Genomic DNA, 54472 nt, shown 5'->3' with positions numbered 1-54472 from the left:
GGGCGGCCGACTGGCATATGATCGGGCGGGTAAAGGAGAGGCTGGCCATTCCCGTCATCGGTAATGGAGACATCCGCAAGGGCGCCGACGCGGCGAGGCTGAAAAACATGTCCCGCTGCGACGCCTGTATGGTGGGACGCGGTGCCTTGGGCAACCCCTGGATCTTTCGGGAAATCATGGACGTCACGGCGGGGGGCGCGCCCCGCCGTCCCTCCCTGGAAGAACGTCGGACGATCATCGAGACCCACCTGAACCGGGAGGTGGCCTATTCGGGGGAAAAGGCGGGATACCGAAATTTCCGTAAGCATCTGCTGTGGTACACGAAAGGACTGCGCGGCGGCGCGCGTTTCCGCCATGCGGCGTCGGTCATGACGTCCGCCGGGAGGATGTGGGAAGCCTTCGATTTATACCTGTCTGAAAACGATAACTTGCCGAAATAGCACAGGGAAATAATGCCTTGACTTTTACCGGCGCTCTGGGCATAATCAACCCCGCGTCGTAGAGGGCGCCAGATCTTCGGAAGAGGTGGAAAATGACAGTGGAGATACCGGGGTTCAAGGATCTTGAAGAAAAGATTAGAAATATTGTTTCAGCTTATGCGGAATTGAGGACGAAGTACGAAAGACTAGAGGAAGTATTAAAAAACAAGGATTTGGAGTTACAGGAGACCTACAACAAAATAAGGGGATTGAACGAGGAAAAAGACACGATACGGTCGAAGGTGGATTCGCTTTTGGATTTGCTTCAGGATATTAATGCGGCTCAATAAATCTTGGGGTTTTCTTATTGAAGAGAAGCTTTCATATCGAGATACTGGGGCAGAAGTTAACGGTATTAAGTGATTCGGATGAGAAGGCTGTTGCAGGGGTTGTCCAGTATGTGAACGACAAGGTAGATGAAGTCAGCAAGGGGGGACAGAATCCGAATACCTTGGCGATAGCGGTTTTAGCTGCCTTGAATATTGCAGGCGAGTTGTTTAAAGCAAGAGGAGAAAACAAACTGATTAGTGAGCAACTGGAAAAAAAGACCCAGGAACTGATAGATCTGATTGACCGAATTAATCAAAAATAAGCTATTCCCCTGCGATGTGCGTGATTGACATTCGTTTTTTGAGCCAACACCTTAGAACCGGGAGCCTTTTCGTTTTTGCCGTGTGCATGTCCGCTTGAATCCCGTTAGGGATCGCGGAAAGCCTGAAGCGAAGACAAGGGGCACCCACTTGGTCCCAAGGTTCAAAAAAGGTGGTTGACACGGCATCGGCGGGGGTTATTAATTTGCCGGTCCAAGGCCGTCCCACAAAAATATTCCTCACCATTTTACATGCCATCCCTGAATATCGTTTCAATTCTCCTGTTTAGCCGGGGCGAACCCCGAAGGGAGGTGTACAGATATTGTTGAATAACGGGTTGATTATATTGATTATTCTGGGATCCATCGCTATCGGTGTGGTTCTGGGTTATCTCTTTCAGGTAAGGCTGGCCAAAAAGAAACTGGAGTCTTCCGAAAGTCTGGCTGACCGGATTGTGGACGAAGCCAAAAAAGAGGCGGAAACGATACGCAAGGAAGCGGTTCTTCAGGCCAAGGAAGACCTCTTTCGGTCGAAAACGGAATTTGAAAGAGAGGCCAGGGAGAGCAAGACGGAATTCGAAAATCTCGAGAAAAAACTCCGTTCCAGGGAAGAACTCCTCGATAAAAAGACAGAGGCCGTTGCCCAGAGGGAGGCAAGCCTCGATGGGCGGGAAAAGGGTATTGCCGGAAAAGAGGCTCAAGCGGCGGAAAAGAATGACGAACTGACACGTCTGATCGGCCGGCAGAAGGAAAATCTTGAGAAAATTGCCGGACTCTCCTCGGAGGAGGCCAAGAAACAACTGATTCAGGCTGTTGAAAGCGACGCCAAAAAAGATGCGGCCGCCTTTGTACGCAAAATTGAGGATGAAGCGAAGAATACGGCGGAAAAGAAGTCGCGTGAAATTATTGCCTATGCCGTCCAGCGATATGCGAGTGATCATGTTTCGGAAAATACCGTGTCGGTCGTGACCCTGCCGAACGATGAAATGAAGGGACGTATCATCGGCCGGGAAGGGCGGAATATTCGGGCCATCGAAGCGGCTACGGGGATCGACCTCATCGTGGATGACACCCCGGAAGCGGTGGTCCTTTCCAGTTTTGACCCCATCCGTCGTGAAGTGGCTCGCCTCTCTCTTGAACGGCTGATTACGGACGGCCGGATTCACCCGGGACGCATCGAAGAGATCGTCAAAAAAGTGCGAACCGAGGTGGACACGATCATCCGTGAAACCGGTGAACGAACTTCCTTCGATGTGGGGGTTCACGACATCCATCCCGAAATCATATACCTCCTGGGCAGTCTTAGATACCGGACCAGTTTTTCCCAGAACGTTCTCCAGCATTCCGTCGATGTCGCCTATTTGACGGGCATGATGGCGGCGGAGATGAAGATGAACGTGAAGGAAGCCAAACGGGCGGGCTTGCTTCATGACATCGGCAAGGCCGTGGACCATAAAATAGAAGGAACCCATGCGGCCATCGGCGCCGACTTTGCGCGGCGATTTGGTGAAAACCCCCGCATTGTCCAGGCGATCGCCACCCATCATGACGACGGTAGAACCAACACGCTCCTGGGTGTCCTCGTCCAGGCCGCCGATACCCTGTCCGCCGCGCGTCCGGGTGCGAGAAGGGAAATGCTGGAATCGTACGTGAAGCGTCTGGAGGAACTCGAAACCATCGCCAAATCGTTCAACGGTGTGGATAAATGCTTCGCGATCCAGGCGGGAAGGGAAATCCGTATCCTTGTGGAGAACGAGAAGATATCCGACAACGACGCGGTGATGCTGTGTCGGGATATCATCAAAAAGATCGAGGAAGACCTGACGTATCCGGGACAGATCAAGGTGACCGTGATTCGTGAAACACGGGTATCCGATTATGCGAAATAGGCATTGGCGGGAGCGGCCTGTGTGGGGGTCATCATGAAAATACTTTTTATCGGCGACATTATGGGCAAGCCGGGACGCCGGGCTGTGAGAGAGCTTCTTCCGAAGGCGGTGAAGGATCACGATATTGACTTCGTCATTGCCAACTGTGAGAACGCCGCTTCCGGATTTGGCGTGACCCGGGATATTGTCGATGAGTTGCTCCGGTACGATATCGATGTCCTGACCTCGGGAAACCATATATGGGACAAGAAGGAGGTCATGGATTTTATAGATGATTATGAAAACTTATTACGTCCCGCCAATTATCCGGGCATGAATCCGGGTTACGGAAGCACGGTCCTTTCCGCCGTGACGGGAGACCCCGTGGGGGTCATCAATCTTGAAGGGCGGGTGTTCATGCGCTCCCTCGATTGTCCTTTCAAAAAAGCAAAGGAAGAAACAGAAAAATTGAAGGGCCGAGCCGGAATCGTCATTGTGGATATGCACGCCGAAGCGACCTCGGAGAAAAGGGCCCTGGGCTGGTTTCTGGATGGCCAGGTCACGGCGGTTTTGGGGACCCATACGCACGTGCAAACGGCGGATAACGAGGTGCTTCCCGGTGGAACCGCCTACATTACCGATGTCGGCATGACGGGGCCTTTCGACTCGGTTATCGGCATCAAAACCCCCGCTGTCCTGGACCGCTTTCTGAGTCAGATACCCAACCGTTTCGACGTCGCCAAACGGGATATCCGCATGCAGGGCGTGGTCCTCGATGTCGACGAAGAAACGGGAAAAAGCAGAAGTATCATGAGAATAAGTGTGAAGCTGGAAGAAAAAACGGAGCGAGGTCTGATTTGAAAAACGCGTTCGATATCTTGAGGGAAAGGGGTTTCATCGAGCAGATCACAGATGAGGATGCGATCAAAGATCTGTTACGGAACGCAAAGGTGACCTGCTATATCGGGTTCGATCCAACGGCGCCCAGCCTGCACGTCGGCCATCTCCTGCCCATTATGTCTCTGACTCACATGCAGAAGGCGGGGCATAGACCGATTGCCCTGGTTGGCGGGGGGACCGCCCTGATCGGTGACCCGAGCGGCAAAACAGAGATGAGGCGCATTCTTACGCGGGAACAGATTGACCACAATGCCCGGTGTCTTCAGAAACAGCTCTCGAACTACCTTGATTTCTCCGACGGCGGAGCCCTCCTCCTGAACAACGCCGACTGGCTTGCGGAGTTGAATTATATCGCATTTCTCAGGGATATCGGCCGTCATTTCAGTGTCAACAAAATGCTGGCGGCGGAGAGCTATCGTATGCGCCTGGAACGGGGACTTAACTTTATCGAATTCAACTACATGTTGTTGCAGGCGTATGATTTTCTTCATTTATTCGACGAATATGGGTGTATGCTCCAGATGGGCGGGAATGACCAGTGGGGGAACATGCTTGCCGGGAGTGACTTGATCAGAAGAATGAAAGGGAAGGGCGCCTTTGCCATGACGTTTCCCTTGATCACGACGTCATCGGGTCACAAAATGGGGAAGACGGAAAAGGGGACGGTCTGGCTGGACGGGAGGGAGACGTCTCCTTACGCATATTATCAGTACTGGGCCAACACGGAGGATGCCGACGTGGAACGGTTCCTCGGGCTGTTCACCTTCCTGCCGATGGAAGAGATATCCGCCGTCTGCTCCCTCGAGGGATCGGAACGTAATATGGCCAAAACGGTTTTGGCCTTTGAGGCCACCAAGGTCACGCATGGTGAAGAGGCCGCGCTGGATGCTTGGAAGGCCGCGGTGCAGACCTTTCATGTCAGGCCGGTTCGGGATGATCTCTTCCCCTCGAGCACCCTTCCCAGGACCGAGCCGGATCGGGATGGGGCGGGTCCGCCCTCCATCGGGAAAACGGAGGCGGAACTGGAACAGGGGATTGCGGCATTCGAATTGTTCTTTGAGAGCGGACTTTGTGCCACGAAAAGTGAAGCCCGCAGACTGCTTTCCCAGGGAGGCGGCTATGTGAACAACCGGCAGGTCGGCGCGTTCGATGAGAAGATAGGATTGGGAGATCGGGATGAAGGGGGCCGGATCCGGTTAAGAAAGGGGAAAAAAAGGTACGTTGTTGTCGAGGTCGTGCAGGGTTAAAATCCGTTTCTCTTCGTTGGCTGATTTGACCTTGACAAGCAAAAGACAAGGTTTTAAGTTAGAAAAAATTTCAACTTAGGAGGGCACGCTATGAAGGTAACTGTTGGGGCGATACTCGGTGTACGTAGGTTGCTGGGCTGGAGCAATGTGGAGATGGTGCTCCCGGAAGGTGCGACGGTGGGTGACTGGTTAAAGGAAATCAAGGTCCCGGACGTGGGGACGGCCTTCGATCTGTTTATTATGGAGAATGGTACAATCAATCCTAAATACATGATTATGCTGAATAAATTCAGAATAGGCGAGGAAATGATGGACAGGGCCGTCAATGAAGGCGACCGTCTTGTCTTGATGGACTGGCTGCACGTTCCGGGCTGGATTCGCTGAGATCTGAAACCCGGGAAATTTTATTCAACCAGGTCGTAACCAAGGAAAAAATATACGAGGAGGACAGAATTATGGCCAAAATGTCGTCGGTAATAAAGGAGCTCATTGAAACAAACAAGCTGGCTTTTATCGCTACAACGGATGCAAACGGGGCTCCGAATGTGTCTCCCAAAAGCACCTTCAGCATCATTGATGACGAAACGTTCATGTTCGCGGAAATCATGTCCACCCGGACCCGCGAGAATCTTTTGAAAAATCCCAAAATTGCCATTTATTTTTTTGATAAGGAAAAGAATGAGGGCTGCCAGGTAAAGGGAACGGCCGAAATGCTGAGTTCCGGTGAACTCTTTGACGAAATGAATGAAGCCCTGAGTTACTTCAGCCGTAAGGCGAATTATGTTGTGAAGGTGACGGTGGAGGATCTCTTCCCCTGGCCTCCGAAGACGATTGCCGGCAGCTATCAGGAAATGGCGGGCGGCGGAAACAAATAATCTCCCATCTCCCGGATCAGCCAATCGAGATAATGACAAGATCAAAAGAGGTGAGCCGAACATCTGGTTCACCTCTTTTTTTCAAGGCGTTCGGAAATTCGTAATCAGATTCCCGATTAATGTTTGACACACTTTGGGCTTTTCCCTATAATCCACCGTCTTTTTGGGGATCTATTGAATTTTAACGGGAAATGATCACCTTGCCACGTGCGGATTGGGTAGTTGGTCTTTCAATGGGTAAAATCTTGATCGATATGTTCTATACGGCTTTATTGGCCCGGTGGCTCCGGCGATGATGGCGAAGAATATGGATACGAGCAGAATCGGTATCATCGGACCGGGACGCTTGGGAACCTCTTTTGCATACAAGTTCGGCCGGGACAATAAACGTGTCACCCTTTATTATCATGACCTGGATGTCTGTCTCGCGATCAATAAGGAGCATCTGAATCCTCGTCATTTGACGCAGGATCTGGTGAAACGTCTCGGAAGCATCGACAAGGTGCCCCGTCTTTCCCCGAAAGTTTATGCGACAAATGATCTGGAGCGGGTTATCGAAGAGAATGATTTTATATTCCTGTCCCTGACGATGAACCGCCTCACCGAATTCTTGAACTACCTGAAGCCGATCATCGAGCGCAAACCGGGTGGCACCTGCCTGATATCGCCGATAAAAGGGCTTTCCTCCAACGAGGGGACCATGGAGTTGGTCACCCCTTCGCAGCTCATCAAACAGAGCCTTTCCGCGCTGAAATACAAATATGAACTGGTCTGTGTAGGCGGACCCTTTTTTGACATGGATATCGCCATGGGAAATCCCGTCTGCGTCACCGTGGCCGGGAAAAGAGGCGTTTCGAAGCTGATCAAGGAGGAATTGATACGCTTCAACCGTCGGGAGTTGACTTCGTATTACAACTTCGATGTGGTCGGGATCGAGGCGTGCGGCTCCCTGAAAAATATCGTAGCCAATATCAAGGGGGTGACCGATTCCCTCAATCTGGGTGATTCCCTGCCGGGAACGATCTTCTCCCGATCGGGGGTGGAAATCCGTGCGCTCGTCAGACTTCTCGGCGGCAGCTTCCAGGCTTTTTACAGTCAGGCCGGAGTAGGGGATATGTACGTGACCGTTTCTTCTGAGGCCAGCAAAAATTACCGCTATGGCAAGTACTTTTACGAAAACTTCAACGGAAACCCGGCGGATACGCATGCCAAGGCCCTTCAGAAAATCGACGGGACCCCGGAGGGGCCCAACACGATCCGGAATGTTCATCGATATCTGGAAAAGAAAAACATGTATAGCCCCCTTTTCGACTGTGCCTACAAAATCTTCAATGAGGGGGGGACGAAACGCCATATCAAGGATCTCGTTATTCAGGCTTGTCAGTTTGATAAACGAACCAAGGAATATATCAGTCCCCTGTCCAGGCTTTTCTACAAGCTCTTCCCCCATTTGTGGTATCGACGGAAAAAGGGGTTTTTATCCGATCTGGAAATCTGAGAAGATTTCTATTGACAGAAACATGATTGCCGGGATAGGGTACCCGACAGCACGCTGGATGGAGATGGACGCCATGATACAGAAAATGGGAATAGAGGGAATATGGTGGTGGCAGGCGCACGATGCCCGCCCGCCGGTGTGTTGATGTTACTTATGAGCCGTGGGCGGGGGAAGTCTCTCCCATGTCTCACGATCAGATCAAAAAGGCCATGGGAAAACTCATGGCCTTTTTTGTTGGGTCCTGTTCTTTTCCCCATAGGGAAACACGGCCTGGACGGTTTTTATAATCAAGCAAAGGAGAAGCACAATGGAACAGATGAAAGTGATTCTGGAGGATCAGGAGATTCCAAGGCAATGGTACAATATCCAGGCGGATCTGCCGACGCCGCTGCGGCCGCCGTTGCATCCTGCAACGGGTAAACCCGTCGGGCCGGACGATCTGGCTCCCATTTTCCCCATGAACATCATCGAACAGGAAGTCTCCCGTGAACGCTGGCTGGATATCCCCGAGGATGTTCTGGCCAAATATCTCCTGTGGCGCCCCTCGCCCCTGCGCCGCGCCAGGAACTTCGAGAAGTGCCTCGATGCGCCCGTCAGAATTTATTATAAGGACGAGGGGGTGAGTCCCGCCGGTTCCCACAAGCCAAACGCGGCCATCCCCATGGCCTATTACAACAAGGTTTTCGGCACAAAACGGATGGCCACGGAAACCGGGGCGGGCCAGTGGGGCAGCGCCCTCGGTATGGCCTGCCAGATGTTCGGTCTTCAATGCCGGGTCTATATGGTCAAGGTCAGTTACAACCAGAAACCGTACCGGCGTATGCTTATGAATGCCTGGGGGGCCGAGTGTCTCTCCAGCCCCAGTGATCAGACGGCAACGGGGCGAAAAATCCTTTCCGACGATCCCGATTCTCCGGGTAGCCTGGGCATTGCGATCAGCGAGGCGATCGAGGACGCCGTGACCCATCCGAACACGAAATACGGACTGGGCAGTGTCCTGAACCACGTGCTGGTCTATCAGAGCATCATCGGTCTGGAGGCGGAAAAGCAGATGGCGAAAATAGGCGAGTATCCCGATGTCGTCCTGGGCTGTGCCGGCGGTGGAAGTAATTTCGCCGGGATTTCCCTTCCCTTCGTACGGGATAAAATCCATGGGAAAAAGGTGTCCGTCGTTGCGGCGGAACCGACCTCCTGTCCAAGTTTGACCCGGGGACCCTTTGCTTACGACTTCGGGGATATCGCCCAGACGACACCGTTACTGGCCATGCACACTCTGGGACATGATTTTGTGCCGGCGCCGATTCATGCGGGGGGGTTGCGTTATCACGGGATGGCGCCCATCGTGAGCCATCTGCTTGTGGAAGGTCTTATCGAAGCGCGATCCTACGACCAGGTGGAAACGTTCGATGCCGGAGTGAAATGGGCAAGGAGTGAAGGTTTTCTCCCCGCTCCGGAAACGAACCATGTCATTGCCGCTGTTGTTCAGGAAGCGGCGCGGGCCAGGGAGGAGGGGAAAGAAAAGGTCATTCTCTTCAATTGGAGTGGTCACGGCCTGATTGACCTGTCCTCTTACGATTCATACCTCTCGGGACAGCTGACGCCTTATGAACTCCCTGAGGCGGAAATCGAACGGGCTTTGCGGACGATTCAGAGATTCCCGAAGCCCTGACAAAACGAGCGGTGAAGGCTCGTTCAGGGAAAGTTTCCCTTGACGGTTTCGCTTTTTTTCGCAAAGGTATCGCCATGGAAAACGATTATGACGGTTTGCGATGCCACTGTCCCCGCCTGGGGCACGAGGTGTCATTTTCCTATTGCCGTCGGGAGGGGGGGAGAATGCCCTGTGCCGAGATTGTGGCCTGCTGGCGACGTATTTTCCCTGTCGACGCCTGGCTGGAGAGGACCCTGACATCCGAAGAATGGGCAATATTCTGCCGTCGGAGCCAAAAAGACAAGATGACCACCCTCATGGACCTCATTGCCAAAGCGAAGGGAGGAGCCGAATAAAGGCAGGCATGGACCTGTTCGAAGGGGTTGGGGAAACACGAAAAGACGGGAAGGAACGGCCGCTGGCGGAGCGGATGCGGCCGCGAAGCCTGCAGGAATATATCGGTCAGGGCCATCTGGTGGGAGACGGCTCCTTACTGAGACGTGCGGTTGAGGAAGACAGCCTGTTTTCCATGATCTTCTGGGGACCTCCCGGTTCGGGGAAAACAACGCTGTCGATTCTGATAGCCGGTGAGAGCAAGGCGCACTTCATACGATTTTCGGCTGTTCTGTCGGGTGTTAAGGAGATCCGCGCCGTCGTCGAGGAGGCGCAAAATCAGCTTGCCTATCATGGTCGGCGAACGATCCTCTTTGTCGATGAGATTCATCGCTTCAACAAAGCCCAGCAGGATGCGTTTCTGCCCCATGTTGAAAACGGCCTGATCACATTGATTGGGGCGACAACGGAAAACCCCTCCTTTGAAATCATCGCGCCTCTCCTTTCACGGTGCCGGGTCATGGTCCTGAAACCCTTCTCTCATGAAGAGCTCCGGCTGATTTTGGACAGGGCCCTGCGTGATCGGGAGCGGGGTCTGGGGAACCGATCCCTTCACATCGAGGAAGGGGTGCTGGATTTCATTCTCTCCCGGTGTGACGGCGATGCCCGATCGGCGCTGAACAACCTCGAGGCCGTGACGCTGGCGGCGGATTCCGCTTCCGATGGCATGGCCAGCCTGACCCTCGAGACGGCGGCCAGGCATCTGGATAGAAAAACCTTTCTTTACGACAAGGCGGGCGAGGAACACTACAACCTCATTTCCGCCTTTCATAAAAGCCTTCGGGGAAGCGATCCCGATGCGTCCCTGTACTGGTTGGGGCGGATGCTGGCGGCTGGAGAAGATCCTTTGTTTATCGCCCGTCGCATGGTCAGAATGGCGGCGGAAGACATCGGAAATGCCGATCCCAACGCGCTGGCCCTTGCGGTTTCAGCCATGCAGGGTTTTCAATTGATCGGTTCGCCTGAAGGAGAACTCATTCTGGCCCAGGCTGCGGTTTACCTGGCTGCGGCGCCGAAGAGCAATGCCCTTTATACCGCTTACGGAGAGATTCAGGAAACCATTTCCCGAACCGGAAGCTTACCCGTTCCCCTGCACATTCGGAACGCTCCGACCGGACTGATGCGGGATCTTGAATATGGACGGGGTTACAAATACGCGCATGACTATAAGGGGGGCGTGGTCCCTCAGGATTATCTGCCGGAGTTGCTCCTGGGGACGAAATTTTACAAACCGACGGACAGGGGTTACGAGAAGATCATCAGGGACCGTTTACGGGACTGGTGGAACAGCGGCCTTTGAGAAATGCCCGACGTCAATCAAAAAACCATCACGGGGTAAACCATGCAGGAGGGGAAAAAGGAGAATGATTTTTGTCAGGCCGACGCGCTCAACCATGGCACGCTTCTACGATTTATTCGGGATTATCGGAGGATTGTCAGTATTGTTCTGTCCCTTCTGGGCGTTGCCGTTATCATCCGCTATTATTTCTGCGGAACCTCCTGTCTGTACCTGGCAGGAACCCTGCTCGGGCTTGACCTGAAACTATGGGGGGTAATCTTTCTTGGGTTGTTTTCCATGCTGCTTTTGCTGCGCCAGGAGGCCCTGTCTTGTCTGTTGTTGTCGGCGGCGCTGGGCTGCGAGGTCTTTCTCGTGGGCTACCAGGTCATCCACAGGAACTATTGCCCCTATTGTTTGATCTTTGCAGGGATTATTCTTGTTTTGTTTGTCGTCAACCTGAACAAAAAAAGACTGATACTCGGATCACTGTCCATTGTGCTGGGGTTCGTTGTGATGCTCGCCTTTTTTCAGAGCGTCCCCCTGAATGTGGCGTCCGGAGGACAAGCCCTTCCCTCATTCGGACAGGGGGAGGTCAAGGTCCGGCTCTACACGGATTATTTCTGTGGTCCGTGCCGGGGGGTGGAGCCGGCGGCGGAGAGCGTTCTCTATGACTTGGCGAGAAAAAACCGGATCAACCTGACTTTCGTCGATATGCCCATTCACCGGTCCACCTCTCTTTACACCGCCTACTACCTGTCTTTGGTTCAGCGGGGAAAAGCCCTCGATAGGGCGTTGCAAATCCGCAAGGCTCTCTTCCAGGCGGCGGAAAAAAGGATTCAGGAAGAAGGGGCGCTCCGGGCATACCTTGAAAAACGGGGTTTTGAAGTAAAAGGGGTCGATGAAAAGCTCCCTCCCCCGGAAATCGGCCGTTTTGTCCACGAAGACGAAGTGAACGGCACGCCGACCCTGGTTGTGATCGAAGGGCGCGAGAAAAAGAAATACTTTGGCCGAACAGAGGTTCTTCAGGGACTGCATGAGATTAAGTAATCACTTATGACGTTTTCAAAGGGTTGAATGGATCGACAACCTGACCGGGGCTACGGATGCCGGGGACTATATCATGGACAAACCGGGCAAGCTTTATGTGGTGGCGACACCGATCGGCAATCTGGAGGATATTACCCTGCGGGCAATCCGGATCCTTCGGGAGGTCTCTCTTGTCGCGGCGGAGGATACGCGGCGGACCCGTATTCTTCTGAAACACTATGATATCCGGACACCGGTGACCAGCCTGCACGAACAAAACGAGTTGAGCAAAACCCCTTTTCTGCTGGATAAAATAAAAAAGGGACAAGACATTGCCTGTGTCACCGACGCGGGAACCCCGGCGATTTCAGATCCCGGTTACCCGCTGATTCATAACGCCGTCAAAGCCGGCATTGAAGTCGTTCCCATACCCGGTGTGTCTGCTGCCATTACGGCCTTGTCTGTTTCCGGGTTGCCGATGGATCATTTTGTTTTTCAGGGATTTCTTCCGCCGACCAAAGGGAAAAAAAAGGCCGTGCTGCTTTCCATAGCCGATGATCGGCGCACGCAAATTTTCTACGAATCACCGAAACGGTTGTTGGATACCTTAAAAGATATCGAGACATGGTTGGGGAACCGCTTTGTCGTTGTGGCCAGGGAGCTGACCAAACTTCACGAGGAGGTGGTCAGAGGCGATGTGGCTGAAGTCATTTGCGCCTTTGAGGGCCGGGTGATCAAGGGGGAAATCACCCTCGTTATCGCTGGGAAAAAATCGGTTTCGGAAACGGAGAATCCGGAAGCGCGTATCCAGGCCATGATGGTTTCCCTGTCCCGAGAGCAGGGGCTCTCCCGGCGAGACATGGTTGACCGGATTACAGCGGATCTCGGTTTTCCCAGAAAGATGGTTTACCATGCCCTGCTTCGTTTCTACGGCGGGAGTTGATCGTGGTTCTTTCCTGCATCCCCATTGTCGCCGTACGGGAAAAGCTGGCGATGTGGCAATTTTATCTTGAACTGGGAACGCGGTTATGGTAACACAAAAGGCGAATAGATAATTAAGTTGATTGAGAAAAAGACGGGGAAGGTCTGCGGACAGGGTGGAATAAAGAAACAGAGGGACAGGGCGCCATGGGTGAATTCGGGGCTACGCCGGAAACGGACAGGAAAGTATTCGATCTAGTGGATGTGGTGGAAACAGAAACGGTTATGGATCGCGGGGAACCCCTTCTGAGACGGACGGTTTATGAGCTCGTTGATGTCGTAACCGAAGAAGGACCGGCTCTTTCCACGGAATCCCTGACCAGGGAAGAGATCATAGAGCACTTGAGAGACGTTACGGAGAATATTGCGCGGGAACTTTTCCCGGCCATCGCGGAACGGATCATTCGCGAAGAAATTGCACAGTTAAGGAATGAAGAGGAAGCGGAAAAGAAACATCAAACAGTGCATGGGGCTTAACAGGGTTTCTTGGAAAATAGAGGGATCGTTTTTTATAACGGTATTGATTCTGGCAACCACGATATTGTTATTTTCCCCGGCCTCCGTCCAGGCGGACGCGGACATGGAAACAGTGGACTTTGAAACGGAAGGAGTCGGTATCGTTGGTCAGCAGAGTCTTTCTCAGGCACGGGACAGGGCCGTCGAAAACGCCTTGGCCAACGCATTGAAAGAGGCCATTCGTTTGGTTCTCCCCCCTGGATCATCACCGGGGCGATACGGAGACGCCTGGCGCCATATTGCAAAACAAAAAAATGATTATATTCAGAAATACGGAGTTTTAGCGGAATCCCACACACAGTCGGACTATCAGGTCAGGATCAGCGCAACCCTCTTCGTCGGGATCATGGCGGACAGATTACGTGCCCTGGGTTTTGAAACCGCCCGACATGCGGAATCAGAAAAGCGTATCACCCTGACCGTGCATGATGTTCGCAGTTATGAGGAATATGTACACTTGCAGGACTACTTGAAGCGCGGTTTGCCCTGTGTTCAGAAGGTCATCCCCGCACGCTTTGCCTGGCGGGAAGTCAGCTTTCGCCTGACTATTATGGGCCCTTCCGATTGTGTGACATCGCTGGATTTACCATTTGATGTCCAGGCAGTCATGGGGGATGAGATAACGGGGAGCATTCGCCGCTGACGGTGGCGAACGGGCCGCCTTTGCTGTCGCGTACAACGTGGTTTGGAGAGGGAATCATGTCGAAAAAATATCTTTATTTGTCCGTCCTTTTAGTTTGTTTTCTGTTGGTGGCCTGCGGCCATAATAAGAAGGCTTCGCCCCTTTCGCTGAAGCCGGAAAAAACCAAGCCCATGCCCTCATCGATCGCCGTATTGCCGGTGATAAACCATGTGGCGGACCCCGTGATCGGACAGATTGTGCGCCAGCGTTTGATTGACGAACTGTTTTTTAAGGGATATCCGAAAATTTCGACCAGAATAATCGACGAGAGACTGGCAAGGATTTATGAGGGCAAACCCGTATCCAGTGAGGCTGTGCCGCCCATGACCGTGGGTGAACTGATGGGTGTTGACGGTGTGCTTTACTGCAGGATCACGGAAATGAAGACGAAATATCGTCCCATGTATGCCCCCACGCGGGTTGAATTGTCATTTGAAATGAGGAGCACCAAAACCGGCGAAACGCTATGGCAGGCTAAACAAGACGCCTCAACACGAAACTTCGGGTTTACCCGTCGGGGACTTGAAATGAAATCTTTTCAGGATTACGAAGCGGCCATCGGTGAGATCGTCAAAAAAGTTATGAAAACCTTTCCCGAGGGACCGGATGCAGTCGGCTGATGGACGTTCTTCAGCGTTGCCTGGCCGGAACGCTTTCATTTGACCGTCCAAGGCCGTTCAGTCACTTCTTGTGGGCTACGCGGCTGTAACCATGAACCGGATTCTGCATGACGAGTGACCGGGAAAAAACTGAGTAAACCAACGCATGAACATCCCTAATCTTCTGACCCTGCTGAGGATCCTTTTGGTTCCGCTCATCGTCATTTTCCTTATCGACGGGGAATACATTAAAGCGCTGATCATTTTTTCCATTTCCGGCGTCACCGATGCCCTGGACGGGTTTTTGGCCCGCTTGTTACGCCAGAGGACCATACTGGGCGCTTATTTGGATCCAATTGCCGACAAGGCGCTTCTCATAACCTGTTTTTTGACCCTTGCCATTGAAAAAATCATCCCCGGTTGGCTGACGGTGGTCGTGATCAGCCGGGATGTCATTATTCTGGTCGGCATATCTGTTCTTTTCATGATGTCGGTTCCCTTCGACATCAAACCGATTCTGGTCAGCAAAATAACAACGACTCTCCAAATTATCACCGTGCTGTTGGTCCTTGTTCTGAAAAGCCTGCCTGAAGCGATCGATTTCAGCTGGATCCTCTTTCTTTACTGGCTCACCGCCCTTTTTACCATTGTCTCCGGACTCCGGTATATCGTGGTGGGTATGCGCTATTTCAATACCCTTTCAGCCCAGGACTGAAGGGGGGTAAACTCCGCTGGAATCAACAATTTGTTCTTGACATAATGTTTTTTTATTGTTAGAAATGCCCTCCTTTCAAAGGCTGGGATACTTGTAGGCACGTAGCTCAGGGGGAGAGCGCCATCCTGACGCGGTGGATGTCCAGGGTTCAAATCCCTGCGTGCCTACCACTTAATAATCACTGACAGGCATGTGCGGGTTAATGTAGTTTACAGAATGAGGGCATCAGCTGTTGTCAAGGATGATGCCCTCTCTTTTTAAGGTCCTCTCGCATCATACAATAGAGGAAGAGAAAAAACATGAAGGAATATTGATTCCTTGGGTATGTGAGATGGTATATGGGAATGATTAAAGTCACTTTACCGGACCAATCCGTTATTGAATATGAAGAAGGGGTGACATTAAGCCGTATTCTTGGCGATTGGAAGCCCGCCTTGGTGAAAACGACGGTGGCCGCGGAGGTTGATCGGAATTTGGTGGATATGAACCATCCCCTTGACCGTCCGGCGGCGGTATCCTTCGTTGATGCTTCGTCGAAGAAAGGCTTGGCTATTCTGCGCCACAGCATTTCTCATGTCATGGCTCAGGCCGTTCAGGAAAGCTTTGTGGGCGCCAAGGTCAGCATCGGTCCTTCCATTGAGGATGGATTTTATTATGACTTCGAATACAAAGAGACCTTTACGCCGGATGATTTGGAAACAATCGAGAAACGGATGCATCAGATTATCGCAGCCGATCATGCCTTTATCAGGCAGGAAATGTCCCGGGATGAAGCTGTTGCCGTATTCAGGGAGAGAAGTGAACCATATAAAATCGAACTGATCCAGGATCTTCCGCCCGATGTTGAACAGGTCAGTCTCTATCGTCAGGGCAATTATATCGATCTGTGCAGGGGCCCCCATATTCCAACAACGGGTATGATCAAGGCCTTCAAATTGTTGAATGTCGCGGGGGCCTATTGGCGCGGAGATGAACGCAACAAGATGCTCCAGCGGATTTATGGGACGGGATTTACGACGCAGGAGGATCTCAAGGAATATCTGCAGCTCCTGGATGAGGCAAAAAAAAGGGATCACCGCCGCTTGGGCAGAGAACTCGACCTCTTTCAGGTCAGCGAGGAAGCCGGTGCGGGCTTGATCATCTTCCACCCTAAAGGGATGCTTTTACGCTATATCATTGAAGAATGGGAAAGAAAGGAACATTTGAAACGTGGGTACGATATGGTCATGGGGCCGCAGATTCTGAAAGTGGATCTCTGGAAAAAATCGGGCCATTTTGATCATTATCGGGAGAATATGTACTTTACGGAAGTGGAAGAACAGTTGTATGGGATCAAACCCATGAACTGCCTTTCACATATGCTCATCTATAAATCGAAGATCCGGAGTTATCGCGATCTGCCTCTGCGTTATTTTGAACTGGGCACCGTTCACCGGCATGAAAAGACAGGGGTGCTGCACGGGCTGCTCCGGGCTCGTCAGTTTACACAGGATGATGCCCATATTCTCTGCACCCCGGAACAGTTGGATGAAGAAATCAAAGCCGTGACAGATTTTGTTCATTATGCTATGGGGATTTTCGGCTTTGAGTACGAGGTCGAACTCAGTACCCGACCGGCTGATTCGATCGGCAGTGACACCGATTGGGAGTTGGCTGCATCCGCGCTGATCGGCGCTCTGAAAGACAAGGGGATACGGTACGAGGTCAACGAGGGGGATGGGGCTTTTTATGGTCCCAAAATCGATTTTAAACTGAAAGATGCTTTGAAACGAAGATGGCAATGCGCTACAATCCAGTGCGATTTTACTCTTCCCGACCGATTTGATCTTGCCTATGTGGGAAAGGACGGAGAAAAACATCGGCCGATTATGTTGCATCGGGTGATTCTTGGTGCCATCGAACGTTTCATGGGCGTATTGATCGAACATTATGCTGGTGCGTTCCCATTGTGGCTTTCACCGGTCCAGGCTGTGCTCGCCACGGTAACGGATGCCCAGATCCCCTATGCGGAAGCCGTGTACCGGAAAATGCTTGAGGCGGGGGTACGTGTCGAGCGCGATGTCCGAAACGAAAAGTTAGGATACAAGATCCGGGAAGGGCGGTTGCAGAGGATACCTTACATGCTGGTTATCGGAGATCGGGAAGTCCAGACGGAAACGGTTACGCCGCGCATGCGGGATGGCGGGAATCTGGACGCCATGCCGGTGGAGGCCTTCATCGATCTGGTTCGAGAGCAGTGCCGACAATATAAATGATGAAGATGCCTTGGAATTGAGGGTCATCGGCCCCGATTCCACTGCAGGATCAACACTTTTTTGACAGGAGGTGTCATATAGCTAAGGATCTAAGGGTGAATCGTGAGATCAAGGCCCCCCAGGTAAGGGTGATTGACGCGGAGGGAAAACAACTGGGAATCATTTCTCTTGCGGAGGCTTTGGAAGAAGCTGCCCGGATGAGACTTGACGTCGTCGAGGTTTCTCCGAATGCTGATCCGCCTGTGTGCCGGATCATGGACTATGGAAAATTCAGATACCAGCAGAGTAAAAAGCAGCAGATTGCCAAAAAACATCAAACCACCGTCCAGGTCAAGGAAGTGAGATTCCGTCCCAAGACGGAAGAACATGACCTGGAAGTGAAAATCAAGCGAATCAGAAAGTTTTTGGAACAGCAGGACAAGGTGAAAATTTCGATGATGTTCCGAGGCCGGGAAATTGTTTATACGGATATAGGCCGGAAAATCATGGAGAGTGTGAAACAACGACTGGAGGATCTGGCAGTTTTTGATCAGGAGCCAAGGTTGGAAGGAAGGAGCATGATCATGATTGTCTCTCCAAAGAAATAAAACAGGAGAAGGATCACAAAAAAAGAGGAGTAGAGGAATGCCGAAATTAAAGACGCATCGGGGAGCGGCCAAGCGCTTTTCGATTACAGGAAGCGGGAAAGTGAAAATGCGCAAGGCGGGATCAAGCCACATATTGACCTCGAAGACAGCGAAAAGAAAACGAAAGTTACGAAAATCGGTGATCCTTGATGCCAGCGACGTCAGAGGAATCAAAAAACTCATTCCCTACCTGTAAAATCGTTTCTATGTACCGACTGTGAAAAATTAGGAGGCGCAAAACAATGCCAAGGGTAAAAAGAAGCATTGCCGCAAGAAAAAAGAGAAGAAAGATCCTCAAATGGGCCAAAGGTTTTTTTGGGGCGAGAAGCCGGCTGTTGCGGACGGCGACGGAAGCCGTGGATCGATCTATGAGATATGCCTATCGAGACAGAAGGGTTAGAAAAAGAGATTTTCGGCAACTCTGGATTGCCCGTATCAATGCCGCTGCCAGGATGAATGGGGTCAGTTACAGCCGTTTTATAGCGGGGATCAGGAAGGCCGGTCTGGTACTTGACCGAAAAATATTGGCCGATCTTGCGGTGAACGATCCGGATACGTTTTCCAAGATAGCTGCCACGGCAAAGAATGAATAGATTGCCATGATTGCAGGACTGGAAGACCTCCAGAAAAAGGCAGAGGCCGAAATTTCGGCGGCCCGGACTGAAAAAGACCTTTTTGAAGTTAAAACCCGCTATTTGGGAAGAAAGGGGCTGTTGACGGGCCTTCTCCGAAATATCGGTCATGTACCCGCGGAAGAACGCCCCCTTTTCGGCAAACGGGGAAACGAGATCAAGGAGGTTTTGACTGAAAGGATCGAGATTGCTCTGGCCGGGATCAAGGTCGCCGAAAAGGACGATACCCTTTCCAAAGGGAAAATTGATGTCACCTTGGAGGGTCGTCGGATCAGACCGGGGAAGCTGCATCCCATAACCCAGGTAAAAAATGAAATCTGCTCGATTTTTTTCTCTTTCGGCTTTTCCATTGTGGAGGGGCCGGAAGTCGAGTTGGATTACTATAATTTCGAAGCCCTCAACATACCCAAAGATCATCCTGCGCGTGATATGCAGGATACCTTTTATATTGAGGATAATATCGTTCTGCGGACCCACACCTCACCCGTTCAGATCCGTACCATGTTGAAGCAGGCGCCGCCGGTCAGGATTTTGTCGCCCGGCCGGGTTTATCGGCCCGATTCGGATATTTCGCATACCCCCATGTTTCATCAAATTGAAGGTCTTTTGGTTGATAAGGGGATCAGTTTTGCCGATCTGAAGGGGATCCTGACGGTTTTTCTGCAGGAGTTGTTCGGCGCCGATACGGCTCTCCGTTTTCGTCCGAGTTTTTTCCCCTTTACCGAACCGAGTGCTGAAGTCGATATTCAGTGTGTCATTTGCCGTGGAGAGGGGTGTCGCGTCTGCGCTCAGACCGGCTGGCTGGAAATTCTGGGCTCGGGAATGGTCGATCCCGAGGTTTTCAAAAACGTCGGCTATGATCCCGAGGAATACACAGGATTTGCTTTCGGGCTCGGAATTGAGCGGATTGCCATGCTGAAGTACGGCATTTCAGACATCCGTCTCTTTTTTGAAAATGACTGGAGATTCCTGGAACAATTTTGAGTACCTTTTTATGGAATCCTTCGAGGATTTTGTTCCCTGAGGGATTGGCGGATGACTTATGCAGGTTAGCATCAAGTGGCTTAAAGATTATATTGAATTCGATCTGACACCCGAAGACCTCGCCGAGAAATTGACCATGGCCGGTCTTGAAGTCGAGAGGTTGGAGAGAAGGGAACCCGCATTTACCGGGGTGGTTGTGGCGAAGATACTTTCCCTTGCTCCGCATCCCGATGCCGATAAGCTATCCCTTTGCCGTATTTCAACGGGGCTGGAAGAGTTTCCGGTGGTCTGCGGTGCGTCCAACATCGGGAAAGGCGATATCGTACCTCTGGCCCGGGTAGGGGCAACGATCCCAGGCGGTTATTCGATCAAACGCTCTCGGATTCGGGGAGAATTGTCCGAAGGGATGCTTTGTTCGGAAGAGGAGCTGGGTATCGGGAGCGATAATACGGGTATTATGATCCTGCCTTCCCGATTATCCCTGGGGGAAGACCTGGCCCAGGCCCTTGATCTGGGTGATACGGTTCTCGACATCGGTGTCACGCCGAATCGTTCGGATTGCCTCAGCATGATCGGCATCGCCCGGGAAATTGCGGCTCTGACGGGCTCTTCCATCAAATATCCGGAGATAACCATCAAGGAAACCGAGGAGGAGACGGGAGGGATGACGTCTGTCAGGATCGAGGATCCTGACCTCTGCCCCCGTTATACGGCGAGGCTTCTGAAAAACGTCAAGATAGGACCTTCGCCGTATTGGCTGAAACAGCGGTTGGAGGCGGTGGGGCTCCGGGCGATCAACAATGTGGTTGATGTGACAAACTTTGGTATGATGGAATTTGGCCAGCCGCTTCATGCCTTCGATTACCATTTTCTGGAGGAGGGAAGGATTGTTGTGCGCCGTTCACGCGCCGGCGAATCCTTCGTATCGCTGGATGGGAAGGAACGAACGCTGCGAGGGGACACGCTGATGATCTGTGACGGGAAGAAGCCTGTCGCCATCGGCGGAATCATGGGCGGTCTCAATTCTGAGGTAAAGAATGAAACGGAAATGATTTTTCTGGAGAGCGCCTATTTTCAGCCGTCATCGATCCGTAAATCGGCCCGTTGGCTGGGTATGAGTACGGATGCGGCATTTCGTTTTGAGCGGGGAATCGATCCCGGTGGGGTGGTAAGGGCGCTTGACCGGGCGGCGCAGTTGATCGCGGAAACATCGGGAGGGGAGATCTGCCGGGGTATGGTGGATGAATATCCGATCAAGATTGAAGCGCCACAGGCCATTCCCCTTCGGATCGGTCGCGTGAACCGCGTTCTGGGTTCCAGCCTGAAAGAGGAAGAAATCGTCCATACGATGATCAATCTGGGTATGACGGTCAGTACGGCCGATATCCCGGGAAGCTATTCCGTGGATCCCCCGAGCTACCGGGTTGATATTTCCCGGGAAATCGATCTGATTGAGGAAGTGGCCCGTATGATAGGCTATGACCGAATCGGTTCAGCCCTACCCCGGGTGGCGGTTAAACCTCTTTTAAAAGAGACCAAGCAGGTCTTGGACGAAAGAATACGCCGGATACTTAACGGTTGCGGCTTTTCAGAAACGATCCACTACAGTTTTATCACTGCAAAATCCCGTGATATTCTGAATATCCCGGAAGATGACGAACGTTCCCGAATGCTGCGGATCGCCAATCCTCTGACGGACGACCAGGCCGTCATGCGCACGACACTGGTTTACAATCTGTTGGATACCATGAAAAATAACGCCAACAACGGTTGCCATAACATGAAAATTTTTGAACTCGGTAAAATATTCATTGATTCGAACAGAGGTCGGCAACCTTTGGAAAAGGAACGTCTGGGTGGATTGATGACCGGTTTGGCCTATGACGATTTCTGGCATCTGAAAGAAAAGCCCGCGGATTTTTACAATCTTAAAGGCGTGGTGCAGGACCTTTTTGATGGGCTGCGTTTGTCCGAAGTCACCTATGACGCGTCCCATGTTGAACCGTTTCTCCATCCCGGCCGGAGTTGCGGGATTGCCATCAGGCAGGAACCTCTTGGATTCTTGGGTGAACTCCATCCTGATGTGCAGAGAACCATGGATTTAAGGAACCCGGCTCTGGTTTTCGAGCTGGACATCGATGTTCTCTGTCGTCATTTTACGGATACTGTCAATTATCGGGAGGTTTCCAAATTTCCCGCCATTGTCCGGGATGTTGCCCTTTTGATTCGCCATGAAATCGAGGCGGCGGACATCATCCGCCTGGGCAGGCGAAGCGAAGAGGAATTGCTTGAAAAAATCAATATATTCGATATATATGTCGGCGAGGGCATACCGGAGGGAATGAAAAGTCTGGGCGTCAGGTTCTCTTACCGTTCCCTGAACAAAACATTGAAAGACGACGAAGTGAACGAAGTTCACCAGGCTATCATCAGTCAAATACTTGAAGCCACCGACGCAAAAATCAGAGGGGAAAATTATTAGTATCCTGTAAGGAGGGAATAATGACCAAGATTGATATTATTCAGGATGTATATGAGAAGCTGGGGATTCCCAAGAAGGATTCTGCCAGGATTGTCGAGTCTGTTTTTGAGTTGATGAAAGACAGCCTCGCCAAAGGGGAAAAAATCAAAATTTCCGGTTTCGGCAACTTTGCCGTCAAGGAAAAGAAAGCGCGTCGCGGTCGCAATCCCCAGACCGGTGAGGAGATTTCTATTTCGGCAAGGAAGGTTCTGACGTTCAAATCCAGCCAGGTTTTACGGCGCGCCCTGAACGATTGATTCAGATTCAAGAGAGAAAAATCCTAATTCCTTGCCTGAAATCCTGGAGATATTCAGGGCAACGAATCAATATATGATGAACGCGTGAAAAGTCAGGGAACGGTCATTATTGAAAATATGTATTAGGTAATTTCAATACGTTACATCGGCATACATTGCAAATTCTGATTTTTTACGGTTTCAGCGATATATGGATATATGGGGATTTAGGATTTCATGGATGACAATCTTCCCGATAAGGCCTTTTTTCGCATTGGCGAGGTTGGCAAGATTCTCCAAGTCAAACCTTATGTGATACGTTTTTGGGAAACGGAATTCAAGATCCTGAAGCCCGTCCGAACACCCTCCGGACATCGGCTTTACCGCAAAAAGGACGTCGATGCCCTTCTTTTAATCCGGAAACTCCTGTATGAGCGGCGGTACACTATCCAGGGCGCCAAACAGCATCTGGCTGAGGTGGCCCGGCAAAAGACAGATAGAGGGGCCGACACAAATCACGAAAGACTTGTCGAAATAAAGAAGGTTCTGATAGGGATTCTTGATTTGATTGATGGCCGGAATCAAACAAGGCAAAACGGCTAAAAGGCGGTTTGGACAAGCAAAATCCCAACCGCCTTTTTTCTGATGAGAGAGGTTACTTTTTCCCCCCGCCTTTGCTGGCACGCTTTGAAGCCTTCATGGGGTTGATCTTCTGTGCTGATTCCTTGATGTCCCGGGCGGTGTGGGATGCAATGGCGCACCTACCCGTAATCCATCGGCTCCCTGGGTCTGCGTACACCTTGCAATACTGACCGGTTGGATATTCAACGATCTTGTTGCAGGCGACGCAGTCCTCAACGACTGTAATACAGGTGCCACCCATAAACGAGCAGCCCCTCTTGGTCATGAATGTACACTCAATACCTTCCTTGATGGTTTGACACAGCATATAATATTCACCTCTAATATTTTCGGAAAAGATATTCCGAGGGTCTGCTTCATTAACAAATGGTTATTTCTCTGTCAAGGGGAAATTCTTTAACGTCTTGACAGCTTTTGCACAACCGTGGTAGAAGGCGTTATTTTGTGTGCCCTCGTATCTCAGAAGGATAGAGAAACGGATTCCTAATCCGTGTGCCGTGCGTTCGACTCGCACCGGGGGTACCAGTAAAATCAAGGGCTTAAGCGGTTTCGTTTAACCCCTTTTTTCTTGCCTTGCTCGTTTTGTCCCCATTCTCTCCCCACTTTTGAAATTCATGCACAAAAAACCCGTCATGAAAGCGGGTTCCATTTTTGCTCTTCCGACTTTTTTCTTATAGCATCGGCGTTTGTTTGTCCTTGTCGCATATTCGAGGGTGGCTTGTTTATCGCCGGTGATTTGCCGAACGTACCAGGTCTGTTCTTTCTCCCTGTCTCATATTCGCCCCGCTGAACGCGCTCAAGATTACTATTTGCGGTATTCTGTCGATGACTCCGGCTAGTCGGGATAACATTCAGCAAGAAGAAAATTAAAAGCCCGATACTTGATTGGATCATCTGTGAAAGCGTTATCAGTCTGTGATAGGCCTTTAAGTTTTTTCAGGTTGTATTGACTGAAAATCCCGGGCGCACTCCCCTCAATATTCTATAAAAAGACCTTATAGCTTATGTTTAATGCCTTCCCCAGGCGCTTTGCCGTTTCCTTACCGATAGGTCGCTTGCCGCTTTCCATTTCGCTGATATGCCGCTGGGGAATGCCGGTCAATTCGGCAAGTTTAACCTGTGTCAATCCTTCCCGGTATCGCCCCCCACGCAGACAGGTGCCCGGTAATTCCTCATCTTTGTGTTCCAGAACCTCCCGCCAAGGAACAGCATCAGACGTATCGACAAACCCCAAAAGCTTTAAGGCCTCAATGGCCCGCGCTGTGTTCACAATCGGTCCGATGAATCGAAGTTCAACGGTTTTAGTAGGGTGCTTTTTCGTGTGTGCCTGCATATATCACCTCAATTAATCTTATTTCCTTGTTTTTGACTTCCCATATTGCCACGTATGTGGGACGGCCTTTTTTCAAGTGGCAATGGTAACGGTTATTTGATAGTGCGCTGAAATTCGGCCAATCGCCCCGGATAGGCCCGTTTGCTTCCATGTCCCTGATAAGTCCAGTTAATGCCTCTTTTGCTCTTATTGGCAGTTTTACCACCTGTTTTACCGACTGCCTTGCAATCTCAACCGTCCATGTCATGACTTTATTCTATACTAATAAATAGTATAATGCAAGCGGGTTCTATTTCTGAAAGTTCACCCCTTGTCCGTCCTGACCCTGCCCGGCCATAATTGCCTTCCTTTGTGGTTTCTCCCCACTCATAAAAACATCCGTGTGCCGTGCGTTCGACTCGCACCGGGGGTACCAGTTACAGTAAGCTAGTTTCCAATGAGTGAATAAAGTTTTTTGCGGTCTCCCGCCAGTGCCTTGGCTCGTTGATGGTTTTTGGGCGGTAATCCCGATGCGGCAATGTAACAATTTTGAAAAGCATCGGAATTCCCATTGTCGTAAGCGAGACTGAAAAGCGCATAGGAAATGATCAGGTCCTTGTCCACACCCTTGCCATTATAATACAGGAATCCAAGATTGTTCTGCGCATCCGCATATTCCTGTTTTGCGGCCATTTTATACCAGCGGGCCGCCTCCTTATAATTTTGGGGGAAACCAAATCCTTTTTCATTGAGAACCCCGAGATTGAACTGCCCCGAAGGATCACCCTGTTTTGCCGCCAGATCAAACCAAAGCGCAGCTTGCCTGTAGTCCTTCGGCATGCTGAGGCCTTCTGCATAAAAAAGGCCGATCGCCGTCTGTGCTTTGGCATAGCCTTGTTTGGCCGCGAGCTCATAATAATACAGGGCTTGTTTGTAATCGCACGGTACTGTCTGTCCTTTTTGGTAAAACATTCCAAGCTCGAATTGGGCGGCAGGCGTCCCGTTTTTGGATGCCATCTCGAACCAGTACTTTGCCTGAGCGAGGTCTTGCTTTACACCACGTCCGCACTGATACATCATTCCGAGACTCTGCTGGGCTTCGGGATGTCCTTGTTTGGCGGCCATTTCATACCAGTAAAGCGCCTTGGAAAGATTCTTTTTTACCCCTTGGCCATCCTCGTGGATCAAGCCCAGTTTATACTGAGATTTCGGATTACCCTTCCTGGCATCTGACTCGAATAACGTGATGGCTTTCCTGAATGCCTTCTTCTCCATGGCGGCCTGGCCATCTTCGTAGAGCCCGGCAAACGCGGTGGACGTTAATACCATAAGACATGCCAGAATATAAAAGCATCCTGATTTCATAGAGTGACACCTCCTTCGCCCATCGTTTCTCAAAACTTCTCGTCGGATTCATCGCAACGAAATAAGGGGAATTTTAATTAATCCCTTGTTAAAAGTCAAAGAGGAGTTTCACCGACGGATCGGGCAGAGATCTCGGAGAGGGGCGAGGGAGGGTCACGATGTTATCCCTTGATCGTCTCACGGGGTTTTCCCAATTGATGGAAAGGGATTTTGTCTTGACAAAAGTTGTATGAAAAATGAGAAAGGATGTGGGGAGGGGATTGTCGGGAAAGGAATTGACGGATGGAGGTATGGGCATGAAAAGCAAAATGGATATGCATGATCTGAAGAGGGTCAATCATCTCTGGGGAAAAATTTATCCTTACCTTGCGGATCAGGTGTTGAACTATTACAAGAGGAGGGGGGGAGAGGTCCTGGAATGGGGGCCTTTTTCCGGAGGCATATCCTTCGCCCTCCTGAACGGGAATCCCGACATGAAAATCACCATCGCAGTTGCCGAAGAAGACGTTTACGGACTCATGCGGCAGGAAATCGAGGACAATCGGCTGGACACCTCCATAACCTTGGGGAAAAGTGACCTTATTCCACTGGTTTATGGTAGCGATACCTTTGACCTCATTGTCATCCGCGGGGCTTATTTTTTTTTAGATCCAGGGGGGGCCGCGCTCAGGGAAATTTATCGGGTCATGAAACCCGGTGCTGTTGCTTTTGTCGGAGGAGGATACGGCGAAAAGACCCCCCAGATGTTGATCGATGAAATTGCCGATGAATCCAGAATACTAAACGACAGATTGGGACGGGTTCGTGTAACGTTAAAGGATCTGGAAAAGATGATTGCCGGATCGGCTTTACATGATCAACAAATGAGGATCATCGAGGACGGGGGTTTATGGCTCCTGATGGAAAAATAAGACGGTTGTTTTACTTCCCGATGCAGAACGTGGAAAAAATTCTATCCAGAATATCCTCGGACAGCGTCCGGCCCTCGACCTCACCCAATTGATGCAGCGCGTCCCCCAAGTCGACGGCCACGATTTCCGGAGGTGAACCTTCAAGGATGTGGTCACGCGCCTTGGCTATGAGAGAGGCCGCCTGGGACAGCGCGTGGTAGTGTCGGATGTTGGTGATATGGACCGCCCCGGGGTCATGGACCTCCGATGCCGGCGCAAGGCGGGATATTTCATCCTTCAGGGCGGAGAGGCCCGTTTCGAATTTTGCCGATATGGGGAGAGGCCGCGATAAGGGGCGCCGCTTCAGGAGTTCATTCGTGTCGAAGCGGGTGGGAAGGTCTTCCTTGTTGATCACGGCGATCACCTGTTCCTTGTCCGCAGTGTTTTCCATTACGAGGAGATCATCGTCGTCCAACTGCCGGCTGCCATCGAACACCGCAATCACCACATCCGCGTCGGCCAGTTTCTGATAAACCATGGCGATTCCCTGAAGTTCGATTTCGTCGGTGGTCTTGCGAATGCCCGCTGTATCCGTGAGGGAAACAGGCAGGCCGCCGATTTGGATTGATTCTTCAATGAAATCACGAGTGGTTCCCGGAATGGGGGTGACAATGGCCCGATTTGTTTCCAGAAGGGCGTTCAAAAGGCTGGATTTCCCGACGTTGGGTTTGCCGATGATTAAAACACGCAAACCATCCTGGTAAATTCTTCCATTCCGATAGGTGCCGAGCAGGGCTGAAAGTTTGGTAAGACAAGCGTCGAGAGGGGCTGAAGCCTGGAGTGCCTCCATCTCCGGTATATCCTCTTCGGTAAAATCAATCGAGGCTTCCAGTACAGCCAGAACATCCATCAGTCTATCCTGAATGGCGGACACCGCATTTGCCAGCGATCCTTTGAGGCGGTTCACCGCTTCCGAGAGTCCCCTTTCCGTACGGGCCCGAACCAGATCGAGGATCGCTTCCGCCCGGGATAAATCAAGGCGGTTGTTCAAAAAAGCCCGTTTGGTGAATTCTCCCGGTTCGGCGAGGCGTGCTCCCAGATCGAGGACTGTCTGCAAAATTGTTTTGATGAGAAGGGGCCCGCCATGGCAATTGATTTCTACTGTGTCTTCGCCGGTGTAACTGTGCGGCTTGTTCATAAAACACAACAGGACTTCATCGATCAAGGCCCCGTTTTGAGGGGAAACGATATCTCCGTGGTAAAGCCTGTGCGATTCGGGATGGGGGGTGTGACGGGTTGGACGAAAAATCCGCCGGGCAATTTTGAAGGCACCGGTTCCGCTGATCCGAATGATCCCAACGCTTCCGTAACCAAACGGCGTTGCCAGGGCGGCTATGGTATCACCAGAAGAGGCCAATATCCTTCTCCGCGTTGAAGAGGCTACTTTCTGTCAGGCAAGATAATGATTTTTCTGAACTCACCTTCTCCGCGGCTCTTCGTGGTGAGGCCCTCCTCGTTTTGCAGGGCCATGTGGATGATCCGCCTGTTATGGGCGTTCATGTGACTGACCGTAATCGGTTTTTGTGTACGCCGCGCCTTTTCTCCAAGTTCCTTGGCCAAAGCGACGAGGGAGTCTTCCCGTCGTTTTCGGTAGCCTTCCGTATCGATGACGATCATCTTTCGGGAATCGGTCAGACGGTTCGAAGCCTTGTTGACGATATATTGAAGGGCGTCCAGGTTCTTCCCGCGCTTGCCGATCAGCAGGCCGCCCCCATCTCCGTGAATGTTTAAAATGACCCGGTCTTCCCCTTCCTCCAACGTGACAGAGGCTTCCATGGACATGTGCGTCAAAATGCCCTCGAGGATTTCCTTTGCCCTGTCTCCGATGCTTTCTGTGCCGGATTCTCCAGGGGTTTCTGATTGTCCAGCGACTTCTTCTGACGTGTCCTCTGTGGAAACAATGTCAAGTTCTCCATTTTCCTTTGTTCCGGACACAGGCGCGGTGGGGGGCATTTCAAATACGAGCAAGGAGGCTCCGATGCGCGCTTTTTTTGATCCAAATCCCAAAAAACCCGTTGATCCCTCAGAAATGATTTCTATATTCAGTCTCTCTCTGGGAACGTTCAATGACTGACAGGCCTTTTCGATGGCTTCATCAATCGTTCTTCCTTCATATTCCTTTAAGTGTGTCATGCTGCATCCTATACATTGGCGTATTTATTGATATAAACCTGTTGGCCGATACTGATGATGTTGTTGAAAAGCCAGTATAAAACCAGGCCCGAGGGGAAATTGAGGAAGAGGAAGGTAAAGACAACCGGCATAAACAACATGATTTTGGCCTGCATGGGATCACCCATGGTGGGGGTCATTTTCTGCTGAAAGAACATCGTTGCGCCCATTATAATGGGTGTGATGTAGTAGGGGTCCTTGGCGGAAAGATCCTGTATCCAGAAAAAAAAGGGTGAATGGCGGAGTTCAATGGCATAGAGAAGCACCTTGTAAAGACCGAAGAAGACGGGAATCTGGATCAGAATCGGCAGACAGCCCCCCAGGGGATTGACTTTGTGGGTCTTTTAAAGCGCCATCGTTTCCTGGCTGAGTTTTTGTTTGTCGTCCTTATACTTTGCGCGCAGTTCCTGCATTTTGGGCTGGAGTTTTTGCATCTCCTTCATGGATTTGTAGCTTTTGTTCCCCAGAGGCCAGAAAATAATCTTGATGAAAATGGTTAGGATTATGATGGCAATTCCGTAGTTATGGACGTACTGGAAAATGAACTTCAGGACGATTAAAAGGGGCATGCTGAGCCATTTGATCAAGGACCCGAAATCGATCGCGTTTTCCAGGCCCACATTCAGGGACTTCATGATCGAATAATCCTTGGGTCCCAAATAGAGTGTGTAGGCAAAGAGAGCGTTCTGTCCGGCGGGGATGATGTTTTTTGGACCCTTCAATTGCACGGAGACGACGTTGCGCGCATTCCGGTTCAGGATGAGCGAGGTCAGCGCCGGTTTTTGGGAAATCATGGCGGCGATGAAGTATTTGCTTTCATATCCGGACCAGGAAATATCCGGACCATGATGTTCATCGATTTTCAGCTCCCTGCTGTCAGCAGTTTTTACGCTTTTCCCCATGAGATAGACCGGTCCGTTATGGGTATAACGGTCCCTCTCGATGACGGGATCGTCATAGTGGTACCAGGTGAGCATGGCGTTTTGCTGAAGTGTTGCCGGGGACAAATTATGAAGTTTCACATCCATCTGAATGACATAGTCGTCAGGATGGAAGGTGAATATTTTTTCGATTTTCACAGATCCGGGATAGGTTTGCGTGAAAGTCAGGGTGGTTTCCTGATCGTTTTGGCCGAGCGTCACCGATTCGCGGTCCACTTCGTAAAAATCACCGCTGTCGACAAGAAGGCTGGAATCGACAAAGGACAGTGACAGGGGTAAGGGCATATCCGGTGTGGAATTCACCAGCTCAATCAGTTCGGATTCGCTATCCAGCTTTTTTTTGAAATGTTTCAGTTGAAAAGTCTCGAGTGTTGCCCCCCTGGTTGTGAAAACGGCCCGATAAAGCGGCGTGTCCACGACGATCTCTTTCGCGATGCCTGGTTTGACGACGGTGGCGGCAACGGTGTTTTTATCGGATGTTACGGGACGTGTCGTTTGGAGAGGAACCGTGTCCGGCGAAGCCGCTGGTTCCTGGGGTTCTTCGACTGCGGCGGGTTCGACTCTGTCCCCGACCGGGTCCGGTTTCGGTGCAAAAAAGAATTGATACATGAACACCACCAACACGGACAACACGATAGCCAGTATGGTCTTTTTTTCCATTATGGATCTCCAGTTAAAATCGGGCTATTCGACAGGATCATATCCGCCGGGATGAAAGGGGTGACAGCGGAGGAGTCTGCGTCCGCCTTTGAGCGTTCCGATAAAAGGGCCGTACATCCGGATTGCTGTGATCATGTATTCGGAACAGGAAGGATAAAAACGGCAGCTCCGCGGGAAAAGCGGCGAAAAGAAAAGTTGATAGAACCGGAGCAAACCGATAAGGGGTTTGCCGAGGATCAAATTAAAGGTCTGATTAATCATCTGTTTTTGTAATGAAATGGCCTTCCAATTCCCGGCAGACATCCCCGTAAGTCAGGTTATGTGGAATTCCCTTTTTGGCAACGATGATCATGTCCTGGGAATCGTTGATCCTGCTTTTGTGAAGCCGAAAGAACTCTCTCACCAAACGTTTGATCCGGTTCCGCTGCACCGCGCCGCCTGTTTTCTTGGAAACTGAAATCCCCAGCCGATTTACTCCCGTTTCCGTCCTCTTCTTGATGATGACGAAGTTTTTCGTGTACTCACGAAGACCACACTGTTGTATGGATAAATAATCTTTTCTTTTGAGAATTTTCTCCGATTTCGGAAAGGCTTCAGAAACCATAAAGACAATGCGGAATAAGCCGGCTCCAGGGTTAACCGCCGGTGGATGCCGGCAGAGGGGTTATACGGCCAGCCTTTTCCTGCCCTTGGCCCGTCGTCGATTCAATACCTGACGACCTGATTTGGTCGCCATCCTCACGAGAAAGCCGTGAGTCCGTTTTCTTTTGGTGTTACTCTTTGCTGTTAGATTTAACTTCATTTTTAAGACCCCATCGAATTGTTGAATTGCCTCTTCAACCACAAAGGACCTGATTTGTCAAGGCGAAAATCCGCTCCGACCGGTCCGAGAACCGTTCAGGCGAACACATACATTGATCATCTTCACACTGTGTCTCCCGGCGATTCACGATTCCAGGCGGGCAGACGGCAGGAGGGGTTAATCGTTGAACGGCCCCGGCTTATCCATGGACAGAGGGCATGCCCCATGCACCCCGATGCATCAGCCATGGGAAGACGTGGTATATCCATGCCTTATTCCATTGTACAACGCCTCTCCCCTTGTCAAAGGCAAAATATGTATTATATTTCCTCTGAACATGACAAGCGCCGTTACACAAGGAGCGTGGTGTTTACGGCCTGATTTGCCCCTGCACGGGGCGATTTTTTTCTTCTGACAACGGATCGTTTTATTTCTTAACGGAGATTCATACCCCCTCTGACGGGGGTCAATCGAGAAAGGGTGTTTATGATGGCGATTTTTAGAGGCAACACGGCATATCGCGAAAGCGCGAAGAAGATTGCGGATCTTTCCTTTTCCGTTGGGGTTTACCGTCCCCCCAGTGAGGGTGGCAGCGCTTCTCTGCTCCTCAGGATTACGGAAAATTGCCCATGGAATAAGTGCACATTTTGTGAAATGTACAAAGGGCGGAACTTTGTGTATCGAAGCGTCGAGGAAATCAAGGCGGACATCGACAACGTGAAGCACATCAGTGATGAACTGACCGCCGTTTCCATGAAGCTTGGCCATGACGGCTCAATCACGAGGGAAGTGGGCAGCGTCCTGTTGCAGGCCGAACCTTCCCTTTATGAAAACTATGCATTCATCACGGCCTTCAATTGGCTTTCTTCGGGAGGAAAGACGGCCTTTCTGCAGGACGCCAACACCATCATCATGAGGCCGGATGAGCTTGTCGAAGTGCTCAGGCATCTTCGAGAAACCCTAAAAACCCTGACCAGGGTGACCTCCTATGCCCGGTCCAAGACGCTCGCTCAGAGAAAGCCGGAAGATCTCAGGGCCATTCGGGAAGCCGGACTGGATCGTCTCCATGTCGGCCTGGAATCGGGAAATGACGACGTGCTGGCCGCTATTCGCAAGGGTGTGACGAGTGCCGAACTGATTGAAGGGGGCAAAAAGGCCATGGAAGCGGGTTTCCAGCTTTCCGAATACTGGATGCCCGGGCTGGGCGGCATGGACCGGTGGCGCCGGCATGCGGAAGACACGGCACGCGTTCTCACCGCCATCAATCCCCACTACATCCGTTCCCGTCCTTTCATTCCCAGCCCCCGTACACCGATATACGAAGATTTTGAACAGGGACGATTAAAGCTTAGTTCACGTCATGAGCGCCTTGAAGAACTGCGCGTGACGATTGAAGGATTGGATGTGACGTCGCGTGTCTGTTTTGACCACATGATGAACTCCTGGAAAAACCGGTACGGGGGACTTCTCTTCCACCAGGATTATGAGGGCTACAAGTTCCCGGAAGAAAAACCGCTTGTTCTCGAACTGATTCAGGATGGGCTTTCCGCAGGGTGTTGAGGGCGAATTGAAGACGGTTGTGTAAGAAGACGCCTTCGTGTTCAGGGCGCCCCCTCTGGGGGGGGGATAACCTTCTTCAGTTCTTCCAGCGAGTTGAGGTTGGCGAACATCTTCCCCTCCGGATCGAATGTCGCCAGCACTTCCACGGGAATCTTGTGAATTGTATGTCCGGGGTAAAAACCGATGATCTTCAGCTTGTTCTGTGCGAAGAGTTTTTCGATCAGGGGCAGACATTTGCGCGGGTAGATGGCATGCAGCGGCTGAAGACCGTCAGCGGGGTTGGGCACAACGATGTCATATTGGTTTGCCAGATCGATCATTGAGGCAATGAAAGGCTGGTTAAGAAAGGGCATGTCGCAGGCGGCGAAAAATGCTTTTTCACAGCCCGCGTGTAACAATCCGGCATGGATGCCACCTAGAGCCCCCCTGTCCTTGTAAATGTCCGCCACCATCATGATGTTCTGATCGAGGTACTCCAGAGGTGAATTTGTCACGAGAATCACTTCTTCGAACAGGGCCTTGAAGATTCGAACGGTCCGGTCAACCAGGCGCTCCCCCTCGAACTCGATGAAAGCCTTGTTGCGTCCGTTCATGCGTGTATTTTTCCCGCCCGCCAGAATGATTCCTGTAACCTTGTCCGTATAGGGAGAAATGGTTTCCATTGAAAAACTCCTCTCAACATGCCGTATATGCCATAAAAAAAACCTCTTTGACAAGCAGAGAATAATCTCTTCAAAACCCAGGAAAGAAGATGGCCTTTTAGGGAGAATTCGCTTGCCAAAAAGGATGCCAGGTTGTAGTAGATGCCTACCTATCTATTTCAGGAGGCGGAACGGAAATGTTTTGGGAAAAAGATATCGAAACGATGGACGGGGACCAGCTTTACAGGATGCAACTGGAACGGTTGCGAAACACTGTCGAAAGCGCTTCCCGGTCCTCGTATTACGGGAAACTCTTCAAGGAGAAGGATATCCATGTAGAGAACATCAAAACGCTGGCGGATTTGAGAAATATACCCATGACAACCAAGGAGGACCTGCGCAAGGAGTGGCCTTACGGATTTCTCGCGGCATCGAAGGATGATATTGTCCGCATGCATTCCTCTTCGGGTACCACCGGTCGCGCCACGGTCATCTTTCATACCATGAAGGACATCGACTGCTGGACCAATCAGCTGGCACGCTGCATGTACATGGCCGGCTTGCGTAAAAGCGATGTTTTCCAGAACATGATGACCTACGCCCTTTTTACGGGCGGTTTGGGTTTTCATTACGGGGCGGAGAAACTGGGCGCCATGGTCATCCCGGCTGGGCCGGGAAACAGCAAGCGTCAGATTCAGTTGATGCGGGACTTTGACACAACGGCCATCCACATTATTCCGAGCTACGCCCTGCATCTGACCACCGTTTTTGAGGAGGTCGGAGTCGATCCCATAAAAGACACCCGCCTGCGTATCGCTTTCATCGGCGCGGAACCCCATTCGGAAAAAATGCGCAGGCGCATTGAGGATTTTTATGGTGTAAAGTCCTTCAATTCCTACGGCTTGTCGGAGATGAGCGGCCCCGGTGTGGCCTTTGAATGTCCGGAGCAGAATGGGTTGCATATCTGGGAGGATGCCTACCTTGTGGAGATCATCGACCCGGTCACCTTGGAACCGTTACCCGACGGACAGGAGGGCGAATTGGTGATGACCACCCTCAACCGGGAGGGTATGCCGATCCTACGCTACCGGACCCAGGACCTGCCCAGGATTATCCCCGGCACCTGTCCCTGCGGGCGGACCCATCGTCGGATCGAAAGAATCAAGGGCCGGACGGACGATATGATGATTCTCAAAGGGGTCAATACTTTCCCCATCCAGATCGAAAAGAAGCTTATGGATATTGCCGGCGTCGGCAATAACTTTCAGATCATCCTGGAGCGTAAAGGTTTCAATGACGACATGATCGTTAAGGTGGAGGTGCAGCGCGAGTATTTCACCGGTGATCTCAAAGAGTTGGAGTCCTTGCGGAGAACGATCGTCAATGAACTGAAGAGTGATATTCTCATCACCCCGCAGGTCGAGCTGGTGGAGCCGGAGAGCTTACCCCGAACGGAAGGGAAGGCCAAGCGGGTGCTGGACAACCGGGAAGACTGATAATGCAAAGGGGAGGAATACAGGGATGATCGCACAACAGATTTCCATATTCGCTGAAAACAAGCCGGGGCGTCTGGCTGCGGTGACCCATGCGCTGGCGAAGGAAAAAATCAACATCCGGGCGACCACCATTTCGACGTCCGATACCTTCGGGGTCATCAACCTTCTGGTCGACAACCCGAAAAAAGCGCAAAAGGTTCTGACCGAAGCGGGCATGATGGTGCAGATGCGAGACGTACTGGCGGTCGAACTGGACGATAAGCCGGGCGGTCTCGATCGCTTGACGCAACTCCTGTACAAGGAAGACATCAATGTAAACAACGCCTATGGTTTTGTTGTGGAGAGTTACAAGCGGGCCATCTTTGTGGTCGACGTCAACCAGATCGAGAAAGCGGAGAAGCTCATCGAAAAAAACAAATTCAAAACACTGGATACGGAAGGGCTTACGTCCATCGAACCGTTTCATTATACGAAGTATTAAACAGAAGGGAACGACGGGTGATTACTTGGACGTTTCTTCGGTATTTGTTGAACAGGTGATGTGCAAAATGGGGCGGAGGGGTCCGAAGAAAGAAAGCAAATTGGTTACGAACGATGCCTTTGCCGGATGAACAGTTTAAAGAGGTTGAAGCGATAAAGGCGACGGGGATGGTGCCCCGGTTCCCATCGTTGTAAAAAACACAGGCACAAAAGAGAAGAGTTGTCGAACGTCTTTTCATTTTTTGTCATGAGGCGATCGCATGTTAGGGAGGCATTCAGGTGGTTTATCGGGATAAGGGACATTACGCCGCGAAACATCCCGGCGAAACGCGAATCGATGAACAGATTGCCGCGTTAATCCGGGACAGCTCGGAAAATCAGGTGATCACCTGTTGCGATGCCGTTGCCATTGCCTCGGCAACGGGAAAAACGATCCTGGAGGTCGGTGTGAATCTGGACCTCCTGGAAATCCGGATCACCCTCTGCCAGTTGGGATTGTTTGGTTTCAGTCGGGACAAGCGTGCCATTCAGCCCGCAGAGAGTGTCGATCGCGATTTGAAAAAAGTGATTGAGGCAAACCTTCAAGAGGGAAGACTCTCCTGCGAGGGCATATGGAAAATCGCCGGTCAGTTGAATCTGCCGCGCATGGTTGTTTCCGAGGCTTGCGAGGCACTGAAAATCAAGATAAAACCCTGCCAGTTGGGGGCTTTCTGAGCCGGAAGTTCTCGATATAACGACTGACGATTTTACCGATGATTTCCGCGTTGCGTGCCGCCTGTACGCGAATATCCAACTCATCCAATGTTCCGCCGGCTATTCCGTGTGCGTAATTATCGACGGAACAGAGCGCACCGAAGGCCATGCCGAATTCTCTGGCCAATACGGCCTCGCTGGCCAGGGGCATCCCCACGATATCGGCCGTCCCGGCCATCAGGCCAATTTCGGCTTTGGTTTCCAGCCTGGGGCCCGATGTCTGCCAATAGACCCCTCCATCACGGACCGGCGCGGACAGTTCATGGGCCGCCCGGATCAGCTCCCGGCGGACGCCGTCGTCCATGACCGGCGTGATATGCTTCGGCGTGTCGGTCACGGAAGTCGGTGTCGGGTACAGGCAGATGAAATCGTCGGGGACAACCAGGGTGCCCGGCTGTAAATCCGCTTTCAGGGATCCCGTCGAGTAAATACCGATTACTTCATTCACGTTCAGCTCCGACAGGGTCTGGAAGTGGGCAAGATGATTCACGAGATGAGGGGGCGTAAAATCGCCGCCAGGGCGGCCATCACGGCTGATGAAAAGAAAATCGTCCCCGGTGAACACCTCGGGTGCAACTGACCCGTCCCCAGGGTATGATTTTTCCAAACGGGCGAAAATGGGCCCGTTCAGAATGGGTATGGTTCCCGATAGAACGGCCAGTTTGCTCATCATGTGTTCCTCTTTTTTGCCTGTTGCATAGCATATCCCCAATGGAGAAGTCAAAACCCACCTGCCGATGAAAGGCCAAATAGCGTTTGACTTCATTGTAAAATTTGTGTCATAAGCGAATTAAAATGAAAATGAAGGATGGAGGAAGCGGAGACATGACGGATAATCAAGCAATTCTGCATGTGACGGATGATACCTTTGAAACGGATATTTTGAAGGCCGATAAACCGGCTTTGGTTGATTTCTGGGCAAACTGGTGCGGGCCGTGCCGCGCCTTAGGCCCGATCATCGAGGAAGTGGCCGACCAGTTTAAAGGCCAGGTCAGGGTGAGCAAGATCAATATCGACGACAACCCCAAGGTGACCGCCCAGTACGGCGTCATGAGCATTCCCACGTTGATTCTGTTCAAGGACGGCGAGCCCGTGGAAAGACTCGTCGGTCTCGTGGCGAAGGAGCGTTTGGAAGAGTTCATAAAAAAAGCCCTGTAATCGTGGGGTAGGAGCCAACATGAAACGCAGTTTCGTCTTTGTGGTTTGTCTGACCTTATCGGTGCTGATTTCCGGTTGTTCGTGGCTCGGTTGGATGCAGGACAAGAGCATGACCCGATCCACGCCGGTGGGCCTTTATCAAAAGGGAAGCGAACTCTACCAGAAGAAAAAATATGAAAAGGCCATCACCATATTCCAGCGCCTGAAGGATGAATACCCTCTGGAAGAAATTTCCGTTCTGGCGGAAATCGGGATTGCCGATGCGCACTACAGCAAGAAGTCCTACACCGATGCCTACCTGGCCTACGATGAATTTATCAACCGTCATCCGACGGACGAGAACGTTCCGTACGCCATGTACCAGATGGGCATGAGCCGCTATCAAATGATCGACACCATTGACAGGGATCAGACGGAAACCTGGAAGGCCAAAGCCGATTTTGAAAGATTGCTGTCACGTTACCCCAAAAGCCAGTTTGTCGTCATGGCCCAGAAGATGCTTCGGGAGGTTAAAACAAAACTCGCCGAAAACGAATTTTACATCGGCAAGTTTTATTTCAAGAGCAAGAAATACAAGGCTGCCTTAAAAAGGTTCGAAGTCATCGCCCGGGATTTTCCGAATATCGGTCTTGATTACAAGGTAAAGTATTACATTACGGAAACCCGACGTATGCTGTCTGAAGAAAGGGCGGAAAACGAAAAAACAAAAACGGGAGTGAAGGGGGAGGCGGACGGGAAAATGAAGCAGGAACCGGACGGGTTGCCGCAACAGACGAACGAGGAGCCTCCGTCGCCAACAGCCGATCCCTTGCCGGATGAAGAAGATGGGTACATATCGGGACCCGAAGGAAGCGCTGAATTCTTTTCGGATTTGGTGACGAAATCCTGAAAGTGCCTGGAATGGCCTATGGGGTCTGTGTCAGAAAAGCGATTGCACGATCCACGCAATCACCCAGACTGTCCTCTGTGTTGATTTGCAGATGGGTGCCCGGTTCACATTCGGATATGGACTCAAAATCCGCCTTTTGGGCGTCGTAAATTTCCGGGCGTCCATCCGACGCCTCGTTCTTGTCCAGAAGTCTCATGGCCAACCTTTCCCGGGCGCAGGTGTCCGAGCAGACGCATTCCAGGACAAAAAAATCCGCCTCGACACGGTCTGCCGCCTCGCGCGCTGCCGCACGGTACATGCCCCTTTTGAAAGACGCATCGACGATGACGGATTCTCCCGCCGCGAGCATATCCTTTGCGGAGGCCAGGGCCTTTTCATAGATATGGCGTGAGAAATCCTCACTGTAAATCCCCTCGGCGAAGTCGTCCAGACGCCGTTCCGTCGGTTCGATGCCGCACGACTCCTTGCGGATTACGTCCATTCGGATCACTTTGGCGCCCGTAAGCCGGGACAATTCCCCCGCGATCACACTTTTCCCGCTGCCCATCAATCCAGCCATGATGAGCAGGGTCGGCCTGGGAAAGGAAAAAGCATAGGAGAAGGCGAAATCAAAGTATCGCATAGCCGTTTGGGTTGTTGCTTCGCCGTCGTCCCCACTGCCCTGGGTGTCCTGAAGGCGGAAACCCGTCACTTTGCCACGGACAAAGGCATAGTAGCACTGGTAAAAACGGGTCAAGGTGGAGATTTCCCGGTCGTCGGACGCGTCGATGTAAGCCTGGATAAAGAACCGGGATAAGTCACTGTATCCGTTGAAATCGAGATCCATGGCCAGGAAAGCCGTTTCCGCGGCCACATCGGTGAAGCGGAACCGTTCGTTGAACTCGATGCAGTCGAAAATAATGATTTCCTCGCCATCGACGACGATATGCTCAAGGTGCAGATCGCCGTGGCAATCGCGAATTCTGTGTTCCTTCACCCGCCTGCGGAAGAGCGGTTCATGATCCGAAAGAAATGCCCGGGCGTAGGAGCGGATGAAGGCGTGGCGGAAGGCGGACAGGGTGATGCCGATAAACGGTTCGGTTTGCGAGAAATTCTCCTCGTGGTTGCGGCGAACGGTTTCAAGTCCCCCTGTTTCATCGATCAGGCCGCCGGTATCCGCCTTACGGTGAAAATCAGCAAGCTTTCCCGCGACGGCGGTGATGACAGCGGGTTCGAAATCCGGTCGTGACAGGAGTTTTTTCAGCATTCTGTCGGCGGGAACTTTATTCATGTGGACGGCGTATTCGACGGCCGTTCCCTCCCCGGCCAAAACAGGCTTCCCCGTTTCGTCGATGGAGATTTCCACGACACCCAGGTAAACCTGCGGCGCCAGCCGGCGATTCAGCCGAACCTCTTCCTCACAGTAAAATTTTCTTTTTTCGCGTGTCGTAAAATCCAGAAAACCGAAATTAACGGCTTTTTTTACTTTAAAAACTTCATCGCCGGCGATAAACACCCAGGAAATATGTGTCTGAATGACTTCCACCGATTCGGTATGAAATGGATAAAAGGCGGGATCGGACATGGCTTCGGCCACAATATTCTGCATCATTGAATCGTATCCTCAGGATCAGTCTTCTACACCGGGTAATCTAATGGAATGAGTCCATTCAATCAAGATGAAATTAGCATTTGAAGATAAAATGCGAATCTGTTAGGTTTACCGTCATGCTGGTGGCTCGTCCCGGATGTCGAAATGGGACCGTGTCTTTTGGCGGGTATGTCCGTGCGGATCGTGTGATAGGGAGGGCCGAATATTGGAAAACGGGAGGTGCAATGATTAGAAGATTCAGGGAACCCGGACAATGGAAGCAAAAAATCAGGACCGCTCTGTTTGTCATCCTCCTGATTGTTGTTGTCGGCTTTTTTGAGACGGCGTGGGTCATCACCGATTGGTTCTGGTTTCAGGAAGTCGGGTATGAAAAAACGTTCTGGATTACCCTCTTCGCCAAATTGACCGTTGGGGGCCTGGTCGGCGTATTATTTCTGGTACTGTTTGGCGGCAACTTATATCTTGCGGAGAAGATCGGCGTGAAAAACAACTCCGCCGACCTCATGGGCACACAAATTCCCTCCCTGCGGTTGATCGGCGAGCGTTCCCTCGTTCCTCTCATTCTTATCGTTTCCGTTGTATTCTCCATTTTCATAGGCATGAACGCATCCGTTCACTGGCGGGAATACCTTCTTTTCTTCCAGGGACTCCCCTTCGGTTCTCATGATCCCCTTTATCAGAAGGATATCGGTTTTTATGTATTCCATCTGCCCTTTGTGGTCAGCGTGTATCGGTGGATCTCATTCATTCTCATACTCGCCATCATCGGCACCGGTATCGTTTACTTTATTCGGGGAACCTTCATGTTCATTCCGCCGCGAACCTGGAAGGTCACACAGCCCGTGCGCAACCACCTGCTGATTCTTTTGGCCTGCATGTTTTTTATCGGCATCATCGGGGCGTGGATAGATCTGTACCACCTGCTCTATGCCAAACGGGGCGTTGTGTTCGGCCCTGGATATACGGACACGACCACCCAGGCTGGCGTTCTCAGGCTCATGATCCTTATGAATTTTCTCGCGGGCTTGTCCATACTTGCCTATATTTTCACGAATAACTGGAAGATTCCCGCGGCCGCAGTTGCCCTGCTGTTGGCCGTTTCTTTCATCGGGAAGGGCCTTTATCCAAATTTTGTACAGAAATTCAAAGTGTTGCCGAATGAAATCGTCCTGGAAAAGCCCTATCTGGAACATAACATCCGATACACCCGCATGGCCTTCAACTTAAGTGATATCGAGAACAGGGAATTTCCCGTCGAAACGAACCTCACCCTGGATGATTTACGCAGGAACGACCTCACCATTAAAAACATCCGCTTGTGGGAACATGCGGCATTGCTGCAGACCTACAGCCAGTTGCAGGAAATCCGTACCTATTACAAGTTTATTGATGTGGATAACGACCGATACCTGATCAACAACGAATACCGCCAGGTCATGCTTTCCCCCCGGGAATTGTCCTACAACGCTTTGCCGTCACGAACCTGGGTCAACGAACATCTGACATACACCCACGGGTACGGGGTGGTCCTCGGTCCTGTCAACCGGGTAACCACGGAAGGGCTTCCGGAATTCTTCATCAAGGATATTCCCCCCGTTGCCACGACGAATATCAGGGTTACAAGACCGGAAATTTATTACGGTGAACAGTCGAACGAATATGTGTTCGTTGGAGGGAAAAGACCGGAATTCGATTACCCGGTAGGGGATAAAAACGTCTATTCCAAATATCAGGGAAAAGGGGGGGTTCCCCTGACGTTCTGGCGGAAGATGCTTTACGCCGTCCGCTTCGGATCGGTTACCATTCTGCTTTCCGACGACATCACCAATGAAACCCGGGTCATGTACCATCGGCGCATTAAGGAACGGATCACGAAAATTGTTCCCTTTCTGAAAATTGATGCGGACCCCTACATGGTCATTTCCCGGGAGGGGCGCTTGCTTTGGATTATTGACGGCTATACCGTGACGGACCGTTTCCCCTATTCGGAACCGGTGGAAGGGGTGGGCAATTATGTCCGGAACTCGTTGAAGGCCGTCATTGATGCCTATGACGGAACGGTCAGCCTGTATATCAGCGATGAGACCGACCCGATCATCCAGACCTATTCCCGAATCTTTCCCACCATGTTCCGGACATTCAGCGAGATGCCGGATGAATTGAAATCCCATGTCCGATATCCGCAGGGTATGCTGAGTATTCAGACGATGATGTATCGCGCCTATCACATGGAGGATCCCCAGGTGTTTTACAACAAGGAGGACCTGTGGGCCGTCCCCGGAAAAGCGACGGGAGCGGGGGAACAGGAAATGGAGCCTTATTACACCATCATGAAGCTTCCGGAAGGAGATATGGAAGAGTTCATTTTGATGCTCCCGTTCACGCCGAGCAACAAGGACAACATGTCAGCCTGGATGGCGGCGCGATGTGACGCGCCGAACTATGGCAAGCTCATCGTTTACAGCTTTCCAAAACAAAGACTTGTCTATGGTCCGCGCCAGATCGAGGCCAGAATCGATCAGGATACGGAAATATCGAAACAGTTATCCCTTTGGAATCAGAGTGGGTCCCAGGTGATCAGGGGCAGCCTGTTGGCCATTCCCATCGAGAAATCGATTCTTTACGTCGAGCCGTTGTACCTGGCCGCGGAAAAGGGGCAACTGCCGGAGCTGAAACGCGTCATTGTCGCATACGGCAATACAATCGCCATGGAGGATAATTTAGACCTGTCTCTGCAAAGAATATTCGGCGGACAACTGCCGAAGGAGGAAACGATCGACGCCGTTCCGGCATCGACCCCCGCCAGCAGGGTTCAGACAGACAGGGAAATCGCCCTGGAAGCGCTCAGGCATTACCGCAAGGCCCAGGAAATGCTTCGCCAGAACAACTGGACCGGTTACGGTGAGGAGCTGCAAAAGATGGACGGCCTGCTGAGAGGGCTGGAGAAAAAATGAGCCTGTTCTAATGAGATTTCGCCTTCGTTTATGGCTTTTTCGTGAACAACCTCTCGTATTACGGCTGCCTCTTCCATGTCAGGGTCGTGCCCCTTCCGACGGCCGGGCATGGTTCACGGCACCAGTTCGTCCATTTTCTCCCGGAGGGCGGATTCAAAAAGATCCCGTATCGCCTGAAGCCCGCTCTCCGTCTCCGATTCAAACCTCAAAACGACAACGGGCTGCGTATTGGAAGGCCGAAGCAAGCCCCATCCGTCGGGAAATGTGATGCGCAGACCGTCGATCGTGTTGACGGCGTATTTTTCCCCAAAATCCGCCTTGACGGCCTCGACGACACGAAACTTGACGGCGTCCGGGCAGTTCACACGGATTTCCGGCGTCGAAAAGGTCCTCGGCAGGTCATCCAGCATCTCGCTCAATTTAGCGCCTGTCCGGGAAAGAATCTCCAGAAGCCGGAGCGTCGCGTATGTGGCGTCGTCGTAGCCGAAATAACGGTCCGCGAAAAAAACATGCCCGCTCATCTCTCCCGCCAGGAGGGCCCCTTCCGTTTTCATTTTTTCCTTGATCAATGAATGTCCCACTTTCCACATGATCGGACGGCCGCCCCGCGCGGCGATATCGTCGTAGAGCTTCTGTGAACACTTGACGTCGCCGATAACCGTCGCTCCGGGAGTGGCTTCCAGAACGAACCGGGAAAAGAGGATAAGCAGCTCATCGCCCCAAAGGATGTCACCCCGGTCCGTCACGACACCGATCCGGTCGGCATCACCGTCGTAGCCGATTCCAAGGTCTGCCTTTTTCTCCTTTACAAGGCGAATCAGGTCCTTCAGGTTTTCGGGGACGGTGGGATCGGGGAAGTGATTGGGGAAACGGCCGTCCGGATCACAATGGATGTCCATGACACGACAGCCGAAGCGGCGCAGCAGGGGAAGCGCGAAGAGTCCACCCGTACCGTTGCCTCCGTCCAGGGCGATGGACGGGGGGTTTTTGATTTCGACGTTACGAAAAAGATAATCCCCATAGGCCTCTGCCATATCCGTCCGGGTGGAACGGCCCGTTCCGGCGGCAAAAGCACCCTTCACCATGACTTCATAAAGGCGCTGGATCGCGTCACCATAAATCGTATCCGGTCCGATGCATATCTTGAAACCGTTAAAATCCGGAGGGTTATGACTGCCGGTGATCATGACGCCGCCCCCCGTGCGCAGATGACGAATTGCAAAATAGAGCATGGGTGTTGTGCACAGTCCGATATCGAGGACATCGACCCCGGCAAGATTCAGCCCCCGCTTCAGGGTTTCGTGCAGGTTTTCCGAGCTGAGGCGGCAATCCCGTCCGAGGGCGAGTGTTTGCACCGCCCCGTCGCGGGCGCAGGTGCCGATCGCGCGGCCGAGCCGCAGAACGAATTCCGGAGTCAGGTCCGTATCGACCACCCCCCGGATGTCATATTCACGAAAAACGTCCCTGTTGATCATCACGACTCCTCAAAATCAAGACAGGCCCCTGTTTCGGAGTGATGAGAAGCACGGGCCCCGAATTGGAGCTTCTCTTAATCCTTTCCCGGTCAGGAAGTCAACCAAAAACGGGGGGTATCATGGCGGCGGGGCTATGGGTTTTGATGAGCGAAGGGAATGATGTCCAGGATTTCCAGGACGTGCCCCATGAGAAAATCCGGTTGTGCCCGTTGGAGTTCTTCAGGTTTGCCCGTTCCCGTTAGAACGGCGGCGGTGTATGTACCCAGTTTCTTGCCGACCTGGATGTCGATGGGGTGATCGCCCACCATCCGGACCCGGTCGGCGTCGATCTGCAAATGGGCGAGCAGCTCGGCCAGGTGGCCCGGGTCGGGCTTGACACGCCTGGTCATCTCGCGGCTGAGCAGCGCATCGACATAGCGGGTATAATCGGGGAAGACCGTTTCAACGGCCCGATGGCAGTTTCTGGTAATGATGCCCGTCAAGATCGATTCGTTCCGGATAAAGGACAGCATGCCCTTGACGCCGTCGTACAGGCGGGATTGCCTGGCCGCCTGAACTTCCATCCTTTCGATGCACAGCATGGCCTCTGTCCGGAAGGCTTTGCCTCTTTCGATGGCGCTTTCCGCAACCCGTCTTTCTCCGGCCTCGATCATTTCCAGGAGGTACAAATGCTCGAATTCACGGGATTGCAACCCGTAGGAACCGAGGAGATCGAGAATCGCGGCGCGCATGTGTCCGAAATCGAGGTGCAATTCGGCCAGGGTGCCGTCGAAGTCAAAGACAACGGCTTCGATTGAGGGAAGAGGGGATTTCCTTTCGTTCATGCGGGGATTATCGACCTTTGCTGGATAAAGGACAAGGCTTTTGTTTACGAAAGGTTTTCATCCGCCTGTTCGGCACGGGCCATGTCCGCATCGATGAAACGGCAGCAGGCAAGACAAAAGAGCAGGGCGAAGAAGATGAAAAGGGGGGCCGTCAGGAGGGACGAACGGAGTCCGGACAGATCGGAAAGCCAACCGATTACGGAAGGGGAGATCGCGTCACCGAGGGCGTGGATGATGAAGATGTTCAGGGCGAAGGCGGTGGCACGATGAAACGGATGGGAGACGTTCACGATGATGGTGTTCAGGGGGCCCGTATTGAGAAAGAGGAGGCATTCGGCCAGAAAGATCGCAATCATGCAGGTATGGAAATCGGGGGTTGCAATGGCAAAAACACAACAGGGGATGCTCAGGAAAAAGCCCGCGGCGGAGACGAGAAGGTATCCCTTCTTTGTTTTTTTCTGAAAGAAGTCCCCCATCCATCCGCCCGCCAGGGTGCCGCAGATGCCGGCGGCGACGGTGATGCCTCCGAAGGCCGTGTTGGCTTCCATGATGTTGAGGTGATGATATCGATAGAGGAAGGTCGGTATCCACTGGGCCAGCCCGCCCAGGGCGAAAGTCATCGCCGCCATGGCCATGGCGTTGAGCATGTAGGAGCGGTTGCGGAAAAGCGATAAATAGGGATTCACGGCGGACTTCCCTTTGCCGGCTGCGCCGCCCCGATTCCGAACGGGGAGATGGGACTGGGGGATGAACCACAGGGGAGCGGCCAGGAAAAGGCCGGGCAGGGCGACCAGGAGAAACGCCGCCTGCCATCCGAAGTGAAACCCCAGTATGCCCCCAAGGAGGTAACCCAGGGCGCTGCCCACGGGGATGGCCAGATAGAAGAAGGACAACACCCGGCCGCGGGCCTCCCGAGGGAAAACCGCCGAGAGCATGGCCGGCGAAACCACGCCGAAACTCGCTTCCCCGACCCCGACGAGGGAACGTGAAAAAAGCAGCAGCGGGTAGGAGCCGGCAAGACCGGACAGGGCCGTGGCCGCACTCCAGAGGGTCAGACCGCCCGATGCCAGGCGGGCATGGCGTACATGGTCGCCGATCCATCCCAAAAGCGGGGCGAAGACCATGTAGGAGAGCATGAACGCGGAGCCGAGAAGACCGAGTTGCGTGTCCGAAAGATGGAAATCCGCCTTGATGAGGGGGAAAATCGCATACAGAATCTGTCGATCGATGTAATTGAGAAGGTTTGCGGCGAGAAGCAGCAGGAGAATGAAGTATTTTGTCCTCGGATTCAATGTTTGAGATACGCAATGAAGAGGTGTGGTGAATCAATGGTTGTCATGAAACGCCGTCATGCCGTTTTTTGATTTTGTAGCACAATTAACTTACGAAATACACGATTATGTATTAAGAGTAGGCGGATAAAAGAGTGTTACATTTTGTGTAACCGGAGAAAAGCGGTGAAGGAGTCGGAATTTGGAAATCGGTATCCTTGGGTTGCCCCAGAGCGGCAAGAGCACTTTGTTTGAAATCATGACGGGCTTGAACAGTCGGGACCGGCACGGGGAACAGTGCGTCCACGGCGTCTCGCCCGTTCCCGATGAACGGTTCGACAGGCTGGTCGAAATCTACAGGCCGGCGAAGATATCCCCGGCACAGGTCCCCTTTATCGATGTGAACGCCTCGGGAGAAAAGGCATGGGACGCCGTCAGGCGGAATATGGGCCACGTCGATGGGTTCATTCACGTCATCGACGGTTTTACGACGGGAGAGGTGCAGGACATTGCCGCTCAGTACCGTAAGCTGACGGATGACCTGATCCTCGCCGACATGCTCATGGTGGAGAACCGCCTGGAAAGAATGGGGAAGGCGCCGAAAAAAGCGATGGGCCCCCTCGAAACACTCCAGGCCGCGCTGTTGCCCCGGATTCACGATCAGCTTGGAAAGGGCGGGGTGATCCGGGAACTGGCCTTTACGGAGGATGAAATGAAGGCCCTGAAAAATTTCGCATTCTGGACCATACGGCCCGAGCTGGTCGTCCTCAATGTCGGTGAAGAAAACCCCCCCGACATGGGGGAGGTCAGGAAAGCACTGCCTCCCCGTACCACCGTAGTCGATATTTCCTGCCGGATGGAAATGGAAATCATGGGGCTCCGTGAAGAGGACCGGCGGGACTTTCTCGTGTCCCTGGGGGTTTCCGAGCCCGCTTACGAAAAGGTCATTCGGCAGGCCTTCCTCCTTCTCGGCCGCATCTCCTACTTCACCGTCGGCGAGGACGAGGTCAAGGCCTGGGTGGTCCCCGGCGGGGTCAGGGCGCCCCAGGCGGCGGGGGTCATTCACGGGGACTTCGAACGGGGTTTTATCAAGGCCGAAGTGGTCGGTTACGAGGCATTCATGGCCTGCAACGGCTCCATGAGCCGGGTCAGGGCGTCGGGGAAAATGCGCCTGGAGGGCAGGGATTACATCGTCAGAGATGGTGACATCATGACCTTTCGTTTCAATGTTTGAAAGGAATGAAAATGGACGGAAAAACCAATTACACGAAAGGAGACGCGGAATGGCTGTGACGGATCTGGGGCCCGAGGACATAAGGCAAATTGAAAAGGAAGGATTGAACACGGACCGGGTGGAAGGGCAAATCGAAAAATTCCTTCGGGGAACGACGCCGGTCAGCCTTGTGAGGCCCTGCATCCCCGGTGACGGGGTTCTGACCCTGACTGACGCCGTGATCGAGGAACAAATCGACCGCTACGATGCGTCCAGGGAACGGCTGAAGGTCATGAAGTTCGTGCCGGCTTCCGGTGCCGCGACCCGGATGTTCAGGGAATGGTTTTCCCTTCTCGATGCAGATCCAGCCGATATGGGCAGGGGAGGGGCCTCGCGGGTTTTTATGGAAAACATCCAACGTTACGCCTTCTCCACGGATCTGGATGCCTCGATGAAACGGCGGGGTTCGAGCCTTGAGGCCTGTCTCGGGGAGGGGCGCACAGGGGACATCATCAGGGCCGTCCTCATGCCCGCGGGACTGAATTACGGGTATCTGCCGAAGGCCCTCCTCGCCTTTCACCGCTACGACAAAAGGAACAGAACGGCCCTGGAGGAACACTTCGTCGAGGCCGCGGGCTATGGCAAATCCGGCGACGGCGTCTGCCGCATCCATTTCACCGTTTCCGAAGAATTTCTGCCGCCGGTCCGTCGTCATATCGAACAGGCCGCCAATGCATTCGGGACGCCATACGGCGCAACCTTCGAGGTGGGTCTTTCCGTTCAGAAACCCTCGACAAACACCCTTGCCGTTGACATGGACAACCGTCCCTTTCGGGACGACCGGGGGCGGCTGGTCTTCCGGCCGGGTGGTCACGGCGCCCTGTTGGACAATCTGAACGATCTCGACGCGGATCTGGTGTTCATCAAGAATATCGATAATGTATGCCACGCCCGCCTGCTGGGGGAGACGATCCGGTACAAAAAAGTGCTTGCCGGTTACCTCCTTCAGGTAAGGGAAACCGTTTTCAGGTACCTGGAGATCCTCTCCTCCAACGATGTTCCCGAAAGGGCCATTCCTGAAATCGAGGACTGGTGCCGCCGGAGCCTTCAGGTTCACCTGCCGCCGGACTACCCCGCTTTATCGGGTCCTCGGAAGGTATCGGTGCTCATCGACACCCTGAACCGTCCTATTCGTGTTTGCGGCATGGTGAAAAACACCGGCGAACCCGGCGGCGGGCCCTTCTGGGTGGAAGACGACACGGGAGGCGTATCGCGACAGATCATCGAGGCGTTCCAGGTCGACGGCGGAAACGAGGAGCAGGTCCGCTTCTGGCGTTCCTCCACCCACTTCAACCCGGTGGATCTCGTTTGCAGTCTCAGGGACTTTCGCGGCGGGAAGTTTGACCTCCACCGTTACGCGGACCAGGACGCCGTATGTATTTCCGTCAAATCCGAAAAGGGGCGTTCCCTCAAGGCTCTGGAACTGCCGGGCCTGTGGAACGGTTCCATGTCCCGGTGGATCACGCTCTTTCTCGAAGTGCCCATCGTGACCTTCAACCCGGTGAAAACGGTGGAGGATCTCCTGAGGGTGGAGCACCTCCCCGGGTGAGGGCCTTCAGATGATCCAGCGGAGGGCGCTTTCCCTGTCCGCCGGCAACGATTCCATGGTCCGGGATGTACCGAAACGGGTCATGGTCAGCCTGGCCGGTTCCCCGTCCGGTGCGTCGCCGTAAAGGACACACAGGGAAGCGGCGATTTGGGCCTCCTCCTCGTCGCATCCTCCGGGCACCAGGGTTGTCGGCCCCGGGTAATCGCTCATCCTGATCAGGATGTCAGGGTCCTTCGCGAATTTTTCGATCCGCAGATTATCCCCCTGGTTGCGTCCCACAATCACTTTGACCCCGTCGGCGATTCTGAAGTGTCTTCCCGTCTTGAGGAGGTGGATCGCCGTTACGTCGAAGTCTCCATGGTCGAACAGGTCCTTCAGGCGTTTGGAAAACATGGGGTCCGTCAGGAGGCATCCCCCGGCCGGCGGGACGTAATCACCAATGCCGAGGGAGGCGGCCGCTTCCATTTGCCTGCGCCGGCCTCGGCCATGAATATCCAGGAGCCCTTCACGGTTGATGAGGCCCTCCTGTTCGGCCCGTGTGACGGGCAGCCGTTTCGCGCTCAGGGGTCTGACAATCAGATCCTGGTAACCGGAGTACTTCGCGACGACATGGAGGGATTGTCGTGTCTGCGACATGGGCCGCTGTCCCAGCACTTCACCGGTGATGATGAAATCGGCCTGCCATCGGGGCAGGAGATCCCCCGCTTTTCTCAGCATCATGGCGTGACAGTCGATGCAGGGATTGAGATATTTCCCGTAGCCGTACCTGGGGGCCCGGAGCATGGCCAGATGTTCTTCCGTTATGTCGATCACCTGAAGGGGCAATTCTATTTTTGAAGCGGCGGCAACGGCTCTGCGGGCATGAAAAAAAGGGGTTTCAAAAGTAACCCCCTGAACCTCGATGCCCTGGCTCTCGACCAGCTTGACGGCGAGAATACTGTCCAGACCGCCGGAAAAAAGTGCGACGGCTTTCAATAGCGGATAATGCTTACCTCCTTCAACTGTTTGAAATAGGAATAGAACTCGGGATCAAAGGGAAAATCCACGAGGTAATACAGAAATTTATTCTCCCTGTAAACTTGCAGGGCCGGGAAGATAGCCGTGATGAAAGGGGCTTCCGGATCATCGGGATGATTCACCGTGAGACGAAAATAATTGAAGGTATGGGATACGTTCAAGTAGCCGAGTACCCGGGTGATGATCTTCAGACTGGAATCCGCCTTGTTCAGCGGTAGAATTTCCGTGCCGTCCTTTTTCAGCATATCGGAAAATTCCCGGGGAATCTTCCCGAATGATACAACGACCCGCTTGCCGTCCTTTTTCATCATGATGTCGGCCCGCATGGTCAGATTGAAACCTCGCCTCTTCCTGTCGAAAAGGTTGATTTCCACGTCCTTGGCCGCCTCTTCCCCCAGAAGAACCAGCAGGTTGTGAACCAGATCCGTTTGTGATGATCCCGCCAGGTCCGGCGCGGCGGAAGCCTCCGCCATGTCCGTTCCGTCACGGATAATACCGGAGTCCAGGGCCACTTCGGTCAACGTGATCCCCTGAGCCGAGAGCAATGCCGGGAGGTATCCGGGCAGGGCACGGGATGCGTCCCGATAAAAGACGAGTCCCTGGCGGAGGGGCTTTCCGTCGTCGTCCGGGGTGCCCGTTTGCTCAACGGTCCATCCCGGTGTGATGTGAACCGTCATTTTTTCGCCCAGGGTGTATTTGCCGCCCTGTTTCATGCGGTAAGGGGTCGACTGGTTGAAGACTTTCCTCAAGATGCTGACGAGGGTGTCCTTTTCATGGGCCGTGGTGAAACGGTAATCCGGCCAGCGTTCCCGGATCAGCGTCTTGACGCGCTCGGGCAGACGGGTTTTCAGTTCGATGAAAACGATGCTTCCGTCGTCGAACTCCACCATGGGGATGGACGAGCAATCGATAACGATCTGGCCATACTGTTCCAGGGGGATGTAGTATTGTCCGCTTGTGATAAGGGTCGCCCTGAAACGGTTCAAAACCTCTCCCGACAGCAGGAGGTTCCGTTTCAGGCTCTCCGAGAGGACGACGGGCTTGTCCGGATCAAAATCCGCGCCCTGGACATCCTCGGTGAGGTAGCTGTCTCCCGTGTCTCCTTCCGGAGTCGCGCCGGGCAGGCGGAGGACCTGGTTGACCACGATGTGATCCACGTTCGTCAGACGCGGATTCATCTCCTTGACGTCCAGGAGGATTTTGCTCATCTCGCTCCTCCTGACGTTCAACTGCGTCATGAGGATCCTTTCCAGGGAATCCCCTTTTTTAACCTTGTAAAAAACGGTCTTGACACCGAAAGCATCCTTCTCGCCCGGGGTTTCCTGATCCGGCAGAACGATTGATTGCCCCGGACGGATCTTACGGGGATCCGTGATTTGGGGGTTGAGTTTTTTGATCAGATCGAGGGCCGCCTCCGCCTCTTTGGCCGACCGGATTCCCAGACGCCTGCGGATGATCCCGTAAAGGGTGTCTCCCGACCGGATGACATAGGGTTTGCCCAATTCCTCCGCCGGAAGGAGTTTCTGAAAGGACAGCAACGCCGTGTCCTCCCTGGCGTCCACCCACGACAGGCCGAGGATCGGCGGCAGGAGGAAAAAAACCAGGACGAGCCACCCTTTCCACATGTTGAGGGGTCCTGACCTATAAAGGTGTTCTCTTCTGAGCGGTAATGTGTCCATATGGAAACAGGTGTTTGAGGTTTCTGAGATGAATGCACCCCGTTCATAACACAATTTTTCGGGCGGGGAAAGCAATTCGATATCCCCCCGTGTCTTTTCGTGGACTGGAAGGGACGGCGTCAACTTCATAAAAGAATTGAAAGAAACGTCAATATGGGTTATGGGGAATGCGATCAGGACGAGTTGCTTCCTGAGAATTCGGTCACAAAAAAGGAAAGGTTCTGCGACAGATGACAGCGATACCCGACGAAAAGATGTTGAAGGAAATCCAGTCACGGTTTGAGAAGAAACTGAAGGAAAACGAGATCGAGAGCGTCGAGTTCTGGAAAGGGCATGTGGATCGTATGCTCGCCATGAAGCCCGAGGGGGTCGCCGCCCTGCAGACTCATATCAGGAAACTGTCGGACATGATGGCCAACCGGGTGGCCGCCCTGAAAAAAGGGATCGTATGAAACCCATTGCCAACCTTTTTTTCGAGATGGGGATGCTGAAGAAAACGCCCCGTTCGGGATTCCAGTTTCTGGGGACCGGTGGCGAATCGGTTGCGGAACATGTTTTCCAGACCATTTTTATCGGTTATACCCTGTGTAAACTGGAAAAGGCCGCGGACGAACTGAGGGTCATGAAGATGTGCCTGGTCCATGACCTGCCGGAAGCGCGAACGGGGGATATGAACTATGTCAACAAGAAGTATGTGACCGTAGATGAGGGGAAGGCGGTCACGGATCTCGCGGAGACCCTTTTTTTCGGTGACGATATTGAGGGGGCTATTTCGGAGTTCAACGCCGGCAAAACGCTGGAATCGAAACTGGCCCATGACGCCGACCAGTTGGCCCTGATTTTACAGTTGAAGGAAAACGGCGATCTGGGCAACAAGTACAGCGGGGAATGGATCGACTTCGCCCTGAAAAGGCTGTGCACGGACACGGCGAAGAAGGTGGCGCAGGCGATTCTGGATACGGATTCGGCGGAATGGTGGTTCGGGGAAAAGGGTGACTGGTGGGTAACGGCAAACAACGATCGAGGTCGGCATGACAAGTAGAAAAATTCGTGTCCTGTTCTTCAGTTTCATTTTTCTGTTCGCCCTGGGTTGCGTCACGACGGAACCCCATCAGAGGAAGGCCCAGGATCACCTCGCCATGGGCGTCGCCTTCCTGCAGTCGGGGCAGTCCACCGACGCCCTGCGGGAACTGTTCGTGGCGGAAAAAATGAGGCCCGACGACCCCGAGGTCCATTACTATCTGGGTATTGCCTATCTGGCGAAGGAACTTCCCGACCGGGCCATGTCCGAGTTTCAGAAGGCGGTACGCCTGAACCCGAGCTACTCCGAAGCGCATAACTATGTCGGCACCCTCTTTCTCGAAGGAGGTCAGTATGCGCCGGCTATCGCCGCTTTCGACCGGGCCCTTGCGAACATCCTGTACGATACGCCCGCCGTCGCCTTGTACAACCGGGGCTGGGCGTTTTATAGAATGGGGGACTACGAGGCATCCCTGGCCAGTTACCGGCAGGCCGCGAAGGACACCGGCGCCCGCGCCCTGGCGGCCCCTCTGGAAAAAAACATGGGGTTGTCGTGCCTTGCCCTGAAACGGTACGGTGACGCCGCCGCGCATTTCACCGCCTCCCTGGGCCACGCGCCGGAAGACGCGGAGGCCAAGTACCTGCTGGCCGTGACCAGGGTGCGGCAGAAAAACTACGGCGAGGCGATGCGGCTTTTCACGGAAACGATGAAGGAATCGCCCGATTCCGAATTCGGTGTGAAGGCGGGGGTCATGCGGGAGAAAATGACGAAGGGGCGCTACGGGGAGATCAGGTAAGGCGCTTCTTTCTCAACCCACAGTTCACCCAGGGGCGGTGGCAAACCCCGGGCCTGGAATGGTTTCCCCTGTTCTTCCGTTATTCCCCTTTGTCCTCGTAGATTCCCCCTATCATTCCGGCTCCCCCTTGTCCTTTGTAGTTTCTCCTTTGTCCTTTCGAGTCCCTTCCCCTGTCATTTCGAGGAGCGAAGCGACGAGAAATCTTACGCCCCCCTTGACCTTGGAAAATCGGGACAAAGACCCGCCCTCGGGGTGCTGCGGCCGGTTCAAGATTCCTCACACGCCTCCGGCGGTTCGGAATGACGTTCGAGGGAGGGCGGGTTCGGAATGACGTTCGAGGGAGGGCGGGTTCGGAATGACAAAAAAATGTCATTTCGACTCGGAGCAAGCGCCCACCCATGTCATTTCGAACCCGGCTGTCAAGCCGGGGAGAAATCTTAACCCCTGGGGTTCTGGAGGCGGTGTTACGTTCAAGATTCCTCACACGCCTCCGGCGGTTCGGAATGACGTTCGCATGAGGGAGGGCGGGGCGGGTTCGGAATGACGTTCGAGGAGGGACGGGTTCGGAATGCCCTTCATTAGGGCGGGGCCGAGTGTCCTTAGTGGAAGGGGTGGCTCCGGAATGTCCCTCATGAAGGCCGGGTTTGGAAGG

Annotated in this window: 57 protein-coding genes, 2 tRNA genes and 1 other RNA gene; 42 read left to right on the top strand and 18 right to left on the bottom strand. The window is 52.7% G+C overall.

Features of this window, described 5'->3' with window-relative positions:
* The 28 genes from GX147_06630 to GX147_06495 form a co-directional block, all read left to right on the top strand.
* On the top strand, positions 1-440 hold a 440-nt coding region (locus GX147_06630), incomplete at its 5' end, for a tRNA dihydrouridine synthase DusB (protein ID NLN60366.1).
* Positions 441-532: 92 nt separating this feature from the next.
* Positions 533-769, top strand: a complete 237-nt coding sequence (zapB, locus tag GX147_06625; protein ID NLN60365.1) for a cell division protein ZapB — start codon at positions 533-535, stop codon at positions 767-769.
* A gap of 17 nt (positions 770-786) precedes the next feature.
* Positions 787-1071, top strand: a complete 285-nt coding sequence (locus GX147_06620; GenBank protein ID NLN60364.1) for a cell division protein ZapA — start codon at positions 787-789, stop codon at positions 1069-1071.
* Positions 1072-1074: 3 nt separating this feature from the next.
* Positions 1075-1270: non-coding RNA, 6S RNA (ssrS, locus tag GX147_06615), on the top strand.
* 124 nt (positions 1271-1394) lie between these two features.
* Complete coding sequence (gene rny / locus GX147_06610; protein ID NLN60363.1) at positions 1395-2957, top strand: ribonuclease Y; 1563 nt, start codon at positions 1395-1397, stop codon at positions 2955-2957.
* A gap of 33 nt (positions 2958-2990) precedes the next feature.
* The gene (locus GX147_06605; protein NLN60362.1) at positions 2991-3797 is read left to right on the top strand and encodes a TIGR00282 family metallophosphoesterase; all 807 of its coding nucleotides are present in this window, start codon (positions 2991-2993) and stop codon (positions 3795-3797) included.
* Positions 3794-5083, top strand: a complete 1290-nt coding sequence (locus GX147_06600) for a tyrosine--tRNA ligase (protein NLN60361.1) — start codon at positions 3794-3796, stop codon at positions 5081-5083. The genes GX147_06605 and GX147_06600 overlap by 4 nt, the downstream gene beginning before the upstream one ends.
* A gap of 90 nt (positions 5084-5173) precedes the next feature.
* Positions 5174-5467, top strand: a complete 294-nt coding sequence (locus GX147_06595) for a MoaD/ThiS family protein (protein ID NLN60360.1) — start codon at positions 5174-5176, stop codon at positions 5465-5467.
* A gap of 71 nt (positions 5468-5538) precedes the next feature.
* Complete coding sequence (locus GX147_06590) at positions 5539-5958, top strand: pyridoxamine 5'-phosphate oxidase family protein (GenBank protein NLN60359.1); 420 nt, start codon at positions 5539-5541, stop codon at positions 5956-5958.
* A gap of 307 nt (positions 5959-6265) precedes the next feature.
* On the top strand, positions 6266-7456 hold the full coding sequence (locus tag GX147_06585) for a hypothetical protein (protein NLN60358.1): 1191 nt from the start codon (positions 6266-6268) through the stop codon (positions 7454-7456).
* Between the two features lie 307 nt (positions 7457-7763).
* Positions 7764-9125 (top strand): TrpB-like pyridoxal phosphate-dependent enzyme, encoded by a 1362-nt coding sequence (locus GX147_06580; GenBank protein NLN60357.1) that lies wholly within the window; start codon positions 7764-7766, stop codon positions 9123-9125.
* A gap of 74 nt (positions 9126-9199) precedes the next feature.
* On the top strand, positions 9200-9460 hold the full coding sequence (locus tag GX147_06575) for a hypothetical protein (GenBank protein ID NLN60356.1): 261 nt from the start codon (positions 9200-9202) through the stop codon (positions 9458-9460).
* Positions 9461-9468: 8 nt separating this feature from the next.
* The gene (locus tag GX147_06570) at positions 9469-10797 is read left to right on the top strand and encodes a replication-associated recombination protein A (protein ID NLN60355.1); all 1329 of its coding nucleotides are present in this window, start codon (positions 9469-9471) and stop codon (positions 10795-10797) included.
* A 42-nt stretch (positions 10798-10839) separates the two neighbouring features.
* Positions 10840-11823 (top strand): thioredoxin domain-containing protein, encoded by a 984-nt coding sequence (locus GX147_06565; protein NLN60354.1) that lies wholly within the window; start codon positions 10840-10842, stop codon positions 11821-11823.
* A 73-nt stretch (positions 11824-11896) separates the two neighbouring features.
* On the top strand, positions 11897-12745 hold the full coding sequence (gene rsmI / locus GX147_06560) for a 16S rRNA (cytidine(1402)-2'-O)-methyltransferase (GenBank protein ID NLN60353.1): 849 nt from the start codon (positions 11897-11899) through the stop codon (positions 12743-12745).
* Between the two features lie 185 nt (positions 12746-12930).
* Positions 12931-13260: a hypothetical protein gene (locus tag GX147_06555; protein NLN60352.1), complete on the top strand. Its 330-nt coding sequence runs from the start codon at positions 12931-12933 to the stop codon at positions 13258-13260.
* A 103-nt stretch (positions 13261-13363) separates the two neighbouring features.
* Positions 13364-13942, top strand: a complete 579-nt coding sequence (locus GX147_06550; protein NLN60351.1) for a hypothetical protein — start codon at positions 13364-13366, stop codon at positions 13940-13942.
* A gap of 56 nt (positions 13943-13998) precedes the next feature.
* Positions 13999-14601, top strand: coding sequence for a DUF799 family lipoprotein (locus tag GX147_06545; GenBank protein ID NLN60350.1), 603 nt, complete (start codon positions 13999-14001; stop codon positions 14599-14601).
* A gap of 145 nt (positions 14602-14746) precedes the next feature.
* A complete protein-coding gene (locus GX147_06540; GenBank protein ID NLN60349.1) occupies positions 14747-15295 on the top strand; it encodes a CDP-diacylglycerol--glycerol-3-phosphate 3-phosphatidyltransferase in 549 nt (182 codons plus the stop codon).
* Between the two features lie 95 nt (positions 15296-15390).
* Positions 15391-15465 (top strand) — tRNA-Val (locus GX147_06535).
* A 168-nt stretch (positions 15466-15633) separates the two neighbouring features.
* Positions 15634-17550: a threonine--tRNA ligase gene (thrS, locus tag GX147_06530; GenBank protein ID NLN60348.1), complete on the top strand. Its 1917-nt coding sequence runs from the start codon at positions 15634-15636 to the stop codon at positions 17548-17550.
* Between the two features lie 77 nt (positions 17551-17627).
* The gene (locus tag GX147_06525) at positions 17628-18137 is read left to right on the top strand and encodes a translation initiation factor IF-3 (protein ID NLN60347.1); all 510 of its coding nucleotides are present in this window, start codon (positions 17628-17630) and stop codon (positions 18135-18137) included.
* 37 nt (positions 18138-18174) lie between these two features.
* On the top strand, positions 18175-18372 hold the full coding sequence (gene rpmI, locus GX147_06520; GenBank protein NLN60346.1) for a 50S ribosomal protein L35: 198 nt from the start codon (positions 18175-18177) through the stop codon (positions 18370-18372).
* Between the two features lie 46 nt (positions 18373-18418).
* Complete coding sequence (gene rplT, locus GX147_06515; protein ID NLN60345.1) at positions 18419-18769, top strand: 50S ribosomal protein L20; 351 nt, start codon at positions 18419-18421, stop codon at positions 18767-18769.
* Positions 18770-18775: 6 nt separating this feature from the next.
* Positions 18776-19792 (top strand): phenylalanine--tRNA ligase subunit alpha, encoded by a 1017-nt coding sequence (gene pheS, locus GX147_06510; protein ID NLN60344.1) that lies wholly within the window; start codon positions 18776-18778, stop codon positions 19790-19792.
* Positions 19793-19850: 58 nt separating this feature from the next.
* Positions 19851-22274: a phenylalanine--tRNA ligase subunit beta gene (locus GX147_06505; GenBank protein ID NLN60343.1), complete on the top strand. Its 2424-nt coding sequence runs from the start codon at positions 19851-19853 to the stop codon at positions 22272-22274.
* Positions 22275-22294: 20 nt separating this feature from the next.
* Positions 22295-22570: an integration host factor subunit alpha gene (locus GX147_06500; GenBank protein ID NLN60342.1), complete on the top strand. Its 276-nt coding sequence runs from the start codon at positions 22295-22297 to the stop codon at positions 22568-22570.
* A gap of 216 nt (positions 22571-22786) precedes the next feature.
* Positions 22787-23152 carry a MerR family transcriptional regulator gene (locus tag GX147_06495; protein NLN60341.1) on the top strand — a complete coding sequence of 122 codons (366 nt, stop codon included), beginning with the start codon at positions 22787-22789 and terminating at the stop codon, positions 23150-23152.
* A gap of 52 nt (positions 23153-23204) precedes the next feature.
* On the opposite strand, the gene GX147_06490 is transcribed toward GX147_06495, so the two are convergent.
* Entirely contained in the window at positions 23205-23498 is a 294-nt protein-coding gene (locus GX147_06490; protein ID NLN60340.1) for a hypothetical protein, read from the bottom strand.
* 141 nt (positions 23499-23639) lie between these two features.
* Here GX147_06490 and GX147_06485 point away from each other — a divergent pair.
* Positions 23640-23716 (top strand) — tRNA-Arg (locus tag GX147_06485).
* Positions 23717-24173: 457 nt separating this feature from the next.
* Here GX147_06485 and GX147_06480 read toward each other — a convergent pair.
* Both GX147_06480 and GX147_06475 read right to left on the bottom strand, forming a co-directional pair.
* Entirely contained in the window at positions 24174-24524 is a 351-nt protein-coding gene (locus GX147_06480; GenBank protein ID NLN60339.1) for a helix-turn-helix transcriptional regulator, read from the bottom strand.
* 426 nt (positions 24525-24950) lie between these two features.
* The gene (locus GX147_06475; protein NLN60338.1) at positions 24951-25868 is read right to left on the bottom strand and encodes a sel1 repeat family protein; all 918 of its coding nucleotides are present in this window, start codon (positions 25866-25868) and stop codon (positions 24951-24953) included.
* Positions 25869-26164: 296 nt separating this feature from the next.
* Here GX147_06475 and GX147_06470 point away from each other — a divergent pair, with 296 nt between their 5' ends.
* Positions 26165-26779, top strand: coding sequence for a class I SAM-dependent methyltransferase (locus tag GX147_06470; protein NLN60337.1), 615 nt, complete (start codon positions 26165-26167; stop codon positions 26777-26779).
* A 10-nt stretch (positions 26780-26789) separates the two neighbouring features.
* On the opposite strand, the gene mnmE is transcribed toward GX147_06470, so the two are convergent.
* Genes mnmE through rpmH form a run of 7 tightly spaced genes read right to left on the bottom strand, consistent with a single transcriptional unit; the run spans position 26790 to position 31393 of the window.
* The gene (mnmE, locus tag GX147_06465; GenBank protein ID NLN60336.1) at positions 26790-28175 is read right to left on the bottom strand and encodes a tRNA uridine-5-carboxymethylaminomethyl(34) synthesis GTPase MnmE; all 1386 of its coding nucleotides are present in this window, start codon (positions 28173-28175) and stop codon (positions 26790-26792) included.
* Between the two features lie 23 nt (positions 28176-28198).
* Positions 28199-28951, bottom strand: a complete 753-nt coding sequence (locus GX147_06460) for a protein jag (protein ID NLN60335.1) — start codon at positions 28949-28951, stop codon at positions 28199-28201.
* An 8-nt stretch (positions 28952-28959) separates the two neighbouring features.
* A complete protein-coding gene (gene yidC, locus GX147_06455) occupies positions 28960-29313 on the bottom strand; it encodes a membrane protein insertase YidC (GenBank protein NLN60334.1) in 354 nt (117 codons plus the stop codon).
* A 21-nt stretch (positions 29314-29334) separates the two neighbouring features.
* Complete coding sequence (gene yidC, locus GX147_06450; GenBank protein ID NLN60333.1) at positions 29335-30591, bottom strand: membrane protein insertase YidC; 1257 nt, start codon at positions 30589-30591, stop codon at positions 29335-29337.
* Between the two features lie 24 nt (positions 30592-30615).
* Positions 30616-30852 (bottom strand): membrane protein insertion efficiency factor YidD, encoded by a 237-nt coding sequence (yidD, locus tag GX147_06445; GenBank protein ID NLN60332.1) that lies wholly within the window; start codon positions 30850-30852, stop codon positions 30616-30618.
* On the bottom strand, positions 30845-31195 hold the full coding sequence (gene rnpA / locus GX147_06440) for a ribonuclease P protein component (protein NLN60331.1): 351 nt from the start codon (positions 31193-31195) through the stop codon (positions 30845-30847). The genes yidD and rnpA overlap by 8 nt, the downstream gene beginning before the upstream one ends.
* A 60-nt stretch (positions 31196-31255) precedes the next feature.
* On the bottom strand, positions 31256-31393 hold the full coding sequence (gene rpmH, locus GX147_06435) for a 50S ribosomal protein L34 (protein NLN60330.1): 138 nt from the start codon (positions 31391-31393) through the stop codon (positions 31256-31258).
* A 489-nt stretch (positions 31394-31882) separates the two neighbouring features.
* Between rpmH and GX147_06430 the strand changes: the two genes are divergently transcribed.
* The gene (locus GX147_06430) at positions 31883-32953 is read left to right on the top strand and encodes a radical SAM protein (GenBank protein ID NLN60329.1); all 1071 of its coding nucleotides are present in this window, start codon (positions 31883-31885) and stop codon (positions 32951-32953) included.
* Between the two features lie 41 nt (positions 32954-32994).
* Here the strand turns inward: GX147_06430 and GX147_06425 are convergent, their stop codons facing one another.
* The gene (locus tag GX147_06425) at positions 32995-33615 is read right to left on the bottom strand and encodes a molybdenum cofactor guanylyltransferase (protein ID NLN60328.1); all 621 of its coding nucleotides are present in this window, start codon (positions 33613-33615) and stop codon (positions 32995-32997) included.
* A 176-nt stretch (positions 33616-33791) separates the two neighbouring features.
* Between GX147_06425 and GX147_06420 the strand changes: the two genes are divergently transcribed.
* The 3 genes from GX147_06420 (at position 33792) to GX147_06410 (ending at position 36284) form a co-directional block, all read left to right on the top strand.
* Positions 33792-35090: a phenylacetate--CoA ligase gene (locus tag GX147_06420; GenBank protein ID NLN60327.1), complete on the top strand. Its 1299-nt coding sequence runs from the start codon at positions 33792-33794 to the stop codon at positions 35088-35090.
* Between the two features lie 25 nt (positions 35091-35115).
* Entirely contained in the window at positions 35116-35571 is a 456-nt protein-coding gene (locus tag GX147_06415) for an ACT domain-containing protein (GenBank protein ID NLN60326.1), read from the top strand.
* Positions 35572-35849: 278 nt separating this feature from the next.
* A complete protein-coding gene (locus GX147_06410) occupies positions 35850-36284 on the top strand; it encodes a hypothetical protein (GenBank protein NLN60325.1) in 435 nt (144 codons plus the stop codon).
* Here the strand turns inward: GX147_06410 and GX147_06405 are convergent.
* The gene (locus GX147_06405; GenBank protein ID NLN60324.1) at positions 36250-36996 is read right to left on the bottom strand and encodes an MTAP family purine nucleoside phosphorylase; all 747 of its coding nucleotides are present in this window, start codon (positions 36994-36996) and stop codon (positions 36250-36252) included. The genes GX147_06410 and GX147_06405 overlap by 35 nt on opposite strands.
* Before the next feature lie 152 nt (positions 36997-37148).
* On the opposite strand from GX147_06405, the gene trxA reads away from it, so the two are divergent.
* Both trxA and bamD read left to right on the top strand, forming a co-directional pair.
* Positions 37149-37481 carry a thioredoxin gene (gene trxA / locus GX147_06400; protein NLN60323.1) on the top strand — a complete coding sequence of 111 codons (333 nt, stop codon included), beginning with the start codon at positions 37149-37151 and terminating at the stop codon, positions 37479-37481.
* Between the two features lie 19 nt (positions 37482-37500).
* On the top strand, positions 37501-38370 hold the full coding sequence (gene bamD, locus GX147_06395) for an outer membrane protein assembly factor BamD (GenBank protein NLN60322.1): 870 nt from the start codon (positions 37501-37503) through the stop codon (positions 38368-38370).
* Positions 38371-38386: 16 nt separating this feature from the next.
* Here bamD and GX147_06390 read toward each other — a convergent pair whose 3' ends face one another.
* Positions 38387-39961 (bottom strand): AAA family ATPase, encoded by a 1575-nt coding sequence (locus tag GX147_06390; protein ID NLN60321.1) that lies wholly within the window; start codon positions 39959-39961, stop codon positions 38387-38389.
* A gap of 224 nt (positions 39962-40185) precedes the next feature.
* Between GX147_06390 and GX147_06385 the strand changes: the two genes are divergently transcribed.
* Entirely contained in the window at positions 40186-42915 is a 2730-nt protein-coding gene (locus tag GX147_06385; GenBank protein NLN60320.1) for a UPF0182 family protein, read from the top strand.
* 113 nt (positions 42916-43028) lie between these two features.
* Here GX147_06385 and GX147_06380 read toward each other — a convergent pair whose 3' ends face one another.
* The 3 genes from GX147_06380 to GX147_06370 form a co-directional block, all read right to left on the bottom strand.
* On the bottom strand, positions 43029-44390 hold the full coding sequence (locus GX147_06380) for a phosphomannomutase/phosphoglucomutase (protein NLN60319.1): 1362 nt from the start codon (positions 44388-44390) through the stop codon (positions 43029-43031).
* A 131-nt stretch (positions 44391-44521) separates the two neighbouring features.
* Positions 44522-45214, bottom strand: a complete 693-nt coding sequence (locus GX147_06375; protein NLN60318.1) for an HAD family hydrolase — start codon at positions 45212-45214, stop codon at positions 44522-44524.
* 44 nt (positions 45215-45258) lie between these two features.
* Positions 45259-46506: an MFS transporter gene (locus GX147_06370; protein ID NLN60317.1), complete on the bottom strand. Its 1248-nt coding sequence runs from the start codon at positions 46504-46506 to the stop codon at positions 45259-45261.
* Positions 46507-46687: 181 nt separating this feature from the next.
* Here GX147_06370 and ychF point away from each other — a divergent pair, with 181 nt between their 5' ends.
* A complete protein-coding gene (ychF, locus tag GX147_06365) occupies positions 46688-47719 on the top strand; it encodes a redox-regulated ATPase YchF (GenBank protein NLN60316.1) in 1032 nt (343 codons plus the stop codon).
* A 49-nt stretch (positions 47720-47768) separates the two neighbouring features.
* Entirely contained in the window at positions 47769-49307 is a 1539-nt protein-coding gene (locus GX147_06360) for a DUF4301 family protein (protein NLN60315.1), read from the top strand.
* A 6-nt stretch (positions 49308-49313) separates the two neighbouring features.
* On the opposite strand, the gene GX147_06355 is transcribed toward GX147_06360, so the two are convergent.
* On the bottom strand, positions 49314-50282 hold the full coding sequence (locus GX147_06355) for a tRNA 4-thiouridine(8) synthase ThiI (protein ID NLN60314.1): 969 nt from the start codon (positions 50280-50282) through the stop codon (positions 49314-49316).
* The gene (locus tag GX147_06350) at positions 50279-51949 is read right to left on the bottom strand and encodes a LysM peptidoglycan-binding domain-containing protein (protein ID NLN60313.1); all 1671 of its coding nucleotides are present in this window, start codon (positions 51947-51949) and stop codon (positions 50279-50281) included. Before GX147_06350 ends, GX147_06355 begins: the two co-directional genes overlap by 4 nt.
* A gap of 284 nt (positions 51950-52233) precedes the next feature.
* On the opposite strand from GX147_06350, the gene GX147_06345 reads away from it, so the two are divergent.
* The 3 genes from GX147_06345 to GX147_06335 are packed head-to-tail and all read left to right on the top strand — an operon-like array spanning position 52234 to position 53820.
* The gene (locus tag GX147_06345; protein NLN60312.1) at positions 52234-52455 is read left to right on the top strand and encodes a hypothetical protein; all 222 of its coding nucleotides are present in this window, start codon (positions 52234-52236) and stop codon (positions 52453-52455) included.
* The gene (locus tag GX147_06340) at positions 52452-53045 is read left to right on the top strand and encodes an HD domain-containing protein (GenBank protein ID NLN60311.1); all 594 of its coding nucleotides are present in this window, start codon (positions 52452-52454) and stop codon (positions 53043-53045) included. The genes GX147_06345 and GX147_06340 overlap by 4 nt, the downstream gene beginning before the upstream one ends.
* Positions 53035-53820 carry a tetratricopeptide repeat protein gene (locus GX147_06335; GenBank protein NLN60310.1) on the top strand — a complete coding sequence of 262 codons (786 nt, stop codon included), beginning with the start codon at positions 53035-53037 and terminating at the stop codon, positions 53818-53820. The genes GX147_06340 and GX147_06335 overlap by 11 nt, the downstream gene beginning before the upstream one ends.
* The last annotated feature ends 652 nt before the right edge of the window (positions 53821-54472 follow it).

This window comes from Deltaproteobacteria bacterium (assembly GCA_012522415.1).
Classification (GTDB): Bacteria; Desulfobacterota; Syntrophia; order Syntrophales; family JAAYKM01; genus JAAYKM01.
The sequence above is the reverse complement of the archived record's forward strand: the minus strand, read 5'-3'. Positions and strand labels throughout refer to the sequence as shown.

Excerpts from the sequence above, each read along its gene's own strand:
- zapB (NLN60365.1), top strand. The coding sequence starts at position 533 with ATGACAGTGGAGATACCGGGGTTCAAGGATCTTGAAGAAAAGATTAGA.
- GX147_06605 (NLN60362.1), top strand. The coding sequence starts at position 2,991 with ATGAAAATACTTTTTATCGGCGACATTATGGGCAAGCCGGGACGCCGG.
- GX147_06595 (NLN60360.1), top strand. The coding sequence starts at position 5,174 with ATGAAGGTAACTGTTGGGGCGATACTCGGTGTACGTAGGTTGCTGGGC.
- GX147_06590 (NLN60359.1), top strand. The coding sequence starts at position 5,539 with ATGGCCAAAATGTCGTCGGTAATAAAGGAGCTCATTGAAACAAACAAG.
- GX147_06585 (NLN60358.1), top strand. The coding sequence starts at position 6,266 with ATGGATACGAGCAGAATCGGTATCATCGGACCGGGACGCTTGGGAACC.
- GX147_06580 (NLN60357.1), top strand. The coding sequence starts at position 7,764 with ATGGAACAGATGAAAGTGATTCTGGAGGATCAGGAGATTCCAAGGCAA.
- GX147_06575 (NLN60356.1), top strand. The coding sequence starts at position 9,200 with ATGGAAAACGATTATGACGGTTTGCGATGCCACTGTCCCCGCCTGGGG.
- GX147_06570 (NLN60355.1), top strand. The coding sequence starts at position 9,469 with ATGGACCTGTTCGAAGGGGTTGGGGAAACACGAAAAGACGGGAAGGAA.
- GX147_06565 (NLN60354.1), top strand. The coding sequence starts at position 10,840 with ATGCAGGAGGGGAAAAAGGAGAATGATTTTTGTCAGGCCGACGCGCTC.
- rsmI (NLN60353.1), top strand. The coding sequence starts at position 11,897 with ATGGACAAACCGGGCAAGCTTTATGTGGTGGCGACACCGATCGGCAAT.
- GX147_06555 (NLN60352.1), top strand. The coding sequence starts at position 12,931 with ATGGGTGAATTCGGGGCTACGCCGGAAACGGACAGGAAAGTATTCGAT.
- GX147_06550 (NLN60351.1), top strand. The coding sequence starts at position 13,364 with ATGGAAACAGTGGACTTTGAAACGGAAGGAGTCGGTATCGTTGGTCAG.
- GX147_06545 (NLN60350.1), top strand. The coding sequence starts at position 13,999 with ATGTCGAAAAAATATCTTTATTTGTCCGTCCTTTTAGTTTGTTTTCTG.
- GX147_06540 (NLN60349.1), top strand. The coding sequence starts at position 14,747 with ATGAACATCCCTAATCTTCTGACCCTGCTGAGGATCCTTTTGGTTCCG.
- thrS (NLN60348.1), top strand. The coding sequence starts at position 15,634 with ATGGGAATGATTAAAGTCACTTTACCGGACCAATCCGTTATTGAATAT.
- rpmI (NLN60346.1), top strand. The coding sequence starts at position 18,175 with ATGCCGAAATTAAAGACGCATCGGGGAGCGGCCAAGCGCTTTTCGATT.
- rplT (NLN60345.1), top strand. The coding sequence starts at position 18,419 with ATGCCAAGGGTAAAAAGAAGCATTGCCGCAAGAAAAAAGAGAAGAAAG.
- pheS (NLN60344.1), top strand. The coding sequence starts at position 18,776 with ATGATTGCAGGACTGGAAGACCTCCAGAAAAAGGCAGAGGCCGAAATT.
- GX147_06505 (NLN60343.1), top strand. The coding sequence starts at position 19,851 with ATGCAGGTTAGCATCAAGTGGCTTAAAGATTATATTGAATTCGATCTG.
- GX147_06500 (NLN60342.1), top strand. The coding sequence starts at position 22,295 with ATGACCAAGATTGATATTATTCAGGATGTATATGAGAAGCTGGGGATT.
- GX147_06495 (NLN60341.1), top strand. The coding sequence starts at position 22,787 with ATGGATGACAATCTTCCCGATAAGGCCTTTTTTCGCATTGGCGAGGTT.
- GX147_06490 (NLN60340.1), bottom strand. The coding sequence starts at position 23,498 with ATGCTGTGTCAAACCATCAAGGAAGGTATTGAGTGTACATTCATGACC.
- GX147_06480 (NLN60339.1), bottom strand. The coding sequence starts at position 24,524 with ATGCAGGCACACACGAAAAAGCACCCTACTAAAACCGTTGAACTTCGA.
- GX147_06475 (NLN60338.1), bottom strand. The coding sequence starts at position 25,868 with ATGAAATCAGGATGCTTTTATATTCTGGCATGTCTTATGGTATTAACG.
- GX147_06470 (NLN60337.1), top strand. The coding sequence starts at position 26,165 with ATGAAAAGCAAAATGGATATGCATGATCTGAAGAGGGTCAATCATCTC.
- GX147_06460 (NLN60335.1), bottom strand. The coding sequence starts at position 28,951 with ATGACACACTTAAAGGAATATGAAGGAAGAACGATTGATGAAGCCATC.
- yidC (NLN60333.1), bottom strand. The coding sequence starts at position 30,591 with ATGGAAAAAAAGACCATACTGGCTATCGTGTTGTCCGTGTTGGTGGTG.
- yidD (NLN60332.1), bottom strand. The coding sequence starts at position 30,852 with ATGATTAATCAGACCTTTAATTTGATCCTCGGCAAACCCCTTATCGGT.
- rnpA (NLN60331.1), bottom strand. The coding sequence starts at position 31,195 with ATGGTTTCTGAAGCCTTTCCGAAATCGGAGAAAATTCTCAAAAGAAAA.
- rpmH (NLN60330.1), bottom strand. The coding sequence starts at position 31,393 with ATGAAGTTAAATCTAACAGCAAAGAGTAACACCAAAAGAAAACGGACT.
- GX147_06430 (NLN60329.1), top strand. The coding sequence starts at position 31,883 with ATGGCGATTTTTAGAGGCAACACGGCATATCGCGAAAGCGCGAAGAAG.
- GX147_06425 (NLN60328.1), bottom strand. The coding sequence starts at position 33,615 with ATGGAAACCATTTCTCCCTATACGGACAAGGTTACAGGAATCATTCTG.
- GX147_06420 (NLN60327.1), top strand. The coding sequence starts at position 33,792 with ATGTTTTGGGAAAAAGATATCGAAACGATGGACGGGGACCAGCTTTAC.
- GX147_06415 (NLN60326.1), top strand. The coding sequence starts at position 35,116 with ATGATCGCACAACAGATTTCCATATTCGCTGAAAACAAGCCGGGGCGT.
- GX147_06405 (NLN60324.1), bottom strand. The coding sequence starts at position 36,996 with ATGATGAGCAAACTGGCCGTTCTATCGGGAACCATACCCATTCTGAAC.
- trxA (NLN60323.1), top strand. The coding sequence starts at position 37,149 with ATGACGGATAATCAAGCAATTCTGCATGTGACGGATGATACCTTTGAA.
- bamD (NLN60322.1), top strand. The coding sequence starts at position 37,501 with ATGAAACGCAGTTTCGTCTTTGTGGTTTGTCTGACCTTATCGGTGCTG.
- GX147_06390 (NLN60321.1), bottom strand. The coding sequence starts at position 39,961 with ATGATGCAGAATATTGTGGCCGAAGCCATGTCCGATCCCGCCTTTTAT.
- GX147_06385 (NLN60320.1), top strand. The coding sequence starts at position 40,186 with ATGATTAGAAGATTCAGGGAACCCGGACAATGGAAGCAAAAAATCAGG.
- GX147_06380 (NLN60319.1), bottom strand. The coding sequence starts at position 44,390 with ATGATCAACAGGGACGTTTTTCGTGAATATGACATCCGGGGGGTGGTC.
- GX147_06375 (NLN60318.1), bottom strand. The coding sequence starts at position 45,214 with ATGAACGAAAGGAAATCCCCTCTTCCCTCAATCGAAGCCGTTGTCTTT.
- GX147_06360 (NLN60315.1), top strand. The coding sequence starts at position 47,769 with ATGGCTGTGACGGATCTGGGGCCCGAGGACATAAGGCAAATTGAAAAG.
- GX147_06350 (NLN60313.1), bottom strand. The coding sequence starts at position 51,949 with ATGTGGAAAGGGTGGCTCGTCCTGGTTTTTTTCCTCCTGCCGCCGATC.
- GX147_06345 (NLN60312.1), top strand. The coding sequence starts at position 52,234 with ATGACAGCGATACCCGACGAAAAGATGTTGAAGGAAATCCAGTCACGG.
- GX147_06340 (NLN60311.1), top strand. The coding sequence starts at position 52,452 with ATGAAACCCATTGCCAACCTTTTTTTCGAGATGGGGATGCTGAAGAAA.
- GX147_06335 (NLN60310.1), top strand. The coding sequence starts at position 53,035 with ATGACAAGTAGAAAAATTCGTGTCCTGTTCTTCAGTTTCATTTTTCTG.